The 55,877-nt window shown below is 59.7% G+C and carries 54 protein-coding genes and 1 riboswitch; of the genes, 39 read left to right on the forward strand and 15 right to left on the reverse strand.

The genetic code is table 11. The features are described from left to right. Positions 1 to 181: 181 nt before the first annotated feature. The 3 genes from JSY17_RS19390 to purM are packed head-to-tail and all read right to left on the reverse strand — an operon-like array spanning position 182 to position 2,612. Complete coding sequence (locus tag JSY17_RS19390; protein ID WP_117163982.1) at positions 182 to 895, reverse strand: DUF3108 domain-containing protein; 714 nt, start codon at positions 893 to 895, stop codon at positions 182 to 184. Positions 896 to 903: 8 nt separating this feature from the next. Then, positions 904 to 1,554, reverse strand: coding sequence for a phosphoribosylglycinamide formyltransferase (gene purN / locus JSY17_RS19395; RefSeq protein WP_206403032.1), 651 nt, complete (start codon positions 1,552 to 1,554; stop codon positions 904 to 906). Next, positions 1,554 to 2,612: a phosphoribosylformylglycinamidine cyclo-ligase gene (gene purM / locus JSY17_RS19400; RefSeq protein ID WP_117185134.1), complete on the reverse strand. Its 1,059-nt coding sequence runs from the start codon at positions 2,610 to 2,612 to the stop codon at positions 1,554 to 1,556. The genes purN and purM overlap by 1 nt, the downstream gene beginning before the upstream one ends. Positions 2,613 to 3,096: 484 nt before the next feature. Between purM and JSY17_RS19405 the strand changes: the two genes are divergently transcribed. The 6 genes from JSY17_RS19405 to JSY17_RS19430 all read left to right on the forward strand — a co-directional run bounded on the left by JSY17_RS19405 (position 3,097) and on the right by JSY17_RS19430 (position 8,338). Beyond that, positions 3,097 to 4,176 (forward strand): DUF2066 domain-containing protein, encoded by a 1,080-nt coding sequence (locus tag JSY17_RS19405; RefSeq protein WP_117181092.1) that lies wholly within the window; start codon positions 3,097 to 3,099, stop codon positions 4,174 to 4,176. A 49-nt stretch (positions 4,177 to 4,225) separates the two neighbouring features. Beyond that, positions 4,226 to 5,299, forward strand: coding sequence for an AI-2E family transporter (locus JSY17_RS19410; protein WP_117163986.1), 1,074 nt, complete (start codon positions 4,226 to 4,228; stop codon positions 5,297 to 5,299). A 194-nt stretch (positions 5,300 to 5,493) separates the two neighbouring features. Next, positions 5,494 to 6,198 (forward strand): DnaA regulatory inactivator Hda, encoded by a 705-nt coding sequence (gene hda, locus JSY17_RS19415; protein WP_025261330.1) that lies wholly within the window; start codon positions 5,494 to 5,496, stop codon positions 6,196 to 6,198. Beyond that, positions 6,192 to 6,956, forward strand: a complete 765-nt coding sequence (locus JSY17_RS19420) for an NAD-dependent deacylase (RefSeq protein ID WP_162883162.1) — start codon at positions 6,192 to 6,194, stop codon at positions 6,954 to 6,956. Before hda ends, JSY17_RS19420 begins: the two co-directional genes overlap by 7 nt. Positions 6,957 to 7,031: 75 nt before the next feature. Next, positions 7,032 to 7,706, forward strand: a complete 675-nt coding sequence (locus tag JSY17_RS19425; protein ID WP_206403031.1) for a C40 family peptidase — start codon at positions 7,032 to 7,034, stop codon at positions 7,704 to 7,706. 83 nt (positions 7,707 to 7,789) lie between these two features. After that, on the forward strand, positions 7,790 to 8,338 hold the full coding sequence (locus JSY17_RS19430) for a C40 family peptidase (protein ID WP_117163988.1): 549 nt from the start codon (positions 7,790 to 7,792) through the stop codon (positions 8,336 to 8,338). 132 nt (positions 8,339 to 8,470) lie between these two features. Here the strand turns inward: JSY17_RS19430 and JSY17_RS19435 are convergent, their stop codons facing one another. Further along, on the reverse strand, positions 8,471 to 9,790 hold the full coding sequence (locus tag JSY17_RS19435) for a PQQ-dependent sugar dehydrogenase (protein ID WP_206403030.1): 1,320 nt from the start codon (positions 9,788 to 9,790) through the stop codon (positions 8,471 to 8,473). A gap of 104 nt (positions 9,791 to 9,894) precedes the next feature. After that, a riboswitch (cobalamin riboswitch) is annotated at positions 9,895 to 10,116 on the forward strand. Between the two features lie 92 nt (positions 10,117 to 10,208). On the opposite strand from JSY17_RS19435, the gene cobO reads away from it, so the two are divergent. The 13 genes from cobO (at position 10,209) to JSY17_RS19495 (ending at position 21,063) form a co-directional block, all read left to right on the forward strand. Beyond that, the gene (cobO, locus tag JSY17_RS19440; protein WP_117163990.1) at positions 10,209 to 10,820 is read left to right on the forward strand and encodes a cob(I)yrinic acid a,c-diamide adenosyltransferase; all 612 of its coding nucleotides are present in this window, start codon (positions 10,209 to 10,211) and stop codon (positions 10,818 to 10,820) included. A 10-nt stretch (positions 10,821 to 10,830) separates the two neighbouring features. Beyond that, on the forward strand, positions 10,831 to 12,126 hold the full coding sequence (locus JSY17_RS19445; protein ID WP_206403029.1) for a cobyrinate a,c-diamide synthase: 1,296 nt from the start codon (positions 10,831 to 10,833) through the stop codon (positions 12,124 to 12,126). Continuing rightward, positions 12,123 to 12,773 (forward strand): 5,6-dimethylbenzimidazole synthase, encoded by a 651-nt coding sequence (bluB, locus tag JSY17_RS19450; protein WP_206403028.1) that lies wholly within the window; start codon positions 12,123 to 12,125, stop codon positions 12,771 to 12,773. Before JSY17_RS19445 ends, bluB begins: the two co-directional genes overlap by 4 nt. Beyond that, positions 12,770 to 13,678, forward strand: coding sequence for an adenosylcobinamide-phosphate synthase CbiB (gene cbiB / locus JSY17_RS19455; protein ID WP_117181096.1), 909 nt, complete (start codon positions 12,770 to 12,772; stop codon positions 13,676 to 13,678). The genes bluB and cbiB overlap by 4 nt, the downstream gene beginning before the upstream one ends. Continuing rightward, the gene (gene cobD, locus JSY17_RS19460) at positions 13,671 to 14,672 is read left to right on the forward strand and encodes a threonine-phosphate decarboxylase CobD (protein WP_206403027.1); all 1,002 of its coding nucleotides are present in this window, start codon (positions 13,671 to 13,673) and stop codon (positions 14,670 to 14,672) included. Before cbiB ends, cobD begins: the two co-directional genes overlap by 8 nt. Further along, complete coding sequence (locus JSY17_RS19465; RefSeq protein ID WP_206403025.1) at positions 14,669 to 16,129, forward strand: cobyric acid synthase; 1,461 nt, start codon at positions 14,669 to 14,671, stop codon at positions 16,127 to 16,129. The genes cobD and JSY17_RS19465 overlap by 4 nt, the downstream gene beginning before the upstream one ends. Position 16,130: 1 nt before the next feature. After that, positions 16,131 to 16,652, forward strand: coding sequence for a bifunctional adenosylcobinamide kinase/adenosylcobinamide-phosphate guanylyltransferase (gene cobU / locus JSY17_RS19470; RefSeq protein WP_206403024.1), 522 nt, complete (start codon positions 16,131 to 16,133; stop codon positions 16,650 to 16,652). Then, entirely contained in the window at positions 16,649 to 17,701 is a 1,053-nt protein-coding gene (gene cobT, locus JSY17_RS19475) for a nicotinate-nucleotide--dimethylbenzimidazole phosphoribosyltransferase (RefSeq protein WP_206403023.1), read from the forward strand. Before cobU ends, cobT begins: the two co-directional genes overlap by 4 nt. Further along, a complete protein-coding gene (gene cobC, locus JSY17_RS19480) occupies positions 17,698 to 18,270 on the forward strand; it encodes an alpha-ribazole phosphatase family protein (RefSeq protein ID WP_206403022.1) in 573 nt (190 codons plus the stop codon). Before cobT ends, cobC begins: the two co-directional genes overlap by 4 nt. Position 18,271: 1 nt before the next feature. Continuing rightward, positions 18,272 to 19,015 (forward strand): adenosylcobinamide-GDP ribazoletransferase, encoded by a 744-nt coding sequence (locus JSY17_RS19485; RefSeq protein WP_206403021.1) that lies wholly within the window; start codon positions 18,272 to 18,274, stop codon positions 19,013 to 19,015. Between the two features lie 111 nt (positions 19,016 to 19,126). Further along, positions 19,127 to 20,335 carry an MFS transporter gene (locus tag JSY17_RS19490; protein WP_206403020.1) on the forward strand — a complete coding sequence of 403 codons (1,209 nt, stop codon included), beginning with the start codon at positions 19,127 to 19,129 and terminating at the stop codon, positions 20,333 to 20,335. Then, positions 20,332 to 20,454 (forward strand): hypothetical protein, encoded by a 123-nt coding sequence (locus tag JSY17_RS25875; RefSeq protein WP_259639021.1) that lies wholly within the window; start codon positions 20,332 to 20,334, stop codon positions 20,452 to 20,454. Before JSY17_RS19490 ends, JSY17_RS25875 begins: the two co-directional genes overlap by 4 nt. A 57-nt stretch (positions 20,455 to 20,511) precedes the next feature. Next, positions 20,512 to 21,063, forward strand: coding sequence for a glutathione peroxidase (locus tag JSY17_RS19495; RefSeq protein WP_117181104.1), 552 nt, complete (start codon positions 20,512 to 20,514; stop codon positions 21,061 to 21,063). 88 nt (positions 21,064 to 21,151) lie between these two features. Here the strand turns inward: JSY17_RS19495 and JSY17_RS19500 are convergent, their stop codons facing one another. The 3 genes from JSY17_RS19500 to JSY17_RS19510 form a co-directional block, all read right to left on the reverse strand. Then, positions 21,152 to 22,435 carry an OmpP1/FadL family transporter gene (locus JSY17_RS19500; RefSeq protein ID WP_404823368.1) on the reverse strand — a complete coding sequence of 428 codons (1,284 nt, stop codon included), beginning with the start codon at positions 22,433 to 22,435 and terminating at the stop codon, positions 21,152 to 21,154. A gap of 112 nt (positions 22,436 to 22,547) precedes the next feature. After that, complete coding sequence (locus JSY17_RS19505; protein ID WP_117185144.1) at positions 22,548 to 23,066, reverse strand: hypothetical protein; 519 nt, start codon at positions 23,064 to 23,066, stop codon at positions 22,548 to 22,550. A 262-nt stretch (positions 23,067 to 23,328) separates the two neighbouring features. Beyond that, positions 23,329 to 23,553, reverse strand: coding sequence for a hypothetical protein (locus JSY17_RS19510; RefSeq protein WP_117181106.1), 225 nt, complete (start codon positions 23,551 to 23,553; stop codon positions 23,329 to 23,331). Positions 23,554 to 24,583: 1,030 nt separating this feature from the next. Between JSY17_RS19510 and rmuC the strand changes: the two genes are divergently transcribed. Then, on the forward strand, positions 24,584 to 25,948 hold the full coding sequence (rmuC, locus tag JSY17_RS19515; RefSeq protein WP_206403033.1) for a DNA recombination protein RmuC: 1,365 nt from the start codon (positions 24,584 to 24,586) through the stop codon (positions 25,946 to 25,948). Positions 25,949 to 26,132: 184 nt separating this feature from the next. Then, positions 26,133 to 26,255 carry a PA1414 family protein gene (locus JSY17_RS25880; protein ID WP_117164006.1) on the forward strand — a complete coding sequence of 41 codons (123 nt, stop codon included), beginning with the start codon at positions 26,133 to 26,135 and terminating at the stop codon, positions 26,253 to 26,255. A 90-nt stretch (positions 26,256 to 26,345) separates the two neighbouring features. Here JSY17_RS25880 and JSY17_RS19520 read toward each other — a convergent pair whose 3' ends face one another. Next, positions 26,346 to 26,603: a hypothetical protein gene (locus tag JSY17_RS19520; protein ID WP_117181108.1), complete on the reverse strand. Its 258-nt coding sequence runs from the start codon at positions 26,601 to 26,603 to the stop codon at positions 26,346 to 26,348. A 180-nt stretch (positions 26,604 to 26,783) separates the two neighbouring features. Here JSY17_RS19520 and JSY17_RS19525 point away from each other — a divergent pair, with 180 nt between their 5' ends. After that, the gene (locus tag JSY17_RS19525) at positions 26,784 to 27,380 is read left to right on the forward strand and encodes a tRNA-uridine aminocarboxypropyltransferase (RefSeq protein ID WP_206403019.1); all 597 of its coding nucleotides are present in this window, start codon (positions 26,784 to 26,786) and stop codon (positions 27,378 to 27,380) included. A 131-nt stretch (positions 27,381 to 27,511) separates the two neighbouring features. Then, the gene (locus JSY17_RS19530; protein WP_206403018.1) at positions 27,512 to 28,468 is read left to right on the forward strand and encodes a DMT family transporter; all 957 of its coding nucleotides are present in this window, start codon (positions 27,512 to 27,514) and stop codon (positions 28,466 to 28,468) included. Positions 28,469 to 28,477: 9 nt separating this feature from the next. Here JSY17_RS19530 and JSY17_RS19535 read toward each other — a convergent pair whose 3' ends face one another. Both JSY17_RS19535 and JSY17_RS19540 read right to left on the reverse strand, forming a co-directional pair. Then, positions 28,478 to 29,089 (reverse strand): NAD(P)H-dependent oxidoreductase, encoded by a 612-nt coding sequence (locus JSY17_RS19535; protein ID WP_117185148.1) that lies wholly within the window; start codon positions 29,087 to 29,089, stop codon positions 28,478 to 28,480. Continuing rightward, positions 29,082 to 30,476, reverse strand: a complete 1,395-nt coding sequence (locus JSY17_RS19540; RefSeq protein ID WP_206403016.1) for a class II fumarate hydratase — start codon at positions 30,474 to 30,476, stop codon at positions 29,082 to 29,084. Before JSY17_RS19540 ends, JSY17_RS19535 begins: the two co-directional genes overlap by 8 nt. 180 nt (positions 30,477 to 30,656) lie before the next feature. Between JSY17_RS19540 and JSY17_RS19545 the strand changes: the two genes are divergently transcribed. The 7 genes from JSY17_RS19545 (at position 30,657) to JSY17_RS19575 (ending at position 38,456) form a co-directional block, all read left to right on the forward strand. After that, complete coding sequence (locus JSY17_RS19545) at positions 30,657 to 31,184, forward strand: DUF2059 domain-containing protein (protein ID WP_117181113.1); 528 nt, start codon at positions 30,657 to 30,659, stop codon at positions 31,182 to 31,184. Positions 31,185 to 31,199: 15 nt separating this feature from the next. Continuing rightward, the gene (locus JSY17_RS19550; RefSeq protein WP_206403014.1) at positions 31,200 to 31,493 is read left to right on the forward strand and encodes a BolA family protein; all 294 of its coding nucleotides are present in this window, start codon (positions 31,200 to 31,202) and stop codon (positions 31,491 to 31,493) included. Between the two features lie 162 nt (positions 31,494 to 31,655). Further along, entirely contained in the window at positions 31,656 to 32,594 is a 939-nt protein-coding gene (trhO, locus tag JSY17_RS19555) for an oxygen-dependent tRNA uridine(34) hydroxylase TrhO (protein ID WP_162880409.1), read from the forward strand. 3 nt (positions 32,595 to 32,597) lie between these two features. Next, entirely contained in the window at positions 32,598 to 33,230 is a 633-nt protein-coding gene (locus JSY17_RS19560) for a DsbA family protein (RefSeq protein ID WP_117181114.1), read from the forward strand. Next, positions 33,223 to 35,031, forward strand: a complete 1,809-nt coding sequence (locus tag JSY17_RS19565; protein WP_117185151.1) for an ABC transporter ATP-binding protein — start codon at positions 33,223 to 33,225, stop codon at positions 35,029 to 35,031. The genes JSY17_RS19560 and JSY17_RS19565 overlap by 8 nt, the downstream gene beginning before the upstream one ends. A gap of 141 nt (positions 35,032 to 35,172) precedes the next feature. Next, positions 35,173 to 37,671 carry an EAL domain-containing protein gene (locus JSY17_RS19570; RefSeq protein ID WP_206403012.1) on the forward strand — a complete coding sequence of 833 codons (2,499 nt, stop codon included), beginning with the start codon at positions 35,173 to 35,175 and terminating at the stop codon, positions 37,669 to 37,671. After that, a complete protein-coding gene (locus tag JSY17_RS19575; RefSeq protein ID WP_206403010.1) occupies positions 37,668 to 38,456 on the forward strand; it encodes a TenA family transcriptional regulator in 789 nt (262 codons plus the stop codon). Before JSY17_RS19570 ends, JSY17_RS19575 begins: the two co-directional genes overlap by 4 nt. 201 nt (positions 38,457 to 38,657) lie before the next feature. On the opposite strand, the gene JSY17_RS19580 is transcribed toward JSY17_RS19575, so the two are convergent. The 5 genes from JSY17_RS19580 to JSY17_RS19600 all read right to left on the reverse strand — a co-directional run bounded on the left by JSY17_RS19580 (position 38,658) and on the right by JSY17_RS19600 (position 43,342). Next, positions 38,658 to 39,581: a GGDEF domain-containing protein gene (locus tag JSY17_RS19580; RefSeq protein WP_117181117.1), complete on the reverse strand. Its 924-nt coding sequence runs from the start codon at positions 39,579 to 39,581 to the stop codon at positions 38,658 to 38,660. Positions 39,582 to 39,796: 215 nt separating this feature from the next. Next, positions 39,797 to 40,537 carry a YciK family oxidoreductase gene (locus JSY17_RS19585; protein WP_117181118.1) on the reverse strand — a complete coding sequence of 247 codons (741 nt, stop codon included), beginning with the start codon at positions 40,535 to 40,537 and terminating at the stop codon, positions 39,797 to 39,799. Positions 40,538 to 40,571: 34 nt separating this feature from the next. After that, on the reverse strand, positions 40,572 to 41,243 hold the full coding sequence (gene mupP / locus JSY17_RS19590; protein ID WP_206403008.1) for an N-acetylmuramic acid 6-phosphate phosphatase MupP: 672 nt from the start codon (positions 41,241 to 41,243) through the stop codon (positions 40,572 to 40,574). A gap of 3 nt (positions 41,244 to 41,246) precedes the next feature. Then, a complete protein-coding gene (gene ubiG / locus JSY17_RS19595) occupies positions 41,247 to 41,945 on the reverse strand; it encodes a bifunctional 2-polyprenyl-6-hydroxyphenol methylase/3-demethylubiquinol 3-O-methyltransferase UbiG (RefSeq protein ID WP_117164022.1) in 699 nt (232 codons plus the stop codon). Positions 41,946 to 42,013: 68 nt separating this feature from the next. Beyond that, entirely contained in the window at positions 42,014 to 43,342 is a 1,329-nt protein-coding gene (locus tag JSY17_RS19600; RefSeq protein ID WP_206403007.1) for a TRZ/ATZ family hydrolase, read from the reverse strand. 123 nt (positions 43,343 to 43,465) lie between these two features. On the opposite strand from JSY17_RS19600, the gene mtnA reads away from it, so the two are divergent. The 9 genes from mtnA (at position 43,466) to JSY17_RS19645 (ending at position 55,591) form a co-directional block, all read left to right on the forward strand. Beyond that, positions 43,466 to 44,542, forward strand: coding sequence for an S-methyl-5-thioribose-1-phosphate isomerase (gene mtnA, locus JSY17_RS19605; protein WP_200998458.1), 1,077 nt, complete (start codon positions 43,466 to 43,468; stop codon positions 44,540 to 44,542). 235 nt (positions 44,543 to 44,777) lie between these two features. Continuing rightward, complete coding sequence (gene gyrA / locus JSY17_RS19610; RefSeq protein ID WP_117185156.1) at positions 44,778 to 47,558, forward strand: DNA gyrase subunit A; 2,781 nt, start codon at positions 44,778 to 44,780, stop codon at positions 47,556 to 47,558. A 134-nt stretch (positions 47,559 to 47,692) separates the two neighbouring features. Beyond that, positions 47,693 to 48,778, forward strand: coding sequence for a 3-phosphoserine/phosphohydroxythreonine transaminase (gene serC, locus JSY17_RS19615; RefSeq protein ID WP_117185157.1), 1,086 nt, complete (start codon positions 47,693 to 47,695; stop codon positions 48,776 to 48,778). Then, positions 48,778 to 49,872 (forward strand): prephenate dehydratase, encoded by a 1,095-nt coding sequence (gene pheA / locus JSY17_RS19620; RefSeq protein ID WP_117185158.1) that lies wholly within the window; start codon positions 48,778 to 48,780, stop codon positions 49,870 to 49,872. Before serC ends, pheA begins: the two co-directional genes overlap by 1 nt. A 96-nt stretch (positions 49,873 to 49,968) precedes the next feature. Beyond that, positions 49,969 to 52,209: a bifunctional prephenate dehydrogenase/3-phosphoshikimate 1-carboxyvinyltransferase gene (locus tag JSY17_RS19625; protein ID WP_206403006.1), complete on the forward strand. Its 2,241-nt coding sequence runs from the start codon at positions 49,969 to 49,971 to the stop codon at positions 52,207 to 52,209. Beyond that, positions 52,206 to 52,895 (forward strand): (d)CMP kinase, encoded by a 690-nt coding sequence (gene cmk, locus JSY17_RS19630; RefSeq protein ID WP_117164029.1) that lies wholly within the window; start codon positions 52,206 to 52,208, stop codon positions 52,893 to 52,895. Before JSY17_RS19625 ends, cmk begins: the two co-directional genes overlap by 4 nt. Before the next feature lie 122 nt (positions 52,896 to 53,017). Further along, entirely contained in the window at positions 53,018 to 54,703 is a 1,686-nt protein-coding gene (rpsA, locus tag JSY17_RS19635; protein ID WP_025261287.1) for a 30S ribosomal protein S1, read from the forward strand. 321 nt (positions 54,704 to 55,024) lie between these two features. Continuing rightward, positions 55,025 to 55,321: an integration host factor subunit beta gene (ihfB, locus tag JSY17_RS19640; protein WP_003369729.1), complete on the forward strand. Its 297-nt coding sequence runs from the start codon at positions 55,025 to 55,027 to the stop codon at positions 55,319 to 55,321. Between the two features lie 24 nt (positions 55,322 to 55,345). Next, entirely contained in the window at positions 55,346 to 55,591 is a 246-nt protein-coding gene (locus JSY17_RS19645; RefSeq protein ID WP_206403005.1) for a lipopolysaccharide assembly protein LapA domain-containing protein, read from the forward strand. Positions 55,592 to 55,877 lie beyond the last annotated feature (286 nt).

Consider the following 55,877-nt stretch of genomic DNA (forward strand, 5'->3'; position numbering starts at 1 on the left):
TGCCGAAACAAAGGGGGCCGCCGTAAAGGCGGAACCGGTAGAACCAGCCCATACCGATAATGGATATGTACGCCGGAAAACGTTTACCCCACGAAAAATACGTTTTAATTCATGGTCTTGCGTCTTGTCTGATGAGAGGCAGAGCAGTGAGGTCGCCAGCAAGCTGCCTCCCACAAAAGGCTTAGCTGCCTTTCACAGCCTTGCCGTTGACGGTGCCGTCCAACAGCATGATGTTGTATTCCTTGCCATCGGTTTCGACCTGTTGCAGGCGAACCAGCAGGTAATCCCAGTCCTTGGCGAACCACAGTACGGTGGTTCGCTTGCTTTGTGTCGGGTCACGTACGCGCTCGACCTTGATGGCATCGACCTGGCCGGCCTTGGTGGCGACCTTTTCCGAACCCAGCACGCGGAAGTCATAGGTATCGATCTCGTCACCATCGACGACCTGATAGCTCATACTCTTCTTGCCGGCTGCCACGTCATGCTGCAGGGCCAACTGGTAAGTGGATTTGTCGAGAACGCCACGGTTGAGTGCAAGCTTGATGGCGTCGCCACGGTCGCTGCCGGTCACGAACTTGGCATCCCAGTCGAAGGCCAGATCAACCTTCTTGGACTTGCCCAGACCGCTGCGCTCGAAGTTGTAGGTCTGCGGCAGCATCACCTCTTTGTCGATTTTCAGCGTGCTGACTTCCGTCAGGCTGGCAATCATCATCGAGGCCTTGAAGCTGAGGGTCCAGGTGCCGTTGGGGCCGGCTTCCAGGCTGCGTTCGGCGGTACCGCTCATTGGAAGCTGCTTCCAGTCGGCGGTATAGCTGGCGGAGAAGGGTTGAAGATCTGCTGCATGTGCCGCAGGTAGTGCGAACAGAGCGAAAGCGAAGAGCAAGGCACGACGCATGATATCTCCTAGTCTTGAATCAAGTGTCCGGTGGGCGGAAGTAACTTGCCATCCAGTAATGAACCCTCATCGCCAAGACGCAATCTGCCTTCGGCGAACCAGCGTATGGCCAGCGGGTAGATCCGGTGTTCCTGTGCGTGGACCCGTTGCGCAAGTGTGGCTGGCGAGTCCTGCAACTCTACTGAAATCACAGCCTGTACGACCAGTGGCCCGCCATCGAGTTCCTCGGTGACGAAATGCACGCTGCAGCCGTGCTCGGTATCTCCGGCTTCCAGCGCACGCTGGTGAGTATGCAGGCCTTTGTAGCGAGGCAGCAGGGAAGGGTGGATATTGAGCAGACGCCCCTGATAGTGACGAACGAAGTCCGCCGTCAGGATGCGCATGAATCCGGCCAGTACCACGAGTTGTGGCTCGAAGGTGTCGATCAGTTGCATCAGGGCGCTATCGAAGGCTTCGCGGCCTTCGTAGGCCTTGTGATCCAGAACGCAGGCTTCGATACCTGCGTCTCTGGCACGTTGCAGTCCGAATGCGTCTTCCCGGTTGGAAATGACGGCGCGGATACGGACGGGGCTGGCCCCGTCCTTGAAGCTGTCGATCATGGCTTGCAGGTTGCCACCGGTGCCGGACAGCAGCACCACGACATCGCAGGTGGCAGACATCAATGCGCCTTGAGGTTTTTCAGCTCGACTTGTGCTGCACCTTCGGCGGCGGTGGCGATCTGGCCGATGACCCAGGGTTGCTCGCCTGCTTCGCGCAGTACGTTCAGGGCGGTTTCAACGTGCTCCTGGGCAACGCAGATGACCATGCCGACGCCGCAGTTCAGGACGCGGTGCATTTCGTTTTCTTCAACGTTGCCTTGCTGCTGCAGCCAGTCGAATACTGCCGGACGCTGCCAGCTGGCGACGTCGACCACGGCTTGTGCGCCTTCTGGCAGTACACGCGGAATGTTATCCAGCAGGCCGCCACCGGTGATGTGGGCCATGGCCTTGACCGCGCCGGTTTCCTTGATCAGCTTGAGCAGTGGCTTGACGTAGATGCGGGTCGGAGCCATCAGCAGGTCGGTCAGAGGCTTGCCGTCCAGCTGGATGTTTTCGATATCGGCACCGGCGACTTCGATGATCTTGCGGATCAGGGAGTAACCGTTGGAGTGCGGGCCGGACGATGGCAGGGCGAGCAGGGCGTCACCGGCAACCACTTTCGAGCCGTCGATGATGTCGGCCTTTTCCACGACGCCGACGCAGAAGCCGGCCAGGTCGTAGTCTTCGCCTTCGTACATGCCGGGCATTTCGGCGGTTTCGCCGCCGACCAGCGAGCAGCCGGCCAGTTCACAGCCAGCGCCAATGCCGGTCACGACCTGGGCGGCGGTGTCGACGTTGAGTTTGCCGGTGGCGTAGTAGTCGAGGAAGAACAGCGGCTCTGCGCCACAGACCACCAGATCGTTGACGCACATGGCGACCAGATCGATGCCGATGCTGTCGTGCTTGTTCAGGTTCAGGGCCAGACGCAGCTTGGTGCCGACGCCGTCGGTGCCGGAAACCAGAACCGGTTGCTTGTAGCCGGCCGGGATTTCGCAGAGGGCGCCGAAACCTCCCAGGCCGCCCATGACTTCCGGACGCTTGGTGCGCTTGGCGACGCTCTTGATGCGTTCGACCAATGCTTCACCGGCGTCGATGTCTACACCGGCGTCTTTGTAGCTCAGGGAGGGTTGCTTGCTCATAAAAATCCAGGCCTTTAGGGGGGATTCGGGGGTATCGACCGCTGCGGCGGGGCCGGTTCAGGGTTGCGCTTTGCGCAATGCCGTTCGGGCCGCCACCATCGCCAGTCTGCGAAGGCGCGCGATTTTATCAGGCTTGCTGCCGGTGAGCCATCCTTGGGCCGACGGGCAGGGGGTATCAGGCAAAAATAAAATCTCCGTGAGCGGGTCGAAGCTTCCTTAATAAGCTGTAATTTAATGTGAATGATTGGCAACGAGCTGCTGTCTGAGGCATGTTGAGCACCTTTATACGGTCTTCAGCAGCCTGCATGAAAACTGCTGCGCTCGATCATGCTGCGTTGAAAACAGGCTCGGAATGCTCATGTACGCCCAGTAAAGTCGAGCGCGACTCCGACCGTTCCTTGCCTGCTTTCGCCTTGCCTGACCTTCGCTCGTTACGTTTTCATAGAGTCTGTTAATTGCCGTTTTTTCCGTTCGGGAACTGTCCATGCGTTTTTCTAGATTCCTTTTCGTCGGCTGTCTGTCCCTGTTCAGCCTGCCCGCTCTTGCCGAGACGGTGAGCAATTTGTACCAGGTCCGTGAAACCGTCAGCGGCCAGTCGCCCGAGGAGCGTACCCGCGCCACTCAGGCAGCGCTGGATACCCTGGTGGTGCGCCTGACCGGTGATGCGAAGGCTGCTCAGGGCTCGGCCCTGGCCGGGCTGCGCAAGGATCCGCAACAGATCATCAGCCAGTACGGTTATGAGGCCGGACCGCCTGAAACCCTGCTGGTGGATTTCGATCCGGCCACCACCGATCGTTCCCTGCGTCAGGCAGGGCTTGCGATCTGGGGAAGCAACCGCCCATCGATCCTGGGCTGGTGGCTGCTGGACTCCACGGAGGGCTCCAATCTGGTCGGTGATGGCCAGGCCGCCGCCGAGCCGCTGCGTCGTGCCGCGCAGCACCGTGGCCTGCCGTTGCGCCTGCCTCTGGCCGACTTGAGCGAGCAGGGTGTCGGTACCGCGCAGCATCTGGAAAGCAACGATGTCGCGCCTTTGAAAGAAGCGTCCGAGCGTTATGGTGCCGACGCGATTCTTGCCGTGCATGCCAAGGAAGAAGCCGGGCAGTGGCAGGGCAAGTGGCGTTTGTGGCTGGGCGATCAGCGCGAGCAGGGCGCTGCCACGGGGGCCAATCCCGAAGCGCTGGCCGATTCCATTCTCCTGGCGGTGAGCCAGCGTCTGGCGCCACGCTTCGTGGCCAAGCCCGGTGCATCCACCGGGCTGGTCTTCCAGGTGCAGGGCATGAACCTGGAGCGTTATGCGCAGTTGCTCAATCTGCTCGAACCTTTCGGCGCTCGCCTCAAGTCGGTCGAGGCCGATCGCGTGACATTTGAAGTCACGAGCAGCCCGGAGCAGCTACGCTCGCAATTGTCCCTGGCAAAATTGCAGGAAGTGCCGGCCAGCGAAGCGGCAGCCGCTACGCCACCGCCAGCCGCGCCAGTCGATGCTGCCACGCCACCGGCTGCTCCTGCTGCTGACGCGCCCATGATTGTCCCGGTGTCTGCACCGCAACTGTATTTCCGCTGGTAGTCCGGCAAAGAGTGCCGGAGTACGTTTTCTCTTGGGGTTGGGGTCATTGATGACTGATACAAAGCGTTGGTATGTGCTTGGCGGGATTGCCCTGCTGGCGGCGTTCATTTTCATGCTGCATCCGATCCTGATGCCTTTTCTGGTAGCGCTGCTGCTGGCTTACATGGGCGATCCGCTGGTAGATCGCCTGGAAAAGCTCGGCATGTCGAGAACCCTGGGCGTGGTGGCGGTGTTCGGCCTGTTTACACTGGTACTGATGGCTTTGCTGCTGGTTCTGGTGCCAATGCTGGCCAAGCAGTTGTTCCGCCTTTATGAGCTGGCACCGCAGATTCTCGACTGGCTGCAGCACACGGCCTTGCCGTGGGTGCAGGCCAAGTTCGGTCTGTCTGACGGTTTCTGGAAATTCGACAAGCTCAAGACCGCGCTTTCCGAGCATATGGGGCAGGCGGGGGATATCGTCAGCGTAGTGTTGTCCCAGGCCACGGCATCGAGCCTTGCACTGATCGGCTGGCTGACCAATCTGGTGCTGATCCCGGTGGTGTGTTTCTACCTGCTGCGCGACTGGGACTTGATGATGGGCAAGGTGCGTGGCTTGTTGCCGCGCCATCGTGAGGATCAGGTGGTGAAACTGGCTGGTGAATGTCATGAAGTGCTTGGCGCATTCATTCGTGGCCAGTTGCTGGTGATGGTCGGCCTGGGCGTGATCTACGCTGCCGGTCTGATGCTGGTGGGGCTGGAGCTTGGCCTGCTGATCGGTGTGATCGCCGGGCTGGCAGCCATCGTGCCTTATATGGGGTTCGTGATCGGTATCGGTGCGGCGCTGGTGGCCGGACTGTTCCAGTTTGGTGGCGAGTTGTATCCACTGCTGGGCATCGTCGCCGTGTTCATGATCGGCCAGATGCTCGAAGGCATGGTGCTGACGCCTTTGCTAGTGGGTGACCGGATCGGCCTGCATCCGGTGGCAGTGATCTTTGCGATCCTGGCCGGTGGCGAACTGTTCGGTTTTACCGGCATTCTGCTGGCGCTGCCGGTGGCGGCAGTGATTATGGTGCTGGTGCGCCATCTTCATGACCTTTATAAAGGCTCTGAAGTCTACAGCGGCATGGAAGACCCCGATCTATAGGGCTTTGCAGCTCGTCTGAATCCTGTGCCCGGACGTTTTCGTCGCGGGCCCTTCAGGCGAAGCTTTGCGTTGTCAAAGCGCAAGTCTTTGATTTTGCTTGGGGTATGGCGCATTGTGCCGTCGACGCCACGGGTATAAACTTTGCGCACTTTCCCAGAGGTCCCTAACGGTTCGCCTGAACCGTGCCCGTCAGCATGAAACCGATTCAGCTGCCCCTGAGTGTCCGTCTGCGTGATGACGCCACTTTCATCAACTACTATCCCGGTGCCAATGCTGCGGCACTCGGCTATGTCGAGCGCCTGTGCGAGGCCGATGCAGGGTGGACGGAAAGCCTGATTTATCTGTGGGGCAAGGATGGGGTAGGGCGCACACACTTGCTGCAGGCAGCCTGCCTGCGTTTCGAGCAGATGGGTGAGCCTTCTGTCTATCTGCCGCTGGCCGAAGTCATCGACGAAGGCGTCGAACTGTTCGATCACCTTGAGCAGTACGAACTGGTCTGTCTGGATGACCTGCAGGCGGTCGTGGGCAAGCCAGAGTGGGAAGAGGCGCTGTTTCATCTGTTCAATCGTCTGCGTGACAGCGGGCGTCGTCTGTTGATTGCTGCCTCCCAGTCGCCCCGCGAGTTGCCGGTCAAGCTGCCGGACCTCAAGTCCCGCCTGACCATGGCGCTGGTGTTCCAGATGCGCCCGCTGTCCGATGAAGACAAGCTGCGCGCCCTGCAACTGCGCGCTTCGCGTCGCGGTCTGCACCTGACCGATGAAGTCGGGCATTTCATCCTTACCCGCGGCACCCGCAGCATGAACGCCCTGTTCGAATTGCTTGAGCGTCTGGATCAGGCCTCCCTTCAGGAAAAGCGCAAGCTGACCATTCCCTTTCTCAAGGAAACCCTGGGTTGGTAGATCAGGCCTTGCTGATGCAGACGGCGGCAGCACTGCGCCATGCTCAGCGAATTCTGGTGATTACCGGTGCCGGGCTTTCGGCGGACTCGGGTCTGCCTACCTACCGCGGTGTAGGCGGTCTTTATAACGGCAAGACCGATGATGGCCTGCCCATTGAGGTGGCCTTGTCCGGGCCGATGCTGCGTCGTGATCCGGAACTGTGCTGGAAATACATCGCCGAACTGGGCAAGGCCTGCCTGGGCGGGCAGCCCAATGCCGCGCATTACGCCATTTCCCAATTGCAACGGATCAAGCCCGAGTGCTGGGTGCTGACCCAGAACGTCGATGGTTATCATCGTGCCGCCGGTAGCCCGCCTGAACGCCTGATCGAGATTCATGGGCAAATGGCTCCACTGTTTTGCCAGTCCTGTGGCGAAAAGGATCCTCATTTGAGTGAGCATCTGCAGCGACCGTTGCCGCCCTTGTGCCAAAAATGTAATGGCGTTTTGCGACCGTCTGTCGTTCTGTTTCAGGAGATGTTGCCGGAGAAAGCTTTAGAAACACTCTATGAGGAGATGGCCAAAGGCTTTGATGCGGTCTTGAGTATCGGGACCACCGCCAGCTTCCCCTATATCCATGAACCTGTGCTGCGGACCCGTATTTGCGGGGGATTCACCGCGGAAATCAATCCGGCACCCACCGATCACAGCGCCGCGATGGACGTTTTTCTGCAGTGCCGGGCAGCACATGTCATGGAGAAACTCATAAGTCACATTTGATTCGATTGAATTTGCAAATCGTCTGGATAGAGGGCATAGTCTCGCCTTCTTAACAGTTCAGCCACGGTCGTGCCCATGCAAGTAGTACGCTTCGCACCCCTCGTGCCCCTCGCACTCGTTACTTTTTTGTTTGGTTGCTCTGCCAATTTACCGGTTTCTCAAGAGCAACAACCGCAGTACCAGAATTCGATCAGCTCGCAATCTCCGGCTCGCCGTGCAGATGCAGCCATGTTGCAGGAAGAACTCGCCACTGAAGAAGAGCTGGCCGGTTTTGCTGACAACAAGCCTTACCAGTTGCCGGTTCTGGCCGACAGCATCCTGGAACGTGGCAAATCCCTGATCGGTACTCGCTACCGTTTCGGCGGCACTTCGACCACTTCGGGTTTCGACTGCAGCGGCTTTATCGGTTATCTGTTTCGTGAAGAGGCTGGCATGAGCCTGCCGCGCTCCACTCGCGAAATGATCAACGTGAATGCACCTCTGGTGTCGCGCAATGACCTCAAGCCCGGTGATCTGCTGTTCTTCAGCACCCGTGGTCGCGGTCGTGTGAGTCATGCAGCCATTTACCTGGGTGACGATCAGTTCATCCATTCCAGCAGCCGCCGTAGTGGTGGTGTGCGCATCGACAGCCTCGATGACGCCTACTGGAGCAAGACGTTCATCGAGGCCAAGCGTGCGCTGGCAATGGCTCCTTCTGCTGAGCCTGTCCAGACCACTGCGATGACCTCGACTACCAAGCGCCATAAATGATGAATACGCAGACAGGCATGAGCCTGTCTGCATTTTTCGGTTCTCGGCAGGGTAAGGCCGCATCCGCACAGGTTGTTGTGGTTATGTCGATTACGTTACGTCTGGCGGTCATTTCTCTTGCCGTGTTGCTGGGTGCTTGTGCCAGCTCACCACCTCCCCAGCCCCGCGTCGTTCAGCGTCCGGTGGTTTACGCTCCCCCTCAGGTTCTCTCTCAGGCTGCCGAAGACGTGCTGTTTCGTGCGCTCGGGCTGGTCGGCACGCCTTATCGCTGGGGCGGCAACACGCCTGATTCGGGTTTCGATTGCAGTGGTCTGATCGGTTATGTCTATCGCGATGCGGCGGGTATTTCGTTGCCGCGTTCGACCCGCGACATGATTGTGATGGGCGTGCCGAATGTCGGGCGTGAGCAGTTGCAATCCGGTGATCTGGTGTTTTTCGCCACTTCCGGTGGCTCGCAGGTTTCCCATGCGGGTATTTACGTCGGAGAAGGCCGTTTCGTGCATGCACCGGCAACCGGTGGCACCGTGAAGCTGGACAGCCTGGACAAGCCCTATTGGCAAAAGGCCTACCTCAACGCCAAGCGCGTCATCCAGCCCTCGAACCTGGCGCAGAACGCACAGTTGCATAACTGACACCTGTCACTTGTGGGAGGGGCATTGGCCGCGACGACTTGCTTGCAGGCAAACACATTGTCAGTGCCTTCACTGAAGCTGTCGCGGCCAAGGCCCCTCCCACGGGGTGCGGTCCAGCACTGGGGTGGTGGGTTATTTCACTGACGTCACCCGCCAGATCTTGTTGCCCACATCGTCCGCTACCAACAACCCGCCATGCTGGTCATTGACCACTCCCACCGGGCGGCCCTGGGCTTTTTCGTCTGCGCTCAGGAAACCGGTCAGTACGTCGACGGGTGCACCATTGGGTTTGCCGCCGCTGAACGGAATGAACACCACTTTATAGCCGCTGTGGGGCTTGCGGTTCCATGAGCCGTGCTGGCCGATGAACAGGCCTTCGTTGAAAGGGGCCGCAAGTGTCTTGCCGTCGGCGAACACCAGCCCCAGGGATGCGGTGTGCGGGCCGACGGCGTAATCGGGCGAGATGGCCTTGGCGACCAGTTCCGGTTTCTGCGGTTTGACCCGCTCATCCACATGCTGGCCGTAGTAGCTGTAAGGCCAGCCATAGAAACCGCCATCCTGTACCGAGGTCACGTAGTCAGGCACCAGGTCGCTGCCGATCTCGTCGCGCTCGTTGACGGCAGTCCACAACTTGCCGGTGTGCGGCTCCCAGTCCATGCCATTGGGGTTACGCAGGCCCGAGGCGAAAATCCGGTGCTGGCCGGTGGCAGCATCCACTTCCCAGATCGCGGCGCGGCCTTCTTCCTGATCCATGCCGTTTTCGCCGACGTTGCTGTTGGAGCCCACCGTCACGTACAACTTGCTGCCGTCCTTGCTGGCAATCACGTTCTTGGTCCAGTGGTGGTTGAGCGTGCCGCCGGGAAGGTCGACGACCTTGGTGGCCTGGGCGCTGATGGAGGTCTGGCCGGTTTCATAAGGAAAACTGATCAGACGGTCGGTATCGGCCACGCACAGCTTGTTGCCGACCAGGGTCATGCCGAACGGCGAGTTGAGGTTTTGCAGGAAGACCGTGCGAGTCTCGGCCACGCCGTCGTGGTCCTTGTCGCGCAGCAGGGTAATGCGGTTGGCGCTGGGCACACCGGCTCCGGCGCGGCCCATGACTTTTTCCATGACCCAGCCACGTATGCCTCTGGAATCGTCAGGCTTGGGCGGCGAATTGGTTTCCGCGACCAGCACGTCGCCATTGGGCAGCACGTACAGCCAGCGCGGGTGATCCAGCCCTTCGGCAAAGGCTGCGACCTGGGTGCCGGGTGCGGCAACCGGTTTGGCATTCTTTTCCCAACCCACGGCAGGGGCGATGTTGACGGTAGGGATCAGGGTCTTGTTCGGCTCGGGCAGCCTGGGCGAAGGGCCGGTGCCATCCGAGACTTGCAGTGTCGAGGACTCGCCGCAGGCCGTGAGGCCTCCTGCAACCAGAAGCAGCAAGGCAAGCCGGGGTCTGAGTGTGAACATGCCGATCTCCATAACGGTCAGTGGTCAGGTAAAGATAGGAGAGACCTGAACTGTCGAGGTTCAATCCTGTTGTGTCGATTGACGCTCCCAGCCCAACCCTCTACCCTTCGCGGCTTGTTTCAGGTGCTTTGCAATCCCCGATTGGCAGAGTGAAACAGGGAAGCCGGTGAGGATGCACTGCAACTCCGATCCCGGCGCTGCCCCCGCAACGGTAAATGAGTCAAGACTGCGCTCGATGCCACTGTGTCCCAGGACACGGGAAGGCGCGCAGATCAGGCCGATGCCTGCTCATGAGCCCGGAGACCGGCCTGATCCACTCAACAGCATCACGGCGGGCGATGCTCTGCGCAGGGCTTTGCCGTGCTGTCTGATGCTGTCCTTCCGTCTGCTTTCGCGTGCCCTCAAGCGGAGAGCTGAGATGAACGAATCCCCCGAACGTGACGAACGTCATCTGGCGCGCATGCAGCGCAAGAAGGCGGTGATGGACGAGCGCATTGCCAGTGCTCCCAACGAATGTGGCCTGCTGCTGGTCCTGACCGGCAATGGCAAGGGCAAGAGCAGCTCGGCATTCGGCATGCTCGCCCGGGCCATGGGCCACGACATGCAGTGTGGCGTGGTGCAGTTCATCAAGGGTCGCAACAGCACCGGTGAAGAGTTGTTCTTCCGGCGCTTTCCCGAGCAGGTGCGTTACCACGTGATGGGCGAGGGCTTCACTTGGGAGACCCAGGACCGCCAGCGTGATATCGCCGCCGCCGAAGCCGCCTGGGAAGTGTCCCGTGAAATGCTCCGCGACCCGGGCATCGGCCTGGTGATCCTCGATGAGCTGAATATCGCCCTCAAGCACGGCTATCTGGATCTGGAGCAAGTCCTGAGCGACCTGCAGGCCCGGCCACCGATGCAGCATGTGGTGGTGACCGGTCGTGGCGCCAAACCCGAATTGATCGACCTGTCCGATACCGTTTCCGAGATCGGCGTAGTCAAGCACGCGTTCCAGGCCGGAATCCGTGCGCAAAAAGGCATCGAGTTGTGAGTAATCCTGTATGAGAGCGCCGCGTCATTGCCCGGCCGTATTGATTGCCGCGCCTGCTTCCGGGCAGGGCAAGACCACGGTCACCGCGGCGCTGGCACGCCTGCACCGTAACCAGGGCCGCAAGGTCCGGGTCTTCAAGTGCGGGCCTGATTTTCTGGACCCGATGATTCTGGAGCGGGCCAGCGGCGCGCCGGTCTACCAGCTGGATCTGTGGATGGTGGGGGCCGACGAAAGCCGGCGTCTGCTGTGGGAGGCTGCCGCCGAGGCGGACCTGATCCTGATCGAAGGCGTCATGGGGCTGTTCGACGGTACGCCATCGAGTGCCGATCTGGCTCGTCATTTTGGCGTGCCGGTACTGGGCGTGATCGATGGCACGGCCATGGCCCAGACCTTCGGAGCGCTGGCTCTGGGGTTGGCGCGTTATCAGCCGGACCTGCCGTTTGCCGGAGTGCTGGCCAACCGGGTCGGCACCGTGCGTCATGCGCAATTGCTCGAAGGCAGCCTGACCGAAGGCCTGCGCTGGTATGGCGCACTGTCCCGGGAGACCGGTATCGAATTGCCGAGCCGTCATCTGGGGCTGGTGCAGGCCAGCGAACTCAACGATCTGGATCTGCGTCTGGACGCTGCCGCCGATGCGCTGGCCAGCACCTGCGACGTGCTCCTGCCGCCTGCCGTGACCTTCAATGCGCCGGACCCTGTGCCCGTCGAACCTTTGCTGGCCGGTGTGCGTATCGCCATCGCCCGCGACGAGGCCTTTGCCTTTGCTTATGGCGCGAGTCTGGATTTGCTGCGAGCCATGGGGGCGGAACTGTCGTTCTTCTCGCCGATTCGCGATCGCCACCTGCCCGAAGCCGAAAGCCTGTATCTGCCGGGCGGTTATCCCGAGCTTCATCATGCTGCGCTGGCTGAAAACGCTCCGATGCTGGAGGCGATTCGTGCCCATCATCAGGCAGGCAAGCCGATCCTGGCCGAATGCGGTGGCATGTTGTACCTGCTCGACGCCTTGACCGATGTCGAAGGGCAGCGTGCCGAGTTGGTGGGCCTGCTCGATGGCGAGGCGGTCATGCAAAAGCGCCTGGCGGCCCTGGCCCTGCAAGCGGTCGAGCTGCCCGAAGGTTCGCTGCGCGGACATACCTATCACCATTCTCTGACCAGCACCGAGTTGCAGCCCATTGCCCGTGGTGTCAGCCCCAATGGCGGACGAGGCGCGGAAGCGGTGTACCGCGATGGCCGTCTGACGGCTTCCTACGTGCACTTCTATTTCCCTTCCAATCCTCAAGCGGTTGCGGCGCTGTTCACACCATGAGCGATCAGGCTTTCAGTCCCCAGGAGCGGGCCGCGGTCTATCGGGCCATTGCCGAGCGCCGCGACATGCGCCACTTCAGTGGCGGCAGCGTGGCACCCGAACTGCTCGCGCGCTTGCTTGAGGCGGCGCATCAGGCTCCCAGTGTCGGCCTGATGCAGCCCTGGCGTTTTATCCGTATCAGCGACCGGACATTGCGTGCGCAAATGCAGGCCCAGGTGGAAGAGGAGCGGGTGCGTACCGCCGAAGCCCTGGGCGAGCGGGCCGACGAATTCATGAAGCTCAAGGTCGAGGGCATCAGCGACTGCGCCGAAGTATTGGTGGCCGCGCTCATGGAAGACCGGGAGAAGCATGTCTTCGGCCGCCGGACCTTGCCGGAAATGGACATGGCATCTCTGTCCTGTGCGATCCAGAACCTGTGGCTGGCCTCCCGTGCCGAAGGACTGGGCATGGGCTGGGTGTCGCTGTTCGATCCCGAGGAGCTGGCCAGCCTGCTGGGCATGCCCGAAGGCGCAAAACCTCTGGCGATTCTGTGCCTGGGGCCGGTGGAAGAATTTTACCCGGCACCGATGCTGGTGCTGGAAGGCTGGGCGCAGGCGCGGCCACTCAATGAACTGCTGTATGAGAATCAATGGGGAGTGAGTCCATGAGTGTGGCGCTGTTGAGCGTTGCCGGCGTGGCGCTGGATGCGTTGCTCGGCGAGCCGAAACGCTCACATCCGCTGGTGGCGTTCGGTCGTCTGGCCGACCGTATCGAGCAGCGTTTCAATTCCGGTGGCCGTGGCTGGCGCAGTCATGGAGTCACGGCCTGGTTTCTGGCCGTGGTGCCCTTGACGCTGCTGGCAACCATCCTCAGCTGGCTGCCTTATATCGGCTGGCTGGTGGAGATTCTGGCGCTGTATTGCGCTTTGGGACTGCGCAGCCTGGGCGAGCATGTGGAGCCGGTTGCCCAGGCCCTGCGCTCGGGCAATCTGGATGAGGCGCGGCGGCGGGTCGGTTATCTGGTCAGCCGCCAGACCACCGAACTGGACGAAACGGAAGTCGCCCGTGCAGCCACCGAATCGGTACTGGAAAACGGCAGCGATGCGGTGTTTGCCGCGCTGTTCTGGTTTGCGGTGGCCGGTGCTCCCGGCGTGGTTCTGTATCGACTGAGCAATACGCTGGATGCCATGTGGGGTTATCGCAACGAACGCTTCGAGCGCTTCGGCTGGGCGGCAGCGAAAATCGACGACCTGCTCAACTACATTCCTGCGCGTCTTGTGGCCCTGACCTACGCGCTGCTGGGCAAGACTCGTCTGGCTCTGCGTTGCTGGCGCACCCAAGGGCCGACCTGGGACAGCCCCAACGCCGGTCCGGTCATGGCCGCCGGTGCCGGTGCCCTGGGGGTCGAGCTGGGTGGCGCAGCGATCTATCACGGCGAACTGCATCAGCGTCCGCAACTGGGCGAAGGCGTGCCCGCCGATGCGGATGCCATCGATCGTGGCTGGCAACTGGTGCAAAGAGGCGTCTGGCTGTGGTTGCTGGTCCTGTGCGTGGGGGCCGAGTTCTATGCTTGAGCACGGTGGTCGCCTGAGGGCGGCAGCGCAGCGTTATGGTATCGACCGCGCCGACTGGCTGGACCTGTCTACCGGCATTGCGCCCTGGGCATGGCCGATTCCGGAGATTCCTGCACAGGCCTGGGCGCGTCTGCCGGAAACCGAGGATGGCCTGGAAGCCGCCGCCTGCGCCTATTACGGCGTACCTCAACTCTTGCCGGTGCCGGGTTCGCAAGCCGCGATCCAGGCCTTGCCTCGTGTGCGCAGCGCCTGTCGGGTCGGTGTTCTGTCGCCGTGCTATGCCGAGCACGCCCATGCCTGGCGCAAAAGCGGATTTCTGGTGCGTGAAGTGCAGGAACAGGAAGTGGATTACTTTCTGGACAGCCTCGACGTGCTGGTGGTGGTCAATCCCAACAATCCCACGGGCCTGCACCTGACCCCGGAGCGTTTGCTGGAATGGCACGCGCGTCTGGTCGAGCGGGGCGGCTGGCTGGTGGTTGATGAAGCATTCATGGATAACACGCCGGACACCAGTCTGGCGGCCGAAAGCTGGCGGGTCGGCCTGATCGTGCTGCGTTCGTTCGGCAAGTTCTTTGGTCTGGCCGGTGTGCGGTTGGGCTTCGTGCTGGCGGAGTCGAGTCTGCTCAAGGCCCTGTCGGCAGAAATCGGCCCCTGGGCGGTCAGCGGGCCGACTCGGATTCTGGGACAGGCTTGTCTCGCAGATCTTGAAGGTCATGCCCGCCAGCGGCTGCGTTGTGATCGGGCCAGTCAGCGTCTGATGGCCTTGCTGAGCAATCACGGCCTGACCCCGCAAGGAGGCTGCGCGCTGTTTCAGTGGGTGGTCACCGAGCAAGCCCGGGCCTTGCACGACTTCTTTGCCCGACGCGGAGTCCTGCTGCGTCTGTTCGAGGGCGAGGGCAGCGTCGGCAGTCTGCGCTTTGGTTTGCCTTGCGAAGAGGCCGACTGGTCGCGCCTGGAACATGTACTGCTTGAATATCGCAAGGAAACCCCATGACCACGTTGATGGTGCAAGGCACGACTTCCGATGCCGGCAAAAGCACGCTTGTCACTGCGCTGTGCCGCTGGCTGATCCGCCAGGGAGTCAGGGTGGTGCCGTTCAAGCCGCAGAACATGGCGCTCAACAGTGCCGTGACGGCGGACGGCGGGGAGATCGGTCGTGCTCAGGCCGTGCAGGCCCAGGCCTGTGGCCTGGAACCCCATACCGACATGAACCCGGTGCTGCTCAAGCCCAATAGCGATACCGGCGCTCAGGTCATCATCCATGGCCGCGCTGTCACCACCATGAATGCTGTGGCGTATCACGGCTATAAAGAGATCGCGATGCAGGCGGTGCTGGAGTCCCATCGGCGTCTGGGCGAGACGTATCCGGTGATCATGGTCGAAGGTGCCGGTTCGCCTGCGGAGATCAATCTGCGCGCCAATGACATCGCCAACATGGGGTTTGCCGAAGCGGTGGATTGCCCTGTGCTGCTGGTGGCCGATATCAACCGCGGTGGCGTGTTCGCGCATCTGGTGGGCACGCTGGAGTTGCTGTCGCCCAGCGAGCAGGCGCGGGTCAAGGGGTTTGTCATCAATCGCTTTCGTGGCGATATCGCGCTGTTGCAGCCCGGGCTGGACTGGCTCGAAGCCCGCACCGGCAAGCCGGTGGTGGGCGTGCTGCCTTATGTGATGGATTTGCATCTGGAAGCCGAAGACGGCCTGGATCGACGCCAGACCGACAAGGTGGAACAGGTGCTCAATGTCGTGGTGCCGGTGTTGCCGCGCATCAGCAACCACACCGATTTCGATCCGTTGCGTCTGCACCCGCAGGTCAATCTGCAATTTATCGGCCCCGGTCAGGCTGTGCCTCCTGCCGATCTGATCATCCTGCCCGGTTCGAAAAGCGTGCGCAGCGACCTGGCTTACCTGCGTGCCAACGGCTGGGAGACGGCCATTGCCCGGCATCTGCGCTATGGCGGCAAGCTGTTGGGTATTTGCGGCGGCCTGCAGATGCTGGGCCAGCAGGTGCATGATCCCCTTGGTCTGGAGGGTGCGGCAGGTTCGAGCCCCGGTCTGGGCTTGCTGGAAATGAGCACGGTGCTGGAAGCCGAGAAACAGTTGCGCAATGTACGCGGGCGTCTGGCGCTGGAAGAGGCCGAAGTCTGCGGCTATGAAATCCATGCAGGTGTGACCAGCGGCGCGGCCTTGGAAAACGCTGCCGTGCATCTGGACGATGGTCGTCGTGACGGTGCGCAAAGTGTCGACGGGCAGATTCTCGGTACTTACCTGCACGGCCTGTTCGAGTCGCCTGCTGCCTCTAGCGCGCTGCTGCGCTGGGCGGGCCTGCAGGATGTGCAGCAGGTGGATTATCACGGGCTGCGGGAGCGGGATATCGAGCGTCTGGCCGATCTGGTGGAAAAACACCTCGATGGCCCGCTGTTACGCGAGCTGTGCGGCCTGGAGGTGAATTGAAATGCTGCAATTGATCCTGGGTGGTGCTCGTTCCGGCAAGAGCCGTCTGGCTGAAAGGCTGGCGGCAGAGTCGGGGTTGCACGTCATTTATATCGCCACCAGTCAGCCGCTGGACGGCGAGATGAATCAGCGCGTGGCGACTCACCGTCAACGTCGTCCCTACAGTTGGGGGCTGGTCGAGGAGCCGGTCGAGCTGGCACGTGTCCTGCGCGAAAACGCTGCAAGTGGACACTGCCTGCTGGTGGACTGCCTGACGCTGTGGCTGACCAATCTGCTGATGCTTGATGATCCCGAGCGTCTGCTCCGGGAGCGCGAGGCGCTGCTGGAATGCCTGGGCGAACTGCCGGGCGAAATCATTTTTGTCAGTAACGAAACCGGGCTGGGCGTCGTGCCGCTGGGTGAGCTGACCCGCCGCTATGTCGATGAAGCGGGGCTGTTGCATCAGGCCCTGGCCGAGCGTTGCCAGCGTGTGGTGTTGACCGTTGCCGGCCTGCCTCTGACTTTGAAAGGACCTGCATTATGAGTACTTCCTGGTGGCTCAAGCCTGCTCGGGCTATCGATGTGCCGATGCGCGAAGCCGCGCTGGCCCGTCAGCAGCAACTGACCAAACCGGCCGGTTCGCTGGCGCAACTGGAGCGACTGGCGGTCCAGCTCGCGGGCTTGCAGGGGCGCGTCAAACCCAGTGCCGATCAGCTGTGGATCGCGATTTTTGCTGGCGATCATGGCGTCGTTGCCCAAGGCGTTTCGGCCTATCCGCAGGAAGTGACCGGGCAGATGCTGCATAACTTCGTCAACGGCGGGGCCGCAATCAGCGTGCTGGCGCGGCAGTTGTCGGCGCAACTGGATGTGGTGGATCTGGGCACAGTGTCACCAGTGGATTTCCCCGGTGTGCGGCATCTGCGCATCGGCGCAGGAACCGCCGACTTCACCCGGGGCCCGGCCATGACGAGCGAGCAAGGGCTGGCGGCCATGCAGGCCGGACGTGACAGCGTGCTGCGCGCCAAGGCGGCGGGTTCTGAGCTGTTTATCGGTGGCGAGATGGGGATCGGCAACACCACGGCGGCCAGTGCGGTCGCCTGTTCGTTGCTGGAATGCGCGGCGCAATTGCTGGTCGGCCCCGGCACCGGTCTGAACGCCGAAGGTGTGCGACACAAGAGCGAGGTCATCGAGCGTGCCCTGGCCTTGCATGCCGAGCAGGTGGGCGACCCGTTGCAAAGCCTGTTCTGCCTGGGCGGCTTCGAGATTGCTGCATTGGTGGGCGCTTATCTGGCCTGTGTCCAGGAAGGTATCGCGGCACTGGTGGATGGTTTCATCTGCAGCGTGGCGGCATTGGTGGCGGTGCGTCTGAATCCGTCCTGCCGCGACTGGCTGTTGTTTGGCCATCGTGGTGCGGAGCCTGGGCATCGCCATTTGCTGGAAGCCTTGCAGGCCGAGCCGCTGCTGGACCTGGGCCTGCGCCTGGGCGAAGGCAGTGGCGCAGCCCTGGCAGTGCCGCTGGTGCGTCTGGCCTGTGAGCTGCATAACGGCATGGCGACCTTTGCCGAAGCGGCTGTGGCGGATCGTCCGGCATGACCTTGCATCTGGATCTGTTGCGGCACGGTGAAACCGAACTGGGCGGCGGTCTGCGTGGCAGCCTGGACGATGCCCTCACCGCAACAGGCTGGGAGCAGATGCGCGAGGCCGTTACGCAAGCAGGGCCGTGGAGCCGGATTTACACCTCGCCCTTGCAGCGTTGTGCGCGTTTCTCCGAAGAGCTGGCCGCAAGACTGGCGCTGCCGCTGCATGTCGAGCCGGGTTTGCAGGAGCTGCACTTCGGTGACTGGGAAGGACATAGCGCAGCCCGGTTGATGGAAACCGACGCCGAAGGGCTGGGGCGGTTCTGGGACGATCCTTACGCTTTCACGCCGCCCAATGGCGAGCGGGTGGCGGACTTTTCCGAGCGAGTATTGGGCGCAGTGCAAGGCTTGCAGCAGCGCCATGCCGGTGAGCGGGTGTTGCTGGTCAGTCACGGTGGAGTGATGCGCCTGTTGCTGGCTCAGGCTCGTGGTCTGCCTCGCGAGCAATTGTTGCAGGTGGTGGTCGGGCACGGCGCGCTGCTGTCCATCAAGGTCGCTGCTGGCGGCGTGCTGACGGAGAACTGAGATGTTGCCGTTCTGGATTGCCCTGCAATTTCTCAGTAGCCTGCCGATTCGGTTGCCGGGGATGCCGCAACCTGAGGAGTCGGGGCGCTCGCTGCTGTTCTATCCATTGGTCGGCGTGCTGTTCGGTGTGCTGTTGATGGCGCTTGATCAGGTGCTCGAGGGGGCACCTGCGATGCTGCATGCCGCGCTGCTGCTGACCGCCTGGGTACTGCTGAGCGGCGGTCTGCATCTGGACGGTCTGGCGGACAGCGCCGACGCCTGGCTGGGCGGCTTTGGCGACCGTGAACGAACCCTGAGCATCATGAAAGACCCACGCAGCGGCCCGATTGCCGTAGTGACGCTGGTGCTGGTCCTGTTGCTCAAGTTCACTGCCATTCTGGCCTTGATCGAAAGCCACCACAGCATCGCCTTGTTGCTGGCTCCGCTGATCGGGCGCAGCGCCCTGCTGGGTCTGTTTCTCTGCACGCCTTATGTCCGGGCGGGTGGTCTGGGGCAGGCGCTGGCCGATCACCTGCCACGGCGTACCGGGCAGTGGGTCTTGCTGATCAGTGCGGGCACCTTTGTGCTGCTGGGCGGCTGGGCCGGGTTGATTGCGCTGGTGGCAGCCACCGCGGGTTTCTTCTGGTTGCGCCAGTTGATGCTGCGCCGATTGGGCGGGACCACCGGCGATACTGCGGGTGCCTTGCTGGAATTGCTGGAGGTGCTGGTTCTGTTGGCGGTGGTGTTGGTGGTTCACGAAAGATGACAGCTGTAATCCATTGACATTGTCATCCTGCGAGGCGTAACTTCGCGTTGTAAATATTTGCGGGTATATCCACGTAAATAACCCCGTGAAGCCTCAGGGAGAATAAAAACAATGACATCGGTCTGGCGTACCAGCGGCTGGATTCTATTGGGCAGTGCATTGATTCTTGCGCTTTCCCTGGGGACCCGGCATGGCTTCGGGCTGTTTCTGGCGCCCATGAGTGCCGACTTTGGCTGGGGCCGCGAGGTGTTTGCCTTTGCCATCGCCCTGCAGAATCTCATGTGGGGGCTGGCGCAGCCGTTTGCCGGTGCCCTGGCAGATCGCTTCGGTGCGGCGAAAGTGGTGTTTATCGGTGGTGTACTTTATGCCGCTGGCCTCATCTGCATGAGCATGGCCGATTCTCCTGCAAGCCTTTCTTTGAGTGCCGGGATCCTGATCGGCATCGGTCTGTCCGGAACCTCTTTCTCGGTCATCCTGGGCGTCGTGGGCCGCGCCTTGCCACCCGAAAAACGCAGCATGGGCATGGGAATCGCCAGTGCCGCCGGTTCGTTCGGCCAGTTCGCCATGCTGCCCGGAACCCTCGGGCTGCTGGGCTGGCTGGGGTGGTCCAGTACCTTGCTGGTGCTGGGTTTGCTGGTTGCCTTGATTCTGCCGCTGGTCAGCATGCTCAAGGACAGCCCGGCGGCTTCGCAGGGCAGTGAGCAGACTTTGGGTGAAGCATTGCGCGAGGCCTGTTCCCATTCAGGGTTCTGGCTGCTGGCTCTGGGCTTTTTCGTCTGTGGCTTCCAGGTGGTCTTTATCGGCATTCATCTGCCTGCGTATCTGGTGGATCAGCACTTGCCCGCCAAGGTCGGGACCACGGTGCTTGCCCTGATCGGCCTGTTCAATATCTTCGGTACTTACACGGCAGGCTGGTTGGGTGGGCGTCTGTCCAAACCTCGTTTGCTGAGCACGCTCTATCTGCTGCGCGGGCTGGTCATCGCACTGTTCCTGTGGGTTCCGCTGAGTGAGACGACGGCCTATCTGTTTGGCGTGGCAATGGGGTTGTTATGGCTGTCGACGGTGCCGCTGACCAACGGTACGGTGGCGACGCTGTTCGGTGTACGCAATCTGTCGATGCTCGGTGGTATTGTTTTCCTGTTCCATCAGTTGGGCTCCTTCCTGGGAGGCTGGCTGGGCGGGCTCGTGTATGACCATACCGGGAGTTACGATTTGATCTGGCAGGTTTCCATTCTGCTGAGCCTGATGGCGGCGGCCTTGAACTGGCCCGTGCGCGAGAAGCCGGTGGCCCGGTTGCAACCTCAGGGCAGCGTGGCGTGAGCCGGCACTGGCCTGTGCTGGCGGCGGTGCTGACCGGCACCGTGGTGCTGGGGCTGCTCTGGTGGGCCTGGCAGCAGGTCGGTCTGGCTGCCTTGCAGTTGGGGCTGGGTGCCTGTTGAGTGCAGACGCTGCAAGGAGTAGCGTGTGTGGCCAGACAATAATGTAGGGATGCCTTGATGAAAACACGCTGGATTTCTGTCCCTGTTCTATTGCTCGCCATGAGTGGCGCAGCATGGGCTGCCGATTGTCCGCCGTTGCTGCAGGGCGAACTGCCTAAACTGCGCAGCAAGGAAAATATCGATCTCTGCCAGCGTTTTGCCGGTAAGCCTCTGGTGGTGGTCAATACTGCCAGCTTTTGCGGTTTTGCCCCGCAGTTCAAGGGGCTCGAAGCCTTGAACCAGCGCTACAAGGCTCAGGGGCTGGAAGTGCTCGGTGTGCCCTCCAATGACTTCAAACAGGAGTCCGGGGACGGGGAGGAAACCGCCAAGGTCTGTTACGTCAATTACGGTGTGACCTTCACCATGACCGAGCCGCAACCGGTCAGAGGCGACGATGCGACGCATCTGTTCAAGGTGCTGGCCGAGCAGAGCAGTGCGCCGCGCTGGAACTTCTATAAATATGTGGTGGATCGCCAGGGCAAGGTGGTCGCCAATTTCTCCAGCATGACCAAGCCGGATGATCCCGAACTGATCGCGGCCATCGAGAAAGCCATCGCTTCGAAACCGTGACCCATACGAAAAAGCCCGCGACCAGTGATGGTCGCGGGCTTTTTTGTGGCCGCTGACAGGCTGTTCGGCCTGCCCCGGTCAGGTGTTATCAGAAGCGATAGGTCAGCGAAGTACCGATGCCGTGGGCGCTGTTCTTGAAGTCTGCGCTGTAGGCACCTTTGGAGGTGCTGGCGTTGCGAATCTTGGCTTCGTCTTCCCACAGGTACGAATAGGCGACATCGATGGTGATCGCGTCGTTCGGGGTCCAGCCGGCACCGAAACTGACGATCTGACGATCACCGGTCGGAATGCGTGGAGAGCGGTTCACGTTGTTGGTAGGCGATTGGTCGACGGTGTAGCCGGTACGCAAGGTCCATTCTTTGTTGACCTTGTACGAAGCGCCGATGGCATGGGCCCAGGTGTCATGCCAGTCCTGCTCTTCGGAGATGCGTCCGATTGGACCGTTGGCACCGCCCAGGAGAGCTGGAACACCGCTGTTGTTGACGGTGATGTCTTTCAGGCGGCTCCAGCGTGTCCAGGTGCTGCCTGCGTAGACGGTCCAGTTTTCGTCCAGTTGTTGGGTGATGGAGAAGTCCACCGACTCAGGAGTGCTGATATCCAGCGAGGCGTCGTACTTCTGGCCATTGAAGGGACCGAAGCCGGTACCTTCGACCTGGGTCTTGCCATCGAGCTTGTACTTGACCTTCGAGTGGTAGGTCAGGCCCAGGCGGGTGGTGTCGGTGGCCTGGACCAGGATGCCGGCGTTGAAGCCCAGAGCGACGTCGTCACCCTTGATCTTGACCTTGCCGTCATTGGTGCCCGGTGTAGCAGCGTTGAGGGTTGAGGAAGTCAGTTCGCCCTCGAGGCGGTTGATGGTCGGACCGAAACCGATGGAAACCTTGTCGTTGAAGGCGTAGCTCACGGTCGGCTGGAAGGTGACGACCTGTACGTGGCTCTTGTCGGCCCAGTAGCGGCCGGAGAAGCCACTTTCATAATCGGTGACCAGACCGAAAGGTACATAGACGCCCAGACCTACGGCCCATTGATCGTCCAGTGGTTTTACGTAATAGCCCATCGGCACGCCGATGACGGGAACCATGTCACCGTCGTTGCTGCCGCCGAAGGTGCTACGACCGTTGTCGATATCGGTCTTGGCGATGATGGCCGCGGCGCCGACGCTGACCTGTTCGCGCTTGAGGCGGGACATGCCGGCCGGGTTGCCGAACACCGTGCTGGCGTCGTCGGCGGAGGAGGAGCGTCCGGCAAAACCGGTGCCCATGGCGCTGACGCTTTGTTCGTTGACGGCAAAGCCGGAGGCGAGAAGTTGTGAAGACGCCAGTCCGATGGCTAAGCCCAGTGTTGTCCTTTGGATCGATTTTGTCATTATTTTCATTATTAGAACTCCTTGTTGATCACGTGGCGGAAATTACCAACATTTTTGAGAACGCGCTATAGGCTGGATAGCCCGATTTAGAGCTATTTTTGTAGGACAATCCGATCAGAATTCAGGAATTTTCCAGAACTTTGTTTTTCCGCAATTGTGCGTATTGCGAGAGGTAAAGAGGGGCGACGCAAGAGTGCCAGGCCGTCACGAAGTCGCGTAACCGGCCCTGGGGCTGGAAGATCTGTCGCCAGATCCTGGCCATGGCCAATGGATCGTCTGCGGTGGGCAGGGTGACGGTCTGGGCTTCGATCATCATCCAGGCAATGGCGGTGGCGTAGCGCAGGTTGACGGCCAGCTCCAGATTCGGCCCGCTCAGGAAGGCATGCTGGCTGGCAAGGCCGCGCACGCGGCTGGCGAGGTCCGGGTCATGGGCCAGGTAATTGTCCCAGAGCTGGCGGTGCCGCAGTTCGGGGATACGGTACAGGCCGTGTCCACGTCGGCTGCCCAGCGCATCGCCCAGTGATGACTGGCTTGCCGCTATGCCCAGCAGCAGGGGTTCGGCGCAGGGATTCTGACGACCCAGGTAACTCAGGGTGGGGCGAATTACGTGACGGCATAATTCTATGGCTGCAATACCCATAAGACAGTCAGCTCGCAAGTAATGGCCAACGGACCCTGATGCGTGGCAGCGGTGAGTCGGATCGGGCCCGCTGGAAGCAGCCCTAGGCCGCTTGAGTTGAAGTGTAGTCTCATATTTGGAATGTAAAATTATGTTTTACATCGTTTTAGGATTTGCACCCGGCCCTATAGATCTGTTCGCGATTAGATTGCTGGCGCAGAAAGCAAAAAGCCCCGCTTTGCAGGGCGGGGCTTTGCATACTGCGTGGCAGCGGCTTTTGGCTTCAGGCAGTCAGGGCCTGGCGGGTCCGCTCGATCACGGCCTGCAGCGGCTCGGCGCTGGAGTACTGATCGGGGTAGAGGCGTTCGCTGTGGCGGGCGATACCGTGTTCGTTGACGACGGTAAAGCTGAAGGAGCCTTTGCGGGCGGCCATGATCAGGCAGTCCATGGGAGCGAAAGCGTGGGTGAGGGTGCGGATGGCATCCTGAGTCTGGATTTGAGTTGTCATGATTGAAAGTGTTTCCTGAAACGACACGGAACAATACCGTGCATCAATAAAGGCTCCAGTAAACGCGGGCTGGCTTGAATATCGAAGCGGGCCGGGCGAAGAACCTGACTGGAACAAGGCAGTCAGTTGAAGCGCGCTTTATCGTATGGCGCCATGGCTGACAGGTAGGTACTTAGGAGGGCAGGCAACACAACAGGAGCAAAGGTTCGACGCTCGGGGTGCAGATCCTGATCAATTGCAGGCTGGTCAATGCAGGCCATGATTGCGCTTTGCCCTTAGTGGGCCTCGTTGCGCAGGACATGTCTGGAAACCATCGAGGTGGTCGATCCCTTGTTGTCGACACCGCTTCCATATAGTCCATATGGATTGGCGCTTGTCGGGGGACTTATCGACCGGAATTGATTTTCAGCTTGGTACTAACGGCGGAAACACTAATGCAATATCCAGAAAAATGAAAGGGTTTTTTACAAATATTTTTTCTTGTCCGGTGGATTGTCCGGGGGACGCAAAATCCACTTGTGCACATTAGGGGCACAAGCTGCCACATCACTGTCACATACGGCCCTAAGAGTTTGATTTACTGTGGTGAATTATTAAGTCAATGAAAAACATCGCTTTTTTTTACTGGTGAAAAAATCGTCAGTTTGAGCGCAGCCCCCGTTCCGTATGGGTTTGCGGGAGTTAAAGGGGGGTTGTCCACTGAGTTATCCACAGCTTCTGTGGATTGTCCCGTTACATCAGGCGGTTATATGCAGGGTTTACCTTGCACAAAAAGAGAGTAGAGTTATGTCCCCCCGATTTTCCCCGCAATGCCTATCATGCCTGCCTTGAGCCGTGGTCTCTGTCCCGGAGACGTTCCTGAATCTTCTTTCGTTCACAATGCCGAAGACAATGATCCGGCATGTAGGGAGTCGTTATGGTTGTGGACCTGAACAGCCTGTTGCTGGGGCTTGGTGCGGCGGCTCTGCCTTTGTTGGCCTGGGTCTGGCAGATGCAGCGACGTCTGGCGCGTCAGCAGGCCGATACGGCATTGCTCGACGAGCGCCTGAGCATAGCGCAGATGGCCCAGGACGGCCTCAATGCTCAACTGGACGCCAGCCGCGACGAAATCAGCGACCTGAGCCAGGCCAATGCTGCCCGTCAGGCCGATCTGGCCGTCATGCGCCGCGAAGTCGAGCTGCTGCGTCTGGAATGCGATAACGGCCGTGATGCCGCCCATGGCTGGAACCTCGAGCGGGCGAGCAAGGAAACCGAGTTGCGCCGTCTGGATGCGCAATGCGCGGCCTTGAATGCCGAGTTGCGCGAGCAGCAGGAAAGCCATCAGCAGCGCCTGAACGATCTTCAGGGTTCACGTGATGAACTGCGCGCCCAGTTTGCCGAACTGGCAGGCAAGATTTTCGATGAGCGTGAGCAACGCTTCGCTGAAACCAGTCAGCAACAGCTCGGACAATTGCTCAATCCGCTGAAGGAGCGCATCCAGTCATTCGAGAAACGGGTGGAGGAAAGCTACCAGAACGAAGCCCGCGAGCGGTTTTCCCTGGGCAAGGAACTGGAGCGCCTGCAGCAGTTGAACCTGCGTCTGAGCGACGAGGCGACCAACCTGACTCGCGCACTCAAGGGCCAGAAAACCCAGGGCAACTGGGGCGAGCTGATTCTGGAGCGAGTGCTGGAGCATGCCGGGCTTGAGAAAGGCCGCGAATACCAGACCCAGGTCAGTCTCAAGGGGCCTGATGGCGAGCGCTTCCAGCCGGATGTGCTGATCATGCTGCCGGGAGACAAACAGGTGGTGGTGGACGCCAAGGTCAGCCTGACGGCCTACCAGCAATATGTATCGGCGGCCGATGAAGTGATCGGTCAGGCGGCCTTGAAGCAACATGTACTGTCCTTGCGAAATCATGTCAAAGGTTTGTCCAGCAAGGATTACAAGCGTCTTGAGGGGTTGCACAGCCTGGATTTCGTGTTGCTGTTCGTGCCTATCGAAGCGGCGTTTTCGGCGGCCTTGCAGGCTGAGCCCACTCTGTTTCAGGAAGCGTTCGACCGCAATATCGTGATTGTCAGCCCGACGACACTGCTTGCCACCTTGCGGGTCATCGACAGCCTGTGGAAGCAGGAGCGCCAGAGCCAGAACGCCCGGGAAATCGCGGAGCGGGCAGGGTGGCTCTACGACAAGTTCGTGCTGTTCATTCAGGATCTGGACGAAGTCGGCAGCCGCTTGCAACAACTGGATAAAGCTTATTCCGCTGCCCGTAACAAATTGACGGAGGGTCGCGGTAATCTGGTCAGCCGTAGCGAGCAGCTCAAACTGTTGGGGGCGAGGGCCAGTAAAAATCTGCCGCCTGACCTGCTTGAGCGCGCCATGACTGACGAGGATGGCGTCTTGCGTTTGCCGGAGTGACAGGCGTTTTAGCCGTGTAAAACCGTCTGTCGCAAAGACTAGAAGGAAAGGCGCAGAGGTGTCACATTGCTGCTATCGGGAAAAATGTTTCCGAGTTGTCCGGCTAGAATGAAAACTTGCTTCTATGATCAGTATTAGCAACAGGCGCATTGCCGGTTGCCTGGTTTTCCCTCGAGGGGGCTTTATGAACAGCAAATTGCAAGAATGGCTCCATGATCTGGGTGTTGCACTGGGTTTGATCGAACGTCCCAAACTGCAACCTGTGCCTGTGCGCGCCGAGGACGAGCGTCGCCGCCCACGTCGGTAAGCCCTGGTTGACCGCCATCGGTCACCTGTATTGGCATTTCATATTTGAGCGGGACGCAAGGCCGTGTCCCGTCATCAGCTTTTTCTGCCGTCATGTCTGCTGCATCAATACGATCAGATCCACCACCATGGGCAGCGACAGATGCTCGGGTTTGTGGATGGCGCGTTCTCTGATGAACGCCGGGAACTCGAAGCCGAACTCTTCTCCCAGGCGTCCGAAAAGCTCGTTGATATCTTCCTCATCCAGCACCAGATCCTTGAAAGTGACATCGTCACGCAGCGCGGATTTGTCCACCAGAATGACGCCAAGAACGTCGAGCACCCTCTGGTTGATGTCCTCGCGATTCATGGAAGCCCCGGATTCTAGACAGTTCAGGATTGGGGGAACTTCGAATAAACCAGCCCTCGATTTCAGGCTAGCTGAAGTTTGTTGAGGGTCCGTGAAGGGCGACGGGTGCCCGATGGCAGGTTCAGGCCGCTTCGGTGATCGGCTAGACTGCGCTCCCTGTTTGCCGTCGAAGAGAAAATCATGTCCCGTGCTCGTTGCGAGCGCTGCCTGCGTCCCGGCAATCATTGTCTCTGCGCCCTGATCCCGCAACTGGACAGCCGCACTCGCGTTTTGCTGCTGCAGCATCCCAGTGAAGTCAGCCATGCCTTGAATACCGCACGCCTGGCTGCTCTCGGGCTGGTGAATGCGCAACTGGTAGTGGGCGAGGTGTTCGAAGGGCTTGAAACACTGCTGAATCAGCCCGGTTATCGGGCGTGTCTGCTGTTCCCGGGCGAAGATGCGCAAGTACTGGCACCTTATGCCGGGCAGGATCAGCCCATGCTGCTGGTGGTTCCCGATGGCACCTGGCGCAAGGCGCGAAAACTGCTGCATCTCAATCCGCTGCTGGCTGCCTTGCCCAGAGTGACGCTGGGTTCGGTTCCGGTTTCACGCTATCGCCTGCGCAAGGCGCCAGGGCCCGATGCCTTGTCGACCCTTGAGGCGGTGACTCATGCCTTGCAGACCCTGGAGCCAGAAGCTGATTTTTCCGAGCTTTTACGGCCTTTCGATGCCTTGATTGAGGGGCAGATCGCAGCAATGGGCCATGAGACGTATAAGCGTAATCATGCAGACCACTGACACCTGATCAGTCAAGGCGCAATTCCCTCTGAAAAACAATTGCGAGCGTTATGCGTGCCTAGCTGTATCTGTGAGTCACGACAATCTGTGCCTAGACTGACAACTCTGCCTTGTCTGATCTGGAATGACCGATGCACATTTCTTCTGGCCGCTGGGTGTATGGCCTCTGTCTTGCCCTGTTGACTGCTTTTCTCTGGGGCATCCTGCCCGTCAAACTCAAGCAGGTGCTGCAGGCGATGGATCCGGTGACCGTGACCTGGTTCCGTCTGCTGGTCTCCGGGGTCCTGCTCTTCATATGGCTGGCATCGGTCAAGCGCTTGCCGAGCCTCAAGGTGCTGGGAGGCAAGGGCAGGATTCTGGTGGCGCTGGCAGTGTTTGGTCTGGTCGGCAACTATGTGCTGTATCTGGTGGGATTGCGCCTGTTGAGCCCGGGCACCACGCAACTGATGATCCAGACCGGTCCCATCCTGTTGTTGCTCGGCAGTATCGTACTGTTCAAGGAGCGATTCACGCTTGGGCAGGGCATTGGTCTGTTCGTGCTGCTGATCGGTTTTGGCCTGTTTTTCAATGAGCGTCTGGTGGAACTGTTCACCTCGCTGAGCGATTACACCGCCGGGGTGCTGATCGTCTTTCTGGCGGCTGTGGTCTGGACCTTTTACGGACTGAGCCAGAAGCAATTGCTGACGGTGTGGAATTCGTTGCAGGTCATGATGGTGATCTACCTGTTCTGCGCGCTGCTGATTACACCCTGGGCGCATCCGATGGAGGCTTTGCAGTTGAGTCCGTTGCAGGGCTGGTTACTGCTGGCCTGTTGCCTGAACACGCTGGTGGCGTATGGCGCCTTTGCCGAGGCTCTGGCTCATTGGGAAGCTTCGCGTGTCAGTGCAACCCTGGCCCTGACCCCACTGGTGACCCTGGCTGCGGTGGCGGTGGCCGCCTGGTTGTGGCCCGACTACGTGCAGGCCGAAGAAATCAATACGCTGGGGTATGGTGGCGCAGTGCTGGTGGTGCTGGGTTCGGCGCTGACGGCTCTGGGGCCGTCGATGATCGCTGGCTGGAAGGCCAGAAAGCAGCGGCTGGCGGTATAGCGCCTGCGGCTATTTACCCAGTTCTTCTGCCTGCCGAAGCCATTGCTGGCGCTGTTCTTCGCTTGAGGTGCGGATCGGGGCGAATTCGGTCAGGCGTTTGGTCCTGATTCCGCAGAAGGCCAGGATCGTGCGAATCATCTGGCGATGCGCCGGTGCTCCGTAGATCCAGCGGAAGTAGCGGGGCGGGGTGTCCAGGGTCGACAGCAGCTCTGCGGTCTTGCCCTTGAGCAATTCGTTGGACGGGTGTCGGCGGCCATGGGCCCTGAAAGCGAAACCGGGCATGAACACCCGGTCGAAGAAACCGCTCAGCAAGGCCGGCAGCCCGCCCCAGGAAACCGGATAGACGAATACCAGGTGCTCGGCCCAGTGGATCTGGCGCTGGGCTTCGAGCAGGTCATGTTCCAGATTCTGACTCTGCTCGTAGCCGTTATGCAGGATCGGATCGAAGTCCAGCTCACTGAGCTTGAGCATCCTCACCACATGACCTTTGCTGCGTGCGCCCTGCGAGTAGGCATCACCCAAGGCATGGCAGAAACTGACGGTCTTCGGTGTGCCGTAAATCATCAGGATACGTTTTCCACTGCCTTCCAGAGGTGTTGCGCCACTTTTGGGGTCAGCCATTGCTACCCGCCTCCAGCATTTTTTCCGGTCGGACCCAGGCGTCGAACTGCTCGTCGGTGAGGTAGCCCAGAGCAAGGGCGGCTTCCCGCAGGGTCAGCCCTTCGCTATAGGCTTTCTTGGCGATCTGCGCCGATTTGTCGTAACCGATATGGGGGTTGAGAGCGGTGACCAGCATCAGGCCTCGCTCCAGATGTTCGGCCATTTTTGCAGCATCGGGTTCCAGGCCGGCGATGCAATGCTCGTTGAAGTTGCGGCACCCGTCGGCCAGCAGCCGGATCGATTGCAGCAGGTTATGGATGATCACCGGCTTGTACACGTTCAGTTGCAGGTGTCCCTGACTGGCGGCAAAGCCGATGGTCACATCGTTGCCCAGCACCTGACAGGCCAGCATCGACAGCGCTTCGCACTGGGTCGGGTTGACCTTGCCGGGCATGATCGAACTGCCCGGCTCGTTGGCCGGCAGTCGTACTTCTGCAAGGCCTGCTCGAGGACCGGAGCCCAGCAGGCGCAGGTCGTTGGCGATCTTCATCAAGGCCACGGCCAGGGTCTTCAAGGCGCCCGACAAAGCGGTCAGCGGCTCATGGCCCGCCAATGCGGCAAATTTATTGGGCGCGGTGACGAACGGCAGTCCGGACAGCGCCGCCAGTTCCGCGGCCACGGCTTCGGCAAATCCCTTGGGCGCATTTAGCCCGGTGCCCACGGCGGTGCCGCCCTGAGCCAGTTCGAAGACCGCAGGCAGGGTGGCGCGAATGGCTTTCTGGGCATAATCCAGTTGCGCCACGAAGCCCGACAGCTCCTGGCCGAAGGTGATCGGTGTGGCATCCATCATGTGCGTGCGGCCGGTTTTCACCAGTCTGATATGCCGTGCCGACTGCTCGGCAAGGCCATTGGACAGCTCGGCGATGGCGGGCAGCAGTTGTTCCTTGACCGCTTGTGCCGCCGCGATGTGCATGGCTGTCGGGAAGCAGTCATTTGAACTCTGCGAACGGTTGACGTGATCGTTGGGGTGCACCGGGCTCTTGCCGCCGCGACCCTGGCCAGCCAGTTCGTTGGCGCGACCGGCAATCACCTCGTTGACGTTCATGTTGCTTTGCGTACCGCTGCCGGTCTGCCAGACCACCAGCGGGAACTGGTCGTCATGCTTGCCGTCGAGCACTTCGTTGGCGGCCTGCTCGATGAGCCGGGCGATATCGGCGGGCAGGTCGCCATTGCGGTCATTGACCCGCGCGGCGGCTTTCTTGATCAGGGTCAGGGCATGCAGCACGGCAAGCGGCATGGCCTGATCGCCGATCGCGAAGTTGATCAGCGACCGTTGGGTCTGTGCACCCCAGTAAGCGTCTTCAGGGACTTCTATCGGGCCAATGCTGTCAGTTTCTGTACGGCTCACTGGTCTTACTCCTTCAAGGTGCGTAAGGGTTAGGTGCCTATAGTCCCTCTGGGTTCCCACAGGGTTTGTGTTGGCTGGTTTTCAACCACTGAGTTAAGCGGGGGTTGAGCCAAAAGCGAACATAAGCGCAGAATGGTCGGCCTTGAGGTCATGCCTCGTTTGTCAGATTAAGGAAATTCGATGACCCGTCTTCGTGCCATCTGTACTGCGGTAGCCCTGGTTTGCGCCAGCGGTCAGGTTCTCGCCGACACCGCCAGCCACAACGCCAGTGCCGAAACCTTCCTCAAGCTTGCCAACGCTGACAAGCTGGGTGCTCCGGTCTACGCGCAGGTCCAGCAGATGTTTGCCCAGCGTTTTGCTGAAACCAAGGCGCCTGCGTCGAAAAAGGCCTTGCTGGAAACCTATCAGGCCAAGGCCAACGCCGCTGTCGATCAGGCCATCGGCTGGAACAAGCTCAAGCCGGACATGGTCAAGCTCTATACCGCCAACTTCACCGAAAGCGAGTTGAAGGATCTGGTCGTGTTCTATCAGTCGCCACTGGGCAAGAAAGTCATGTCCAAGATGCCTGAGCTGGCTCAGCAGTCGGCGCAACTGACCCAGAGCAAGCTGGAAAGCGCCGTGCCGGTGGTCAACAAGCTGCTCGCCGACATGACTGCCGAGCTGGAGCCTGCCAAGGCTGCAACTCCTGCTGCTACCAAGAAACCCTGACAGGCGAATCCCGTCATGAGCATGCAACAACGAATCGAGTCAGCGCTTGCGCTGCTTGAGCCACAGCACCTGCAGGTACTCGACGAGAGCCACATGCACAGCCGTGGCCAGCAGACTCACTACAAGGCCGTGCTGGTCAGCGACCAGTTTGCGGGTCTTAACTCGGTCAAGCGGCATCAGAAAGTCTACGCCACGCTGGGTAGCCTGATGGGAGAGTTCCATGCCCTGGCGTTGAACACCTATACGCCCGAGGAGTGGACAAAGGTCGGAGCAGCGCCCGCTTCGCCGACCTGTGCCGGTGGCCACTGACCTGAGTATCCCGGTCCGGTCCTGAGCAATATCCTGACAACGTCTGTTTTGCTAGAATCCGCACCGCGCCGCAAGGCCGGTGCGTTTTTCGTTCTGATTTTTCTTGCCCGGTAGGCCCTTTGCGAGGGTCACCACCTGGAGTGATACATGACCCAAGAGCCGATGACTCAGCCGATCGTCGTAGCTGCGCTATACAAATTCGTGACCCTCAGCGATTACGTCGAACTGCGTGAACCCCTGTTGCAGGCCATGATTGCCAATGGCATCAAAGGCACTCTGCTCATCGCCGAGGAAGGCATCAACGGTACGGTTTCCGGTAGCCGTGAAGGCATCGATGGTCTGCTGGCCTGGCTGAAAAACGACCCGCGCATGGTCGATATCGATCACAAGGAATCGTTCTGCGACGAGCAGCCGTTCTATCGCACCAAGGTCAAGCTCAAGAAAGAGATCGTGACCCTGGGCGTCGAAGGTGTGGACCCCAACAAGGCCGTCGGCACCTATGTCGAGCCCAAGGACTGGAACGCGCTGATCACCGATCCTGAAGTCCTGCTGATCGATACTCGCAACGACTACGAAGTGTCCATCGGCACCTTCGAGGGTGCCATCGACCCCAAGACCACCAGCTTTCGCGAGTTTCCCGAGTACATCAGGGAACACTTCGACCCGGCCGTGCACAAGAAGGTCGCCATGTTCTGTACGGGCGGCATCCGTTGTGAAAAGGCGTCGAGCTACATGCTGGGTGAGGGTTTCGAGGAGGTCTATCACCTCAAGGGCGGTATTCTCAAATACCTCGAAGAAGTCCCGCAGGAAGAAAGCAAGTGGAGTGGCGAGTGTTTCGTGTTCGATAACCGTGTCACGGTGCGTCACGACCTGAGCGAAGGCGACTACGATCAATGTCATGCCTGCCGCACGCCGATCAGTGCCGAAGATCGCGCCAGCGAGCATTATTCGCCGGGTGTCAGTTGCCCGCATTGCTGGGACAGCCTGAGCGAAAAGACTCGCCGCAGCGCCATTGACCGGCAGAAGCAGATCGAGCTGGCAAAAGCCCGTAATCAGCCACATCCGATCGGTTATAACTACCGTCAGCAATCCGAGGCCTGAGCCATGTCCTCCCGCCTGATCTATGTAATGGACCCGATGTGTTCCTGGTGCTGGGGGTTCGCTCCGGTGGCCGAGGCACTGGTAGAACAGGCACAGGCGGGCGGCGTGCCGCTGCATCTGGTCATGGGTGGCTTGCGTTCCGGCACCACGGCGCTGGATGCCTCCACGCGGCGCTATATCCTGGAGCACTGGGAAGCGGTGGAGAAAGCCACCGGGCAGCCATTTCGTTTCGAGGGTGCCTTGCCGGACGGTTTCGTCTATGACACCACGCCCGCCTGCCGGGCCGTGACCGCTGCCCGTCATCTTGATCCGCAAGGGGCGTGGACGCTGGTCGGACTGATTCAGCAGGCGTTCTACACTCAAGGGCGCGATGTCACTCATGCCCCGTTGCTGGTTGAGCTGGCCGAGCAGGCAGGTCTGCCCCGTCAGGCATTCGCCGACGCTTTCGACAGCGCCGAACAGCGAGCGGCCACGGCGGCCGACTTTGCCTGGGTGCAGGGGCTTGGCATTGCCGGTTTTCCGACCCTGCTTGCCGAGCATAACGGGCAACTGGCATTGCTGACCAATGGCTATCAACCCCTGAACGAACTGGCACCATTGCTCGGGCGATGGCTGGAGCGTGCCGCCAGTGCATGAAGAGTCTTCTCTCAAGCAACCCGGCGACCGACTGAGCTGGGCCGAGATCCGGCGGCTGGCGTTACGTCATAAGAAAGCCCTCTGGATCGCCAATGGCGTGGCGGTGCTGGCGACGCTGTGCAGTGTGCCGATTCCCTTGCTCCTGCCATTGCTGGTGGACGAAGTGCTGCTGGGGCGTGGCGACGCGGCGCTGCGGATCATGGATCATGCCTTGCCCGAAAGTCTGCAGAAGGCGGTGGGCTATATCGGCCTGATGCTGGTGTTGACTCTGGTCCTGCGTCTGGGGGCCTTGCTGTTCAATGTCCTGCAGGCGCGTTTGTTCGCGCGTCTGGCCAAGGACATTGTCTACCGCATCCGTCTGCGCCTGATCGAGCGCCTTCAGCGCATATCCCTGCGCGAGTATGAAAGCCTGGGCAGCGGCATGGTGACCACGCATCTGGTCACCGATCTGGACACGCTGGACAAGTTCGTCGGTGAAACCCTCAGCCGTTTTCTGGTTGCAGCCCTGACCCTGGCAGGCACGGCTGGCATTCTGATGTGGATGCACTGGAAGCTGGCGCTGCTGATCATGCTGTTCAATCCGCTGGTGATCTTTGCCACGGTGCGTCTGGGCAAGCGCGTCAAACACCTGAAAAAACTCGAGAACGACAGTACTTCGCGCTTTACCCAGGCCTTGAGCGAAACCCTGGATGCCATTCAGGAAGTACGGGCCGGCAATCGGCAGGGCTTTTTCCTGGGCCGCCTTGGCCAGCGTGCCAGGGAAGTGCGCGATTACGCCGTGAATTCACAGTGGAAAAGCGATGCCTCGGGCCGGGCCAGTGGCCTGCTGTTCCAGTTCGGTATCGATATTTTCCGGGCTGCCGCGATGTTGACGGTACTGTTCTCGGATCTCTCCATTGGCCAGATGCTCGCGGTATTCAGTTACCTGTGGTTCATGATCACGCCGGTCGAGCAACTGCTGAACCTGCAATACGCCTATTACGCGGCGGGTGGGGCGTTGACCCGGATCAACGAACTGCTGGCCCGTGAAGACGAGCCGCAATACCCGGGTGTTGTCGATCCGTTCAAGGGGCGGGAAACCGTTGGTATCGAGGTGCGTGGTCTGAGCTTCGGCTATGGCGAAGACCTGGTACTGGACCAGTTGAACCTGTCGATTGCGCCCGGTGAGAAGGTGGCAATTGTCGGTGCCAGTGGCGGTGGTAAAAGCACTCTTGTGCAACTGCTGCTGGGGCTTTACAGCGCGCAGACCGGCACTGTCCGTTTTGGCGGTTCTACCCTGCAGGAGATCGGTCTGGAGCGGGTGCGGGAAAACGTGGCGGTGGTGCTGCAACACCCGGCGCTGTTCAACGATTCCATACGCGCCAACCTGACCATGGGTCGAGACTGTACGGATGAGGCTTGCTGGGCGGCGCTGGAGGTTGCTCAGCTTGAGTCGACCATTCGTGCGTTGCCCGAGGGCCTGGACAGCATTGTCGGACGTTCCGGGGTGCGGTTGTCCGGCGGGCAGCGTCAGCGTCTGGCGATTGCGCGCATGGTCTTGTCCGACCCTAAAGTCGTCATTCTGGACGAGGCGACTTCGGCGCTGGATGCGGCCACCGAATACAATCTGCATCAGGCACTGGCGCTCTTTCTGCGCAGTCGCACCACCCTGATCATCGCTCACCGCCTGTCTGCGGTAAAACAGGCCGACCGGGTCCTGGTATTCGATGGCGGACGTATCGCCGAGGACGGGGATCATCAGCAACTGATCGCCGAGGGCGGGCTTTACGCCAAGCTGTACGGACATCTGCAACAGGTCTGATTGCAGGGCCGACACATCCCCCCAGCTTTGTGCGCGATGTTGCAGCTTGTATAAAAACCGAGAAAATCCCTCGTCTCTCTTGTTGGATTTGGCCTAGTCTCTGAGCAGGACGTTCAATCAGTCATGTGGTGAAGTGAACCCATGAAGCAGCCGCGGTCTCTCTCTAAGCCTCGTCTCCTGGGCATTGTGTGGCCTTTTGTTGCCGTCGCGCTTTTTCAGGCGCTGCTCGGATGTGTGAGCCTGTATACCTTGTCTGCCGTGCGCAGTTATGTCGTGGGCGAGAGCCTCTGGTCCAAGGGCCAGAAGGACGCCATTCATTACCTGGGACTGTATGTCGACAGTCATGATGAGCGCGACTTTGCCAGGTACCAGCAGGCCATTGCCATTCCTCAGGGGGGGCATGCCCTGCGCCAGGTGCTGAATCAGCCAGATCCCTCGTTGGCAGATGCCAGAGAGGCCTTTCTTCAAGGCGGTAACCATCCGGATGATGTCGGCGGCATCATCTGGTTGTACCGCAACTTCCATGACTTCAGTTACATGGAAAAGGCCATCTACTGGTGGAACATGGGCGATGATTATCTGGCCCGGCTCGATGATCTGGCTCGCACGATTCGCAGCCGGATCGCCGAAGGGGCGGTTAGCCCGGATGAAGCCTTGCAATGGCACGCTCGGATCAATGCCATCAATGACGCGGTAACCCCCGTTGCCAAGGCTTTCAGCGATGCGCTGGGAGAGGCTTCGAGATTCATCCTGTGGCTGCTGCTGATCATCAATCCGCTTACAGCTCTGGTGCTGATCCTTCTGGCCTTGTTACGTACGCGCAAGCTGCTCGAACAGCGGCATGTCTTTGCCCATGCGTTGCAACTGGAGAAGGACCGGGCGCAGATCACGCTGGAGTCCATCGGCGACGGGGTCATTACCACGGATGTCAGTGGTGCGATCGTTTACATGAACGCTGCGGCGGAAGGCCTGACTCATTGGCGTAACAGTCAGGCCATCGGCTTGCCGCTGGCTGCGCTGTTCAATCTGCTGGACGAAAACGATCACAAGGACAGCCTGACGCTGATGGAGCATATCCTCAGTGGCCAGTTCAAGGGCGGCAGCGTGCACTGCAAGCTCATTCAGCGGCTCGATGGCAGCACGGTGATGGTCAATCTGGTCGGTTCGCCTATCTACAGTGACGGCGCTGTCAGTGGTGCGGTACTGGTGTTGCATGACATGACTCGGGAAAGCCAGCACTTGGCCAATCTTTCCTGGCAGGCTGCCCACGATGCACTGACCGGGCTGGTCAACCGCAGCGAATTCGAATATCGCCTGGAGCGGTTGCTTGCTGACTCCGAATCCTCGAACGATAACCACTGCCTGATGTTTCTGGATCTGGATCAGTTCAAGCTGATCAATGACACCAATGGCCACGCAGCAGGCGATGAGCTGCTTCGACATCTGTGCCGGATGTTGCCTCAGGGGATTCGTGAAGGTGACACCCTTGCCCGGTTAGGGGGCGACGAGTTCGGTATTCTGCTATGCAATTGTGCGCCGCCGATGGCTCTGGAAATTGCCGAGAGCCTGCGCAAGATGGTGCAGAACATGCATTTCGTCTGGAAAGGCCGGCCTTTCGTAACCACGATCAGCATTGGTCTGGTGCATATAGGCGATGCGCCGACCACGCTGGAGGCCTCGCTTCGAGCTGCGGACATGGCGTGTTACATGGCCAAGGAAAAGGGCCGGAACCGGGTCCAGGTCTACCATCCCGATGATTCGGCGCTTTCCACGCGCTCGGGTGAAATGGCCTGGATCCAGCGCCTGCACATGGCCTTGGGTGAGAACCGTTTCTGCCTGTATACCCAGGAAATTGCTCCGCTTCACCAGCCCGATGACGGGATGAGGCATGTCGAAATCCTCTTGCGCCTGCGCGACGAGACGGGGCGAATGGTTTCGCCGGACAGTTTTATACCGGCAGCCGAGCGATATGGCTTGATGACAACCCTGGATCGCTGGGTCGTGCAGAATGTCTTCCGTGTGATTGCACAATGCATGAACGATCCGCGCCATCAGATGCCCCAGGCGATCTGTGCCATTAATCTGTCGGGCTCCAGTATTGGCGATGAGGCCTTTCTGGATTACCTGAAACTGCAGTTCAAGACGTACGATGTTTCCCCGAGCATGATCTGTTTCGAGGTGACCGAAACCAGTGCGATTGCCGATCTGGAAAGCGCCATCCGCTTCATGAATGAGCTCAAGGCGCTGGGCTGTCTGTTTTCCCTCGATGACTTTTGCTCCGGGATGTCCTCCTTTGCCTACCTCAAGCATCTGCCGGTGGATTTTCTGAAGATCGATGGCAGTTTTGTAAAGGATATGCTCGACAATCCGATCAACCGTGCCATGGTTGATGTCATCAATCACATCGGCCATGTAATGGGCAAAAAAACCATTGCCGAGTTTGTTGAAACCCCGCAGATTGAGTCTGCCTTGCAGGAGATAGGTGTGGATTTTGCACAGGGGTACTTGATAGCTCGTCCAGAGTTATTGACGTGTGAAAGCCTGTACACCCAGCCTGCACGCCCGGCCTCCGTGATGGCCGAGGCACATGGGTATCAAGCCAACTCGGTACAACCAACAAAAAAGGGAGCCGCACAGTGATCGACACTTTCAATAGAACCGGTCCGCTCATGGAAGCCAGCAGTTATCCGGCATGGGCGCAACAGTTGATCAAGGATTGCAGTGCCGCGAAGGCTCGTGTGGTCGAGCACGAGCTGTATCAGAAAATGCGTGATGGACGCCTGAGCCCGCAGGTCATGCGTCATTACTTGATTGGCGGCTGGCCGGTGGTCGAGCAGTTCGCTGTCTACATGGCCAAGAACCTGACCAAGACCCGTTTCGGTCGCCATCCTGGCGAAGACATGGCGCGTCGCTGGTTGATGCGCAATATTCGCGTCGAACTCAATCATGCCGACTATTGGGTGAACTGGTGTGACGCTCATGGGGTGAGTGTCGATGACCTGCACGCTCAGCGCGTAGCACCCGAATTGCATGCCTTGAGTCACTGGTGCTGGCAGACCAGTTCCTCGGATTCCCTGGCCGTGGCCATGGCCGCGACCAACTATGCCATCGAGGGCGCAACGGGAGAGTGGTCGGCTGTCGTCTGCTCAACCGATGTCTATGCCGAGGGGTTCCCCGGCGAAACCCGCAAGCGCGCCATGAAATGGCTGAAGATGCACGCTCAGTATGATGATGAGCACCCATGGGAAGCGCTCGAAATCATCTGCACCCTTGTCGGCAATAACCCCAGCGTGCAGCAACAGAGCGAATTGCGTCAGGCGATCACCAAGAGCTATGACTACATGCATCTGTTTCTCGAGAGCTGTATGCAACTGGACAAGGTCAAGCCTGCGCGGGAGCGTGCGGCAGCAGCAGTCGGAGCCTGATCACTTATCCGGGCAGGGGCGAATTCCAGGCGATGGCTGTGGGTCTCTTCGCGACTGAGGTCGCTCCTGCGATCAGTCAGGGCACAAACAAAACTTGTGGGAGGTGCTTTATTCAAGTCGCCAGCAAGCTGCCTCCCACAAGGTGAGTGATGACCTCATGGATTGAGACGGGAATGCCTTCATTCGTGAAGGGGCAGTGGCTCAGCCTGCCATCTTCAGGCGGTTTCGGCCTTCGCGTTTTGCGACATACAAGGCATTGTCGGCGCGGCGCAGCAGGCTGTCGGCCGATTCGGCCGGCAGCAGCGTCGAGCAGCCCAGGCTGATGCTGGTGTTGAGCACGGTATTGTGTTCGAACTTCAGTTCCAGCACCGCCTGGCGCAGGCGCTCACCGATCATGGCCGCACACTCGCGATCGGTATTGGCAAGCACGACCACGAACTCTTCCCCGCCATACCTGAACATCCGGTCTACGCTGCGCAACTGAGTCTTGAGCGTGTGGGCAATGGTGCGCAGCACTTCGTCGCCGGTCTTGTGGCCGTAGTTGTCGTTGACGTTCTTGAAGTAATCGATATCCAGCATCAGCAATGAAAGCGGCTGCTTCTGGCGGTGCGAGACTTCGATTTCCAGCAGCAGGTTCTGGTCCATCGCGATCCGGTTGCCGGTATCGGTCAGCGGGTCGCGCAGGGCGCTTTGCATGGCGATGCGATACAGCAGCGCATTTTTCATGGGATAGAGCAGGCAGACGATCAGTGACTCAAGCTCGCCCAGTTCCTGCTCGCTGAACGCCGTGGTGCGCTGGAATTCCAGATTGCCCAGGCATTCGTTCATGTGGCGCAGTGTGTAATGGGCGCTGTGCTCGGCGCTTTCACCCAGTGGCAGGCTCAGATCGCTGCGGGAGTGCTCATAGATCAGGGCGGACAACGGCATGAGGCGTTGAATGCCGCGGAAGAACATGCCAAGAATCCTTTCGGCTTCCAGGCTGCTCTGCAACTGCTGGTTCAGTTGCTGAATGAGGGTGGGCAGATCTGCAGGAGGAAGAGTGGCCGCCGGTCTATTGCAAGAGCCTTGTCTTTGCAGTTTTGCAGTATCGAAATCAATTGTCTTGGGGCCGGTCGGAGAACTCATGGCTTCACTCCTCTCACATCGTTGCTGGCTTGTGAGAGACAGAGCGAAAGTCGTGCCATGTACGGTTTTTTAATATAACTGATTGAATTTAATTAATTATTTCCGGTTGAGGGGGTGGGCTTGGAAAGCGCCCGACGTTTCCTTGACTCGGTATATTCATGAAAAAAACCTGCCGTGACGGATTTCCGTCAAGGCAGGCTTCTGTGCCACGAGCCTTATTGTGCGTTGAAGGCCTGGCCGTTGATACCGGTGCTGTCGGGGCCCATCAGATACAGATAGACCGGCATGATTTCCTCGGGCGTCGGGTTGTCCAGAGGGTTCTCCGCAGGATACGCCTGGGCCCGCATGCTGGTGCGGGTCGCGCCGGGGTTGATGCTGTTGGAGCGTACCGCCGCAACCGTGTCCAGTTCGTCGGCCAGTGTCTGCATCAGTCCTTCGGTCGCGAACTTCGACACGCCATAGGCGCCCCAGTAGGCGCGTCCCTTGCGACCGACGCTGCTGGAAGTGAATACCACCGACGCATCGGCGGAAAGCTTGAGCAGTGGCAGCAGGGTACTGGTCAGCATGAACGTGGCATTGACGTTGATGTGCATGACCCGCATGAAGTTCTCGCCGGATAGCTGCTCTACGGGCGTGCGCGGGCCGATGATCGAGGCGTTGTGCAGCAGGCCGTCGAGATGACCGAATTCGGTTTCGATCATGGCCGCCAACTCATCGTACTGATGGGGCAGGGCGGTTTCCAGGTTGAATGGAATGACTGCAGGCTGAGGATGGCCAGCCGCTTCTATCTCGTCATACACCTGGGTCAGATTGGCTTCGGTCTTGCCCAGCAGCAGCACCGTGGCGCCGTGGGCTGCATAGGTCTTTGCTGCTGCTGCGCCGATGCCGCGACCTGCGCCGGTGACCAGAATCACCCGGTCCTTGAGCAGTTCGGGGCGAGCGGAGTAATCGAACATGGGAAACCTCTGTAGCTATTCAGTAAGGCTCAAGTCAGCAACTGCACAGCGCGTTGTCCAGGACCTTGCGCAGGTCCAGCGGGTGATCCACGACCACATCGGCTCCCCAGTGATCGGGGTTGTCGTTGGGGTGGATATAGCCGTAGCGCACGGCGGCTGTTTTGGTGCCTGCATCGCGACCTGACTCGATATCGCGCAGGTCGTCACCCACGAACAGGACGCTGGCCGGGTCAAGATCAAGCTGGCTGCAGGCCAGGATCAGCGGCTCGGGGTGTGGTTTGCTGTGGGTGACATGATCGGGGCAGATCAGCAGTGCCGAGCGCTCGGCCAGCCCGAGCTGTTCCATGATCGGCTGAGCGAAACGCACCGGCTTGTTGGTGACGACACCCCAGATCAGGCCGGCCTTTTCGATATCGGCCAGCAGTTCCGCCATACCGTCGAAGAGTCTGCTGTGCACCGCGCAATCGCGCTGGTAGCGCTCCAGAAACTCCAGGCGCAGGGGCTCGAAGGCCGGGTCCTGTGGGGATATGGCGAAGGTCGCCGCGACCATGGCTTTGGCACCGCCCGAGATTTCATCGCGAATCAGCTTGTCCGCCACCGCTGGCAAACCACGGTCGGCCAGCATCGCCTGGGAAATGGCGATGAAGTCCGGTGCGGTATCGAGCAATGTGCCGTCCATGTCGAATAGAACCGCTCTCAAGCGCATGCCTCATGCCTCCCGAAGTGTCTGGATCATGTAGTTGACGTCCACATCCGAGGCCAGCTTGTAGTGCTTGGTCAGCGGGTTGTAGGTCAGGCCGATGATGTCCTTGACCTGCAGGCCGGCATCGCGACTCCAGGCGCCCAGTTCCGAAGGGCGGATGAATTTCTTGAAGTCATGGGTGCCGCGTGGCAGCAGGCCCATGATGTATTCGGCACCGACGATGGCGAACAGATAGGCCTTCGGGTTGCGGTTGATGGTGGAGAAGAACACCTGGCCGCCGGGCTTGACCATGCGATAGCAGGCGCGGATCACCGAGGACGGGTCCGGTACGTGCTCGAGCATTTCCAGGCAGGTCACCACGTCGAACTGCCCGGGCATTTCTTCAGCCAGGTCTTCGGCAGTGATCTGTCGGTATTCGACGTTCACGCCGGATTCGAGCTGATGCAGCTGGGCAACGGCCAACGGCGCTTCGCCCATGTCGATTCCGGTCACTGTGGCACCGCGAAGGGCCATGGCCTCGCTGAGAATGCCGCCGCCACAACCGACGTCCAGGACTTTCTTGCCGGCCAGACTGGCCCGCTCGTCGATCCAGTTGACCCGAAGCGGGTTGATATCGTGCAGCGGCTTGAACTCGCTTTCACGATCCCACCAGCGATGTGCCAGGGCCTCGAATTTGGCGATTTCTGCGCGGTCAACGTTGCTCATGGGATTACCTCTTGAACTTGAAATTCGTTTCGCCAGCACGGCAATCAACAGGCCGGGCTTTCATGTATTCAGTTTGCGCCGCCGATGCGCTTGCCCCAGGCCATTGCGGTTTCGCGCAGCGCCTGCTCGTCCATGCGGGTCAGGCGGCGGTTGTCGAGCAATTGCTTGCCAGCCACCCAGACATGGCTCACGCAGTCGCGGCCCGTGGCATATATAAGCTGTGACACTGGATCATAGATCGGTTGCTGCTCCAGTCTGGAAAGATCGAACGCGACCATGTCCGCCGCCTTGCCGATTTCCAGTGAGCCGGTTTCTGCCTGGATGCCCAGGGCGCGTGCGCCGTTCAGGGTCGCCATGCGCAGTGCCCGGTGTGCGTCCAGTGCCGTGGCCGAGCCCGCGACCGCCTTGGCCAGCAGGGCGGCAGTACGGGTTTCGCCGAGAAGGTCCAGATCATTGTTGCTGGCTGCGCCATCGGTACCGACTGCAACGTTGACACCGGCTTGCCACAAGCGCTCCACCGGGCAGAAGCCGCTGGCCAGTTTCAGGTTGGATTCCGGGCAATGCAGTACGCTGGAATTGCTTTCTACCAGTAAGGCGAGGTCGTCGTCGCTGATTTGCGTCATGTGTACGGCCTGGAAGCGCGGGCTCAGCAGGCCGAGACGGTTCAGGCGCGCCAGTGGTCGTTCCTGGCGTTGTTCGAGGGCCTGTTCCACCTCGAAAGCGGTTTCATGCACATGCATCTGGATCATGGCGTCGAGTTCGTCGGCGATGACCCGGACCTTTTCCAGGTTTTCGTCGCTGACGGTGTAGGGCGCATGGGGGCCGAAGGCAATCTTGATGCGCGGGTGATGAATCAGGTCATTGAACAGCTCGACCCCGATATGCAGGGATTCATCGGTGGTTCTGGCGCCTGGAATCGGGAAGTCCAGCACCGGCACGGTGATCTGGGCGCGGATTCCGCTGCTGTGGGCGCGGTCGGCGGCGACCTTGGGATAGAAGTACATGTCCGAGAAACAGGTGATGCCGCCCTTGATCTGCTCGGCGATGGCCAGATCCGTGCCGTCGCGAACGAAATCCTCGGTGACCCATTTGCCCTCGGCCGGCCAGATATGGTCCTGCAGCCAGGTCATCAGCGGCAGATCGTCGGCCAGGCCGCGGAAAAGGGTCATCGCGGCATGGCCGTGGGCATTGATCAGGCCGGGAGTGAGCAGCATGCCGGGCAGTTCCTGTACGTGCAGGGCATTCTGCTTCAAGGCATCGGCTCTCGGGCCAATGTAGGCGATGCAGCCATCACGGATGCCCAGTCCATGTTCCTTGAGAACCACGCCTGCGGGCTCGACCGGCACCAGCCAGGTGGGCAGGAGCAGAAGGTCGAGCGGTGCGGTAGCGTTCGGCATGACAAGACTTCCAGAGCTTATTGCAGTAATGGCGAAGTATACCCGAGCACCTTCGCGGTCGGCTCGCTATAATCGTCCCCTTTTGATTCCGGGCTGTGGGTTTTCGAGATGGAGTGGGTGGTAATGCGCGATCGGCTATTGGCTGCAGAGAAGGTAAAGGCCATCGATTGGCGAGATGACACTCTGTATCTTCTGGATCAGCGTGTGCTTCCGTTCGAGGAAACCTGGCACGCTTACAGCGGCGCTGCGGCAGTGGCCGAGGCGATTCGCTCGATGGTGGTGCGCGGTGCGCCCGCCATCGGTATCGCGGCGGCCTATGGCGTTGTGCTGGGTGCTCGCGCCCGTTTCGCGGCGGGTGGTGACTGGCTGACGGCGCTGGAGGCGGATTTTTCGCTGCTCGCGGACTCGCGTCCCACGGCAGTCAATCTGTTCTGGGCGCTGAACCGCATGCGCGAGCGCCTGCAACGCCTCAAGGAAGGGGATGATCCCCTGGCTGTTCTGGAGGCCGAAGCCGTTGCGATCCACCTGAGCGACCGTGAAGCCAACCTGACCATGGCGCAGCTGGGCGCAGATCTGATTCGCAAGCATCAGGGCAACCTGCAGGCGGTTCTGACCCATTGCAATACCGGTGCTCTGGCCACGGGCGGCTTTGGCACCGCGCTGGGCGTGATCCGTGCCGCGCATCTGGAAGGCATGATCGAACACGTCTACGCCGATGAAACCCGGCCATGGCTGCAGGGTTCGCGCCTGACGGCATGGGAACTGGCCAACGAAGGCATTCCGGTCACCCTCAATGCCGACTCCGCCGCTGCACACCTGATGCGCACCAAAGGCATCACCTGGGTCATCGTCGGAGCCGATCGCATTACTGCCAATGGCGATGTGGCCAACAAGATCGGCACCTATCAGCTGGCCGTTGCGGCCATGCACCATGGCGTGCGCTTCATGGTGGTAGCGCCAAGTTCCACCATCGACATGGACACGCCCAGCGGTGAAGACATCGTCATCGAGGAGCGTGACGGTCGCGAACTGCTGGAAGTGGGCGGTCATCGCGTGGGAGCCGATGTCGAGGCCTTCAATCCGGTGTTCGATGTGACGCCTGCGGACCTGATCGATGCCATCGTGACCGAAAAGGGCGTCGTCGAGCGTCCGGACACGGCCAAGATGCTCCAGCTCATGAGTCGCAAGCATCTGCATTGATCGTTTTGCGGGCGGCCTGTTTTCAACGCTTTCAAAGGATAGGAGCGTGACGGCGATTGTGGTAATATCCGGCGGTTTCCAACGGCGCTATCAGTAGTCGCCCTTACTGCGCAGATCCATGGCATAACTCGTTGATTTGTCGTAAGTCGTTGCCTGGCAAAGGCCGGCAGCGGCGAGCTTCGCCTATCCCGTATGGATGTGCGAGGTTTCACCAGAAAAAGGAATCAGGCTTCTCATGGGCGAACTGGCCAAAGAAATCCTCCCGGTCAATATCGAAGACGAGCTGAAGCAGTCCTACCTCGACTACGCGATGAGCGTGATCGTCGGGCGCGCACTGCCGGATGCGCGCGATGGCTTGAAGCCCGTGCACCGGCGTGTGCTGTACGCAATGAGCGAGCTGGGTAACGACTGGAACAAGCCGTACAAGAAATCCGCTCGTGTGGTTGGTGACGTAATCGGTAAGTACCACCCGCATGGCGATACCGCTGTCTACGACACCATCGTTCGTATGGCGCAGCCCTTTTCGCTGCGCTACCTGCTGGTAGACGGTCAGGGCAACTTCGGTTCGGTCGACGGCGACAACGCCGCGGCCATGCGATACACCGAAGTGCGCATGACCAAGCTGGCTCACGAACTGCTGGCCGACCTGCACAAGGAAACCGTGGACTGGGTGCCCAACTATGACGGCACCGAGCAGATCCCGGCGGTCATGCCCACCCGCATTCCCAACCTGCTGGTCAATGGTTCCAGCGGTATTGCCGTGGGTATGGCGACCAATATTCCGCCGCACAACCTCGGTGAAGTCATCGACGGTTGCCTGGCCCTGATCGACAACCCCGAAGTGACTGTCGACGAGTTGATGCAATACATTCCCGGCCCGGACTTCCCGACGGCGGGGATCATCAACGGTCGTGCCGGCATCATCGAAGCCTATCGCACCGGCCGTGGCCGCATTTATATGCGTGCCCGTTCGATTGTCGAGGACATCGACAAGGTAGGCGGTCGTCAGCAGATCGTCATTACCGAGCTGCCTTACCAGTTGAACAAGGCTCGCCTGATCGAGAAGATCGCCGAGCTGGTAAAAGAGAAGAAGCTCGAAGGTATCACCGAGCTGCGCGACGAGTCCGACAAGGACGGTATGCGCGTGGTCATCGAGCTGCGTCGTGGCGAGGTTCCGGAGGTCATCCTCAACAACCTCTACGCCCAGACCCAGCTGCAAAGCGTATTCGGTATCAACATCGTTGCATTGATCGACGGCCGTCCGCGAATCCTCAATCTCAAGGATCTGCTGGAAGCCTTCGTCCGTCACCGCCGCGAAGTGGTTACCCGTCGTACTGTCTTCGAGCTGCGCAAGGCGCGTGAGCGCGGGCACATTCTCGAAGGTCAGGCAGTTGCGCTGTCGAACATCGACCCTGTCATCGCCCTCATCAAGGCTTCGCCTTCTCCGGCCGAAGCCAAGGAAGGTCTGATCAGCACGCCCTGGGAATCCAGCGCAGTGGTCGAGATGGTCGAGCGTGCCGGTGCCGACTCCTGCCGTCCGGAAAACCTCGATCCACAGTACGGCCTGCGTGATGGCAAGTATTTCCTGTCGCCGGAACAGGCTCAGGCGATTCTCGAGTTGCGTCTGCATCGCCTGACCGGTCTGGAGCATGAAAAACTGCTCACCGAGTATCAGGAAATCCTCAACCAGATCGGCGAACTGATCCGCATCCTCGGCAGCGCTACGCGCCTGATGGAAGTGATCCGCGAAGAACTGGAACTGATTCGCTCCGAATATGGCGATGTGCGCCGCACCGAGATTCTCGATGCGCGTCTGGACCTGACCCTGGGCGACCTGATCACCGAAGAAGAGCGGGTTGTCACCATCTCCCACGGCGGCTATGCCAAGACCCAGCCATTGGCGGTCTATCAGGCTCAGCGTCGCGGTGGTAAAGGCAAATCGGCTACCGGCGTCAAGGATGAGGACTACATCGCTCACCTGCTGGTTGCCAACAGCCACACCACGCTATTGATGTTCTCCAGCAAGGGCAAGGTCTACTGGCTCAAGACCTACGAAATTCCTGAGGCTTCCCGTGCTGCCCGCGGTCGTCCACTGGTCAATCTGCTGCCTCTGGACGAGGGTGAATACATCACCGCCATGCTGCCGATCGACCTTGAGGCGCTGCAGCAGAGTGCAGGCGCCGACGACGAGCTGGAAGATGCCGAAGAGTCGGTGATCGAAGGTGAAGTGGTCGAGGCCGAGGAAATCGACGAAGAAGACGGCGATACGCCGGAACTGGTTGCCGAGCCTACGGGTGCCTACATCTTCATGGCCACGGCCTTCGGTACGGTCAAGAAGACGCCTCTGGCGCAGTTCTCCCGTCCTCGTTCCAGCGGCCTGATCGCCCTGAAACTCAAGGAAGGCGACACCCTGATTGCCGTTGCGATTACCGACGGTGCCAAGGAAGTCATGCTGTTCTCCGACGCCGGCAAGGTCATCCGTTTCGCCGAGAGCGATGTTCGTCAGATGGGCCGCGGCGCTCGTGGTGTGCGCGGGATGAAGATCGGCAAGGGCCGACTGATTTCCATGCTGATCCCCGAGTCGGGCGCGCAGATTCTCACCGCTTCCGAGCGTGGTTTCGGCAAGCGCACCCTGTTGAGCAAGTTCCCGCGTCGCGGTCGTGGCGGTCAGGGCGTCATCGCCATGGTCACCAAGGGGCGTAACGGTAAGCTGATCGGCGCTGTGCAGGTTCAGGAAGGCGAGGAAATCATGCTGATTTCCGATCAGGGTACGCTGGTGCGCACCCGGGTCGACGAAGTGTCGCGTCTGGATCGCAACACCCAGGGTGTCACCCTGATCAAGCTTGCCAGCGACGAAACCCTGGTAGGCCTGGAGCGTGTCCAGGAACCATCGGAAGTCGAAGATGACGAGCTTGACGGCGAAATCGTCGATGGCGTCGTTGTCGAGTCGGACGATGCCGACGAGCTGCAAGTCGATGCCGATGCCGCTGCGGACGATGACGAAACGCAAGGCTGAGCGGTAACGTAAACCGGCAAGGGCTGGCCTGTCCGTGAGTGCGTATGCATTGCGGGCGCGTCGGCCCTTGCGACATTCGGTCATGAGGCCGGAAAAGAAGCGCGTAAGACCCAACGCATTTGACGAGAGTGGATATGAGCAAGCGAGCCTTTAACTTTTGCGCAGGTCCCGCTGCGCTTCCTGAAACGGTTCTGTTGCGTGCCCAGGCGGAGCTTCTGGATTGGCACGGCAAGGGCCTGTCCGTGATGGAAATGAGTCATCGCAGCGATGAGTTCATCTCCATTGCCAACAAGGCCGAGCAGGATCTTCGCGATCTGCTGACCATCCCCTCGAACTACAAGGTGCTGTTCCTGCAAGGCGGTGCCAGCCAGCAGTTTGCCCAGATCGCCCTGAATCTGCTGCCGGAAAACGGCAAGGCCGACTACATCGATACCGGTATCTGGTCACGCAAGGCCATTGAAGAAGCTTCGCGCTACGGTACGGTCAATATCGCTGCCAGCGCCAAGCCCTACGATTATTTCGCCATTCCTGGCCAGAACGAATGGAAGCTGTCCAAAGACGCTGCCTACGTTCATTACGCGCCGAACGAAACCATCGGTGGACTGGAATTCGACTGGATTCCGGAAACTGGCGATGTGCCTCTGGTTGCGGACATGTCCTCCGACATTCTGTCCCGCCCGGTGGATGTCTCGCGCTTCGGCATGATCTATGCCGGTGCCCAGAAGAATATCGGTCCGAGCGGCATCGTCGTCGTGATCATTCGCGAAGACCTGCTGGGGCGTGCCCGTGCGCTTTGCCCGACCATGCTCGATTACAAGGTCGCTGCCGATAACGCCTCGATGTACAACACGCCGCCGACTCTGGCCTGGTATCTGTCCGGCCTGGTTTTCGAATGGCTCAAGGATCAGGGTGGCGTCGAAGCCATCGGCAAGCTCAATGAAGTCAAGAAACGTACCCTGTATGACTTCATCGACTCCAGCGAACTGTACAGCAATCCGATCAACAAGCCGGATCGTTCCTGGATGAACGTGCCGTTCCGTCTGGCCGATGATCGTCTGGACAAGCCGTTCCTGGCGGGCGCCGATGCCAATGGCCTGCTCAACCTCAAGGGGCATCGCTCGGTCGGTGGTATGCGTGCCTCCATCTACAATGCTGTCGACATCAATGCAGTCAATGCGCTGGTGACCTACATGAAAGACTTCGAGAAGGAGCACGGCTGATGTCCGAGCAAGAACTCAAGGCGCTGCGCGTCCGCATCGACAGCCTGGACGAAAAGGTTCTGGAGTTGATCAGCGAGCGTGCACGCTGCGCGCAGGAAGTGGCGCGGGTGAAAATGTCCTCGCTGGCGGAAGGCGAAGAGCCTGTGTTCTATCGTCCCGAGCGTGAAGCTCAGGTGCTCAAGCGGGTCATGGAGCGTAATCGCGGTCCGCTGAGCAATGAAGAAATGGCGCGTCTGTTTCGCGAGATCATGTCTTCCTGCCTGGCCCTTGAGCAGCCGTTGAAAGTCGCCTATCTGGGGCCTGAAGGGACCTTTACCCAGGCCGCAGCCATGAAGCACTTCGGGCATGCGGTCATCAGCCGGCCCATGGCGGCTATCGATGAAGTGTTCCGTGAAGTGGTTGCCGGTGCCGTGAATTTCGGTGTCGTGCCGGTGGAAAACTCCACCGAGGGCGCGGTCAACCACACCCTCGACAGCTTCCTCGAACACGACATGGTCATCTGTGGCGAAGTCGAGCTGCGCATTCACCACCATTTGCTGGTGGGGGAAAGCACCAAGACCAAAAGCATCAGTCGTATCTATTCCCATGCCCAGTCGCTGGCGCAGTGCCGCAAATGGCTGGACGCCCATTATCCGAATGTCGAGCGCGTTGCGGTTGCCAGCAATGCCGAAGCGGCCAAGCGGGTCAAGAGCGAGTGGAATTCCGCAGCCATTGCCGGGGATATGGCGGCAGACCTGTATGGTCTGACTCGTCTGGCCGAGAAGATCGAAGACCGTCCCGACAACTCTACGCGATTCCTGATCATCGGCAGTCAGGAAGTGCCGCCGACCGGTGACGACAAGACTTCGATCATTGTGTCGATGAGCAACAAGCCGGGTGCCTTGCATGAGTTGCTGGTGCCGTTTCATGAAAACGGTCTGGACCTGACCCGCATCGAGACTCGTCCGTCGCGCAGTGGCAAGTGGACTTACGTCTTCTTCATCGATTTCGTGGGGCATCACCAGGATCCGCTGGTCAAGGCGGTGCTGGAGAAGATCAGTCATGAAGCCGTTGCCCTGAAGGTATTGGGTTCCTACCCGAAAGCGGTTCTTTGAAGGGGCGATACATGAGCAGCGATTTCCTCACCCCGGCGCTGCCGGGTGTGCAAACAGATTCGCCTTGCGCGAGTGCCAGCCACAAGGTTTCTGCGCGTGGTTGATTTCACGTCGGTGTCATCCGTTCGGCCTGTCATCGGTCGGCTTGTAGTCGTCGGTCTCGGGCTGATCGGCGGTTCCTTTGCCAAGGGTGTTCGCGAAAGCGGTTTGTGCCATGAGGTTGTGGGGGTCGATCTTGATCCGAAATCCCGCGCGCTGGCCGTTGAACTTGGGGTCGTGGATCGCTGCGAGGCGGATCTGGCAACCGCATGCCGTGGTGCTGATGTCATTCAGCTTGCTGTCCCGATCCTGGCCATGGAAAAGCTTCTTGGCTTGCTGGCTCCTCTGGATCTCGGCGATGCAGTCCTGACGGATGTCGGCAGTGCCAAGGGTAATGTGGTGCGGGCCGCCCGGCTTGCCTTTGGTCATATGCCAGCCCGTTTCGTGCCCGGGCATCCGATTGCCGGTTCCGAGCAGAGTGGCGTCGAAGCCTCCAACTCGGAGCTGTTCCGGCGTCACAAGGTAATCCTGACGCCGCTGGCCGAGACCGATCCTGCTGCCGTGGCGCTGGTTGATCGTCTCTGGTCGGTGCTGGGGGCCGATGTCGAGCATATGCAGGTCGAGCGTCACGACGAGGTGCTGGCTGCGACCAGTCACTTGCCGCATCTGCTGGCATTCGGTCTGGTGGATTCCCTGGCCAAGCGTAACGAAAACCTGGAGATCTTCAGGTATGCGGCGGGCGGTTTCCGTGACTTCACTCGCATCGCGGGCAGCGATCCGGTGATGTGGCACGATATCTTCCTGGCCAACCGCGAAGCCGTTCTGCGCACTCTGGATACCTTCCGCAGTGACCTGGATGCCTTGCGTGAAGCCGTGGATACCGGCGACGGGCATCAATTGCTGGGTGTGTTTACCCGTGCACGGGTTGCCCGGGAGCACTTCGGCAAGATTCTCGCCCGTCGCGCCTATGTGGAACCTGTCAGTGCGAACCTGGTTTTTGTCGCCAACCCCGGAGGCCGGGTCACTGGCAGCATCCGGGTGCCGGGTGATAAATCCATCTCCCATCGCTCGATCATGCTGGGGTCTCTGGCTGAAGGCGTTACCGAGGTTGAAGGCTTCCTGGAAGGCGAGGACGCGCTGGCCACCTTGCAGGCCTTCCGTGATATGGGGGTCGTGATCGAAGGGCCGCATCATGGCCGCGTGGTCATTCATGGTGTAGGCATGCGCGGTCTCAAGGCTGCACCCGGTCCGATCTATCTGGGGAATTCCGGAACCTCCATGCGTCTGCTGGCAGGTCTGCTGGCGGCGCAGGATTTCGACAGCACCCTGACGGGCGATGCTTCGTTGTCCAGACGGCCCATGAGTCGTGTGGTCGATCCGCTGCGGGCCATGGGTGCGGTCATCGAAACGGCGGCCGATGGTCGTCCTCCGCTGACCATTCATGCTGTCGGCAAGCTTTCGGGTCAGGCCTATGCCACGCCTATGGCCAGTGCCCAGGTCAAATCCTCTCTGCTGCTGGCCGGGCTATATGCCGATGGCGAGACTATAGTCAGCGAGCCGGCGCTTACTCGCGATCATACCGAGCGTATGCTGCGCGGCTTCGGCTATCCAGTGGCCGTCGATGGCAACAGGATTTCGCTGGAGTCCGGGCACAGGCTGCTGGCGACTCGCATAGAAGTGCCTGCCGATATTTCTTCGGCCGCGTTTTTCATGGTCGCGGCATCGATTGGCGAAGATTCCGAACTGCTGCTCGAGCATGTGGGCGTCAATCCGACACGTATCGGTGTTATCGATATTCTTCGCCTGATGGGCGGCGATATCACGCTGGAAAATCCGCGTGAGGTCGGAGGTGAGCCGGTTGCGGACCTGCGAGTGCGTTCGGCCTCCCTGAAGGGGATAGACATTCCCGAGGCGCTGGTGCCGTTGGCCATCGACGAGTTTCCGGTGCTGTTCGTCGCTGCGGCCTGTGCCCAGGGGCGTACTGTCCTGCGCGGTGCTCAGGAGTTGCGAGTCAAGGAGTCGGACCGGATTCAGGCCATGGCTGATGGTCTGCTGGCATTGGGTATCAAGGTTGAGCCCACGCCGGATGGCATTATTATTGAAGGCGGTTCCATGGGCGGTGCCGAGATCGATGCTCATGGCGATCACCGCATTGCAATGGCATTCAGCGTTGCATCGCTGCGGGCATCGGCACCGATCCGTATTCACGATTGTGCGAACGTCGCCACATCGTTTCCCAATTTTCTGGCGCTGTGCGCTCAAGTCGGTATGCGTGTCGCGCAAGAGGATAAAAAGTGAAAATCAAAGCACCTGTTATTACCATCGACGGCCCTAGCGGTTCAGGAAAGGGCACTGTTGCAGGCTTGCTGGCCAGGCATCTGGGCTGGTGCCTGCTCGATTCCGGCGCTCTTTACCGCCTGCTGGCCTTCGCGGCGCGCAATCACGGTGTCGACCTGACCAATGAAGAAGCCCTGAAACTGCTGGCTGCGCATCTCGATGTGCAGTTCGAGACGGCTTCCGGCGGTCAGGGACAGCGCATCATCCTCGAGGGCGAGGACGTTACCCATGCCATCCGCAACGAGCAGATCGGCAGTGGCGCTTCCCAGGTCGCTTCCTTGCCCGCCGTGCGCGATGCCTTGCTGCAACGCCAGCGTGCGTTTCAGGAAGAACCGGGGCTGGTGGCCGATGGCCGCGACATGGGAACGGTAGTTTTTCCCGATGCGCCGCTGAAGATCTTTCTCACTGCCAGTGCCGAGGAGCGTGCACGCCGTCGTTACTTGCAGTTGAAGGCCAAGGGCGATGATGTTAGTCTGTCGAGTCTGCTAGATGAGATATGTGCGCGCGATGAGCGTGACACCCAGCGAGCGGTAGCCCCGCTCAAGCCGGCGCATGACGCCATACAGCTGGATTCCACCGAATTATCCATCGAGCAGGTGCTGGAACGCATTCTGAGTGAGGTCGCATTACGCGATATCGCCGGGTGATCAAGGAGTTGCACAGGCGACCAGATTCAGTCCTGACAGCTTCCTTTTACATGAACGAAACCCACGTTTTCTGGGACGTGGCAGATGGGCGTATTCTTCGCCCTTGATCAACAGGAATTAAAATGAGCGAAAGCTTTGCAGAACTTTTTGAAGAAAGCCTAAAAACCCTGAACCTTCAGCCGGGCGCTATCATTACCGGTATCGTTGTCGACATCGACGGCGACTGGGTAACCGTACACGCTGGTCTGAAGTCCGAAGGCGTCATCCCGCTCGAGCAGTTCTACAACGATGCTGGCGAGCTGACCATCAAGGTCGGTGACGAAGTTCACGTCGCGCTGGACGCGGTAGAAGACGGCTTTGGCGAAACCAAGCTGTCCCGCGAGAAAGCCAAGCGCGCCGAGTGCTGGATTGTTCTGGAAGCGGCTTTCGCAGCTGAAGAAGTGGTCAAGGGCGTTATCAACGGTAAGGTTAAAGGCGGCTTCACTGTCGACGTTAACGGCATCCGTGCGTTCCTGCCGGGTTCTCTGGTTGACGTCCGTCCAGTGCGCGACACCACGCACCTGGAAGGCAAAGAGCTCGAGTTCAAGGTTATCAAACTGGACCAGAAGCGCAACAACGTTGTCGTTTCCCGTCGCAGCGTCCTGGAAGCAGAGAACAGTGCAGAGCGCGAAGCGCTGCTCGAGTCCCTGCAGGAAGGCCAGCAAGTCAAGGGTATCGTCAAGAACCTCACCGATTACGGCGCATTCGTCGATCTGGGTGGCGTCGATGGCCTGCTGCACATCACCGACATGGCCTGGAAGCGCATCAAGCATCCATCGGAAATCGTCAATGTTGGCGATGAGATCGATGTAAAAGTCCTGAAGTACGATCGCGAGCGCAATCGTGTTTCCCTGGGCCTGAAGCAACTGGGCGAAGACCCATGGGTTGCTATCAAGGCTCGTTACCCGGAAAGCACCCGCGTAACCGCGCGTGTAACCAACCTGACCGACTACGGCTGCTTCGCAGAGCTGGAAGAAGGCGTGGAAGGCCTGGTACACGTTTCCGAAATGGACTGGACCAACAAGAACATCCACCCATCCAAAGTCGTTCAGGTTGGCGACGAAGTGGAAGTCATGGTTCTGGACATCGACGAAGAGCGTCGTCGTATCTCCCTCGGCATCAAACAGTGCAAATCCAACCCATGGGAAGATTTCTCTGGCCAGTTCAACAAGGGCGATAAAATCTCCGGCACCATCAAGTCGATCACCGATTTCGGTATCTTCATTGGTCTGGACGGCGGCATCGACGGTCTGGTTCACCTGTCCGACATCTCCTGGAACGAAGTGGGCGAAGAAGCCGTACGTCGCTTCAAGAAGGGCGACGAGCTCGACACCGTGATCCTGTCTGTTGATCCAGAGCGTGAGCGCATCTCCCTGGGTATCAAGCAGCTGGAAAGCGATCCGTTCTCCGAGTACGTCACTGTCAATGACAAAGGCGCTATCGTTCGCGGTACCGTTAAAGAAGTTGACGCCAAAGGCGCCATCATCACTCTGGCCGACGACATCGAAGCTACCCTCAAAGCCTCCGAAATCAGCCGTGACCGCGTTGAAGACGCGCGTAACGTTCTGAAAGAAGGCGAAGAGATCGAAGCCAAGATCATCAGCGTTGACCGCAAGAGCCGCGTAATCAGCCTGTCCATCAAGTCGAAAGACGTTGAAGACGAGAAAGAAGCTATCCAGAGCCTGCGTAGCAAGCCTGAAGCTGCTGAAAGCACTGGTCCAACCACTATCGGTGACCTGCTGCGTGCGCAAATGGAAAAACAGAACTAAGTTCTGCTTGACCATGAAAAAGGGCGACTTCGGTCGCCCTTTTTTGTGGGCGCTGTTCGGGGCCTGGAGCGCTGCCTTCAACGTGCCGCTGTCCCGGTGCCCTAAACGTTTTAAACGCCTCCAGGTGCCTTGCAGGCCGCACCCTGCCTGATGTCACTGTCTCTGCCGTCCATTCCTCTCTCTGTTGTCATGTTCCGGTCATGGATTCATGCCTGGTTGATATGGGTTCACATAAGTCAATACTTGGGCTGTTCAAATTCGTCCGGTCATGCTAAAACCTTCGGAGCGCTGATCTAGCTGCTTGAAAAAGAAGGGAAAAATATGACGAAGTCGGAGTTGATCGAACGAATTGTCACCCATCAAGGGCTGCTCTCATCCAAGGATGTCGAGTTGGCCATCAAGACCATGCTTGAACAAATGTCTCAGTGTCTGGCGACAGGCGACCGTATAGAAATACGCGGGTTTGGCAGCTTTTCCCTGCATTACCGCGCACCGCGGGTAGGGCGCAATCCGAAAACGGGCCAGTCGGTAAGCCTCGACGGCAAATTCGTTCCTCACTTCAAGCCGGGCAAGGAGCTGCGGGATCGAGTCAACGAGGACGAAGAAGAGGGCCTCTGAGGCCGATAACCAGAGGATCAGTGGATGCACATCTTCAAACGAATCATCGTGATCGCCGTCGCATTGCTTGTCGTACTGGCAACTGCGGTGTTCATGCTGGAAAACCGGCAGCCTGTTACGCTGGTCTTCTTTGGATGGTCGACACCTGAGCTTTCCCAGGCTGTTCCTGTGGTTCTGGCGCTTTTACTGGGTATGCTGGTTGGTCCTTTTCTGGCCTGGCTGGCAAGCTTTCGTAAAAAGCGCGTACGTTCGGCCCGTTCAATTCAGTAGAACAGGCATCTGCTACCCGGAAGGACGTCCGTCTTTCCATTGCCTTCTTTCAGGGCCTTTGGCTCTGCGTTCAATGCATCCTTGCAGTTTGTCGAATAGCTCGGCGATTTCCTGCGCTTGCTCACACGTTGTTTGTCTTATTTATTTGTAGGATCTTTCTTGTTGTTTTAGAGGATAGGTTACTTGATTTTGTAGGTTTGTTTTTTGTGTCTTGAGTGTTGCCCGTATTTAAAGCCTTTCACTATAACTTGCTCTCGTTTAGTGTTTTTATTTTTGCTCTTGTGCT

Source organism: Pseudomonas capsici (genome assembly GCF_017165765.1).
GTDB classification, from domain to species: Bacteria; Pseudomonadota; Gammaproteobacteria; order Pseudomonadales; family Pseudomonadaceae; genus Aquipseudomonas; species Aquipseudomonas capsici.

Bases quoted from the DNA above. Each gene is read 5' to 3' on its own strand.
- JSY17_RS19495 (WP_117181104.1), top strand. From the start codon at position 20,512: ATGAAAACACGCTGGATTTCTGTCCCTGTTCTATTGCTCGCCATGAGT.
- rpsA (WP_025261287.1), top strand. From the start codon at position 53,018: ATGAGCGAAAGCTTTGCAGAACTTTTTGAAGAAAGCCTAAAAACCCTG.
- mtnA (WP_200998458.1), top strand. From the start codon at position 43,466: ATGCGCGATCGGCTATTGGCTGCAGAGAAGGTAAAGGCCATCGATTGG.
- purM (WP_117185134.1), bottom strand. From the start codon at position 2,612: ATGAGCAAGCAACCCTCCCTGAGCTACAAAGACGCCGGTGTAGACATC.
- JSY17_RS19490 (WP_206403020.1), top strand. From the start codon at position 19,127: ATGACATCGGTCTGGCGTACCAGCGGCTGGATTCTATTGGGCAGTGCA.
- JSY17_RS19430 (WP_117163988.1), top strand. From the start codon at position 7,790: ATGTCGATTACGTTACGTCTGGCGGTCATTTCTCTTGCCGTGTTGCTG.
- JSY17_RS19645 (WP_206403005.1), top strand. From the start codon at position 55,346: ATGCACATCTTCAAACGAATCATCGTGATCGCCGTCGCATTGCTTGTC.
- cobO (WP_117163990.1), top strand. From the start codon at position 10,209: ATGAACGAATCCCCCGAACGTGACGAACGTCATCTGGCGCGCATGCAG.
- mupP (WP_206403008.1), bottom strand. From the start codon at position 41,243: ATGCGCTTGAGAGCGGTTCTATTCGACATGGACGGCACATTGCTCGAT.
- JSY17_RS19550 (WP_206403014.1), top strand. From the start codon at position 31,200: ATGAGCATGCAACAACGAATCGAGTCAGCGCTTGCGCTGCTTGAGCCA.
- JSY17_RS19410 (WP_117163986.1), top strand. From the start codon at position 4,226: ATGACTGATACAAAGCGTTGGTATGTGCTTGGCGGGATTGCCCTGCTG.
- pheA (WP_117185158.1), top strand. From the start codon at position 48,778: ATGTCCGAGCAAGAACTCAAGGCGCTGCGCGTCCGCATCGACAGCCTG.
- cobD (WP_206403027.1), top strand. From the start codon at position 13,671: ATGCTTGAGCACGGTGGTCGCCTGAGGGCGGCAGCGCAGCGTTATGGT.
- JSY17_RS19445 (WP_206403029.1), top strand. From the start codon at position 10,831: ATGAGAGCGCCGCGTCATTGCCCGGCCGTATTGATTGCCGCGCCTGCT.
- JSY17_RS19390 (WP_117163982.1), bottom strand. From the start codon at position 895: ATGCGTCGTGCCTTGCTCTTCGCTTTCGCTCTGTTCGCACTACCTGCG.
- cobT (WP_206403023.1), top strand. From the start codon at position 16,649: ATGAGTACTTCCTGGTGGCTCAAGCCTGCTCGGGCTATCGATGTGCCG.
- JSY17_RS25880 (WP_117164006.1), top strand. From the start codon at position 26,133: ATGAACAGCAAATTGCAAGAATGGCTCCATGATCTGGGTGTTGCACTG.
- JSY17_RS19535 (WP_117185148.1), bottom strand. From the start codon at position 29,089: ATGGCTGACCCCAAAAGTGGCGCAACACCTCTGGAAGGCAGTGGAAAA.
- JSY17_RS19405 (WP_117181092.1), top strand. From the start codon at position 3,097: ATGCGTTTTTCTAGATTCCTTTTCGTCGGCTGTCTGTCCCTGTTCAGC.
- JSY17_RS19435 (WP_206403030.1), bottom strand. From the start codon at position 9,790: ATGTTCACACTCAGACCCCGGCTTGCCTTGCTGCTTCTGGTTGCAGGA.
- ihfB (WP_003369729.1), top strand. From the start codon at position 55,025: ATGACGAAGTCGGAGTTGATCGAACGAATTGTCACCCATCAAGGGCTG.
- JSY17_RS19585 (WP_117181118.1), bottom strand. From the start codon at position 40,537: ATGTTCGATTACTCCGCTCGCCCCGAACTGCTCAAGGACCGGGTGATT.
- JSY17_RS19425 (WP_206403031.1), top strand. From the start codon at position 7,032: ATGCAAGTAGTACGCTTCGCACCCCTCGTGCCCCTCGCACTCGTTACT.
- JSY17_RS19530 (WP_206403018.1), top strand. From the start codon at position 27,512: ATGCACATTTCTTCTGGCCGCTGGGTGTATGGCCTCTGTCTTGCCCTG.
- trhO (WP_162880409.1), top strand. From the start codon at position 31,656: ATGACTCAGCCGATCGTCGTAGCTGCGCTATACAAATTCGTGACCCTC.
- JSY17_RS19510 (WP_117181106.1), bottom strand. From the start codon at position 23,553: ATGACAACTCAAATCCAGACTCAGGATGCCATCCGCACCCTCACCCAC.
- ubiG (WP_117164022.1), bottom strand. From the start codon at position 41,945: ATGAGCAACGTTGACCGCGCAGAAATCGCCAAATTCGAGGCCCTGGCA.
- cobC (WP_206403022.1), top strand. From the start codon at position 17,698: ATGACCTTGCATCTGGATCTGTTGCGGCACGGTGAAACCGAACTGGGC.
- cobU (WP_206403024.1), top strand. From the start codon at position 16,131: ATGCTGCAATTGATCCTGGGTGGTGCTCGTTCCGGCAAGAGCCGTCTG.
- JSY17_RS19525 (WP_206403019.1), top strand. From the start codon at position 26,784: ATGTCCCGTGCTCGTTGCGAGCGCTGCCTGCGTCCCGGCAATCATTGT.
- serC (WP_117185157.1), top strand. From the start codon at position 47,693: ATGAGCAAGCGAGCCTTTAACTTTTGCGCAGGTCCCGCTGCGCTTCCT.
- hda (WP_025261330.1), top strand. From the start codon at position 5,494: ATGAAACCGATTCAGCTGCCCCTGAGTGTCCGTCTGCGTGATGACGCC.
- JSY17_RS19500 (WP_404823368.1), bottom strand. From the start codon at position 22,435: ATGAAAATAATGACAAAATCGATCCAAAGGACAACACTGGGCTTAGCC.
- JSY17_RS19580 (WP_117181117.1), bottom strand. From the start codon at position 39,581: ATGAGTTCTCCGACCGGCCCCAAGACAATTGATTTCGATACTGCAAAA.
- JSY17_RS19505 (WP_117185144.1), bottom strand. From the start codon at position 23,066: ATGGGTATTGCAGCCATAGAATTATGCCGTCACGTAATTCGCCCCACC.
- purN (WP_206403032.1), bottom strand. From the start codon at position 1,554: ATGTCTGCCACCTGCGATGTCGTGGTGCTGCTGTCCGGCACCGGTGGC.
- JSY17_RS19485 (WP_206403021.1), top strand. From the start codon at position 18,272: ATGTTGCCGTTCTGGATTGCCCTGCAATTTCTCAGTAGCCTGCCGATT.
- JSY17_RS19465 (WP_206403025.1), top strand. From the start codon at position 14,669: ATGACCACGTTGATGGTGCAAGGCACGACTTCCGATGCCGGCAAAAGC.
- JSY17_RS19570 (WP_206403012.1), top strand. From the start codon at position 35,173: ATGAAGCAGCCGCGGTCTCTCTCTAAGCCTCGTCTCCTGGGCATTGTG.
- JSY17_RS19545 (WP_117181113.1), top strand. From the start codon at position 30,657: ATGACCCGTCTTCGTGCCATCTGTACTGCGGTAGCCCTGGTTTGCGCC.
- JSY17_RS19600 (WP_206403007.1), bottom strand. From the start codon at position 43,342: ATGCCGAACGCTACCGCACCGCTCGACCTTCTGCTCCTGCCCACCTGG.
- gyrA (WP_117185156.1), top strand. From the start codon at position 44,778: ATGGGCGAACTGGCCAAAGAAATCCTCCCGGTCAATATCGAAGACGAG.
- JSY17_RS19560 (WP_117181114.1), top strand. From the start codon at position 32,598: ATGTCCTCCCGCCTGATCTATGTAATGGACCCGATGTGTTCCTGGTGC.
- bluB (WP_206403028.1), top strand. From the start codon at position 12,123: ATGAGCGATCAGGCTTTCAGTCCCCAGGAGCGGGCCGCGGTCTATCGG.
- JSY17_RS19520 (WP_117181108.1), bottom strand. From the start codon at position 26,603: ATGAATCGCGAGGACATCAACCAGAGGGTGCTCGACGTTCTTGGCGTC.
- cbiB (WP_117181096.1), top strand. From the start codon at position 12,770: ATGAGTGTGGCGCTGTTGAGCGTTGCCGGCGTGGCGCTGGATGCGTTG.